Origin of the sequence: Nonomuraea sp. NPDC005692 (assembly GCF_040631115.1) — a bacterium.
In the GTDB taxonomy this organism is placed as follows: domain Bacteria; phylum Actinomycetota; class Actinomycetes; order Streptosporangiales; family Streptosporangiaceae; genus Nonomuraea.
Window position 1 is genome coordinate 226,330 of sequence record NZ_JBEXYU010000011.1, and the last position, 52,285, is coordinate 278,614.

At 68.8% G+C, this 52,285-nt stretch carries 56 protein-coding genes and 2 tRNA genes (1 of these 58 cut by a window edge); 27 read left to right on the forward strand and 31 right to left on the reverse strand.

Annotated elements, in window-relative coordinates:
- From gyrA to ABZ459_RS24215, 4 genes are all read left to right on the forward strand, one after another.
- Window positions 1-403, forward strand: partial view of a DNA gyrase subunit A gene (gene gyrA / locus ABZ459_RS24200; protein ID WP_357974071.1) — the 3' end only. 2,096 nt of this gene lie to the left of the window's left edge; only the last 403 of its 2,499 coding nucleotides appear in the window; its start codon lies beyond the left edge, outside the window; its stop codon occupies window positions 401-403.
- A 3-nt stretch (window positions 404-406) separates the two neighbouring features.
- Window positions 407-1,057 (forward strand): DUF3566 domain-containing protein, encoded by a 651-nt coding sequence (locus tag ABZ459_RS24205; RefSeq protein ID WP_357974074.1) that lies wholly within the window; start codon window positions 407-409, stop codon window positions 1,055-1,057.
- A 135-nt stretch (window positions 1,058-1,192) separates the two neighbouring features.
- A tRNA-Ile gene (locus ABZ459_RS24210) sits at window positions 1,193-1,266 on the forward strand.
- A gap of 491 nt (window positions 1,267-1,757) precedes the next feature.
- On the forward strand, window positions 1,758-2,990 hold the full coding sequence (locus ABZ459_RS24215; RefSeq protein ID WP_357974077.1) for a hypothetical protein: 1,233 nt from the start codon (window positions 1,758-1,760) through the stop codon (window positions 2,988-2,990).
- Between the two features lie 209 nt (window positions 2,991-3,199).
- On the opposite strand, the gene ABZ459_RS24220 is transcribed toward ABZ459_RS24215, so the two are convergent.
- The 11 genes from ABZ459_RS24220 to ABZ459_RS24270 form a co-directional block, all read right to left on the reverse strand.
- Window positions 3,200-4,342 (reverse strand): tyrosine-type recombinase/integrase, encoded by a 1,143-nt coding sequence (locus ABZ459_RS24220; protein ID WP_357974080.1) that lies wholly within the window; start codon window positions 4,340-4,342, stop codon window positions 3,200-3,202.
- Entirely contained in the window at window positions 4,342-4,563 is a 222-nt protein-coding gene (locus ABZ459_RS24225) for a helix-turn-helix domain-containing protein (protein ID WP_357974083.1), read from the reverse strand. The genes ABZ459_RS24220 and ABZ459_RS24225 overlap by 1 nt, the downstream gene beginning before the upstream one ends.
- Window positions 4,560-5,693, reverse strand: a complete 1,134-nt coding sequence (locus ABZ459_RS24230) for an AAA family ATPase (protein ID WP_357974086.1) — start codon at window positions 5,691-5,693, stop codon at window positions 4,560-4,562. Before ABZ459_RS24230 ends, ABZ459_RS24225 begins: the two co-directional genes overlap by 4 nt.
- Window positions 5,690-6,586 (reverse strand): bifunctional DNA primase/polymerase, encoded by an 897-nt coding sequence (locus tag ABZ459_RS24235; protein WP_357974090.1) that lies wholly within the window; start codon window positions 6,584-6,586, stop codon window positions 5,690-5,692. The genes ABZ459_RS24230 and ABZ459_RS24235 overlap by 4 nt, the downstream gene beginning before the upstream one ends.
- 12 nt (window positions 6,587-6,598) lie before the next feature.
- Entirely contained in the window at window positions 6,599-6,844 is a 246-nt protein-coding gene (locus ABZ459_RS24240) for a hypothetical protein (RefSeq protein WP_357974093.1), read from the reverse strand.
- Between the two features lie 142 nt (window positions 6,845-6,986).
- The gene (locus ABZ459_RS24245; protein ID WP_357974096.1) at window positions 6,987-9,197 is read right to left on the reverse strand and encodes a cell division protein FtsK; all 2,211 of its coding nucleotides are present in this window, start codon (window positions 9,195-9,197) and stop codon (window positions 6,987-6,989) included.
- A gap of 192 nt (window positions 9,198-9,389) precedes the next feature.
- Entirely contained in the window at window positions 9,390-10,406 is a 1,017-nt protein-coding gene (locus tag ABZ459_RS24250; protein ID WP_357974099.1) for a DUF2637 domain-containing protein, read from the reverse strand.
- A 50-nt stretch (window positions 10,407-10,456) separates the two neighbouring features.
- A complete protein-coding gene (locus tag ABZ459_RS24255) occupies window positions 10,457-10,678 on the reverse strand; it encodes a hypothetical protein (RefSeq protein WP_357974102.1) in 222 nt (73 codons plus the stop codon).
- A 2-nt stretch (window positions 10,679-10,680) separates the two neighbouring features.
- Entirely contained in the window at window positions 10,681-10,845 is a 165-nt protein-coding gene (locus ABZ459_RS24260) for a hypothetical protein (RefSeq protein WP_357974105.1), read from the reverse strand.
- A 175-nt stretch (window positions 10,846-11,020) separates the two neighbouring features.
- On the reverse strand, window positions 11,021-11,335 hold the full coding sequence (locus tag ABZ459_RS24265; protein WP_357974108.1) for a WhiB family transcriptional regulator: 315 nt from the start codon (window positions 11,333-11,335) through the stop codon (window positions 11,021-11,023).
- On the reverse strand, window positions 11,332-11,523 hold the full coding sequence (locus tag ABZ459_RS24270) for a hypothetical protein (RefSeq protein ID WP_357974111.1): 192 nt from the start codon (window positions 11,521-11,523) through the stop codon (window positions 11,332-11,334). The genes ABZ459_RS24265 and ABZ459_RS24270 overlap by 4 nt, the downstream gene beginning before the upstream one ends.
- A 201-nt stretch (window positions 11,524-11,724) precedes the next feature.
- On the opposite strand from ABZ459_RS24270, the gene ABZ459_RS24275 reads away from it, so the two are divergent.
- Together ABZ459_RS24275 and ABZ459_RS24280 are read left to right on the forward strand one after the other, a co-directional pair.
- On the forward strand, window positions 11,725-12,537 hold the full coding sequence (locus tag ABZ459_RS24275; protein ID WP_357974114.1) for a GntR family transcriptional regulator: 813 nt from the start codon (window positions 11,725-11,727) through the stop codon (window positions 12,535-12,537).
- On the forward strand, window positions 12,530-13,093 hold the full coding sequence (locus tag ABZ459_RS24280; protein ID WP_357974117.1) for a GNAT family N-acetyltransferase: 564 nt from the start codon (window positions 12,530-12,532) through the stop codon (window positions 13,091-13,093). The genes ABZ459_RS24275 and ABZ459_RS24280 overlap by 8 nt, the downstream gene beginning before the upstream one ends.
- A 316-nt stretch (window positions 13,094-13,409) precedes the next feature.
- Here the strand turns inward: ABZ459_RS24280 and ABZ459_RS24285 are convergent, their stop codons facing one another.
- Window positions 13,410-13,661: a hypothetical protein gene (locus tag ABZ459_RS24285; RefSeq protein WP_153260828.1), complete on the reverse strand. Its 252-nt coding sequence runs from the start codon at window positions 13,659-13,661 to the stop codon at window positions 13,410-13,412.
- 101 nt (window positions 13,662-13,762) lie between these two features.
- Between ABZ459_RS24285 and ABZ459_RS24290 the strand changes: the two genes are divergently transcribed.
- The 4 genes from ABZ459_RS24290 to ABZ459_RS24305 all read left to right on the forward strand — a co-directional run bounded on the left by ABZ459_RS24290 (window position 13,763) and on the right by ABZ459_RS24305 (window position 19,934).
- On the forward strand, window positions 13,763-14,992 hold the full coding sequence (locus tag ABZ459_RS24290; RefSeq protein ID WP_357974120.1) for a helix-turn-helix transcriptional regulator: 1,230 nt from the start codon (window positions 13,763-13,765) through the stop codon (window positions 14,990-14,992).
- 439 nt (window positions 14,993-15,431) lie between these two features.
- The gene (locus tag ABZ459_RS24295) at window positions 15,432-17,090 is read left to right on the forward strand and encodes a hypothetical protein (protein WP_357974123.1); all 1,659 of its coding nucleotides are present in this window, start codon (window positions 15,432-15,434) and stop codon (window positions 17,088-17,090) included.
- A 1,173-nt stretch (window positions 17,091-18,263) separates the two neighbouring features.
- Window positions 18,264-18,620 carry a hypothetical protein gene (locus tag ABZ459_RS24300; protein WP_357974126.1) on the forward strand — a complete coding sequence of 119 codons (357 nt, stop codon included), beginning with the start codon at window positions 18,264-18,266 and terminating at the stop codon, window positions 18,618-18,620.
- A 51-nt stretch (window positions 18,621-18,671) separates the two neighbouring features.
- On the forward strand, window positions 18,672-19,934 hold the full coding sequence (locus ABZ459_RS24305; protein ID WP_357974129.1) for an MFS transporter: 1,263 nt from the start codon (window positions 18,672-18,674) through the stop codon (window positions 19,932-19,934).
- 16 nt (window positions 19,935-19,950) lie between these two features.
- Here the strand turns inward: ABZ459_RS24305 and ABZ459_RS24310 are convergent, their stop codons facing one another.
- The gene (locus ABZ459_RS24310) at window positions 19,951-20,322 is read right to left on the reverse strand and encodes a DUF4267 domain-containing protein (protein ID WP_357974132.1); all 372 of its coding nucleotides are present in this window, start codon (window positions 20,320-20,322) and stop codon (window positions 19,951-19,953) included.
- An 88-nt stretch (window positions 20,323-20,410) separates the two neighbouring features.
- On the opposite strand from ABZ459_RS24310, the gene ABZ459_RS24315 reads away from it, so the two are divergent.
- Window positions 20,411-20,986 carry a TetR/AcrR family transcriptional regulator gene (locus tag ABZ459_RS24315; protein ID WP_357974135.1) on the forward strand — a complete coding sequence of 192 codons (576 nt, stop codon included), beginning with the start codon at window positions 20,411-20,413 and terminating at the stop codon, window positions 20,984-20,986.
- Between the two features lie 71 nt (window positions 20,987-21,057).
- Window positions 21,058-21,447 (forward strand): nuclear transport factor 2 family protein, encoded by a 390-nt coding sequence (locus tag ABZ459_RS24320; RefSeq protein WP_357974138.1) that lies wholly within the window; start codon window positions 21,058-21,060, stop codon window positions 21,445-21,447.
- A 27-nt stretch (window positions 21,448-21,474) separates the two neighbouring features.
- On the opposite strand, the gene ABZ459_RS24325 is transcribed toward ABZ459_RS24320, so the two are convergent.
- Window positions 21,475-21,804, reverse strand: a complete 330-nt coding sequence (locus ABZ459_RS24325) for a CU044_2847 family protein (RefSeq protein WP_357974141.1) — start codon at window positions 21,802-21,804, stop codon at window positions 21,475-21,477.
- Between the two features lie 237 nt (window positions 21,805-22,041).
- Here ABZ459_RS24325 and ABZ459_RS24330 point away from each other — a divergent pair, with 237 nt between their 5' ends.
- Window positions 22,042-22,461: a hypothetical protein gene (locus tag ABZ459_RS24330; RefSeq protein ID WP_357974144.1), complete on the forward strand. Its 420-nt coding sequence runs from the start codon at window positions 22,042-22,044 to the stop codon at window positions 22,459-22,461.
- A 2-nt stretch (window positions 22,462-22,463) separates the two neighbouring features.
- Window positions 22,464-22,688 (forward strand): helix-turn-helix transcriptional regulator, encoded by a 225-nt coding sequence (locus ABZ459_RS24335; RefSeq protein ID WP_357974147.1) that lies wholly within the window; start codon window positions 22,464-22,466, stop codon window positions 22,686-22,688.
- On the opposite strand, the gene ABZ459_RS24340 is transcribed toward ABZ459_RS24335, so the two are convergent.
- Window positions 22,685-23,161 (reverse strand): transcriptional regulator, encoded by a 477-nt coding sequence (locus ABZ459_RS24340; RefSeq protein ID WP_357974151.1) that lies wholly within the window; start codon window positions 23,159-23,161, stop codon window positions 22,685-22,687. The two genes, ABZ459_RS24335 and ABZ459_RS24340, sit on opposite strands and share 4 nt — an antisense overlap.
- A gap of 83 nt (window positions 23,162-23,244) precedes the next feature.
- On the opposite strand from ABZ459_RS24340, the gene ABZ459_RS24345 reads away from it, so the two are divergent.
- A complete protein-coding gene (locus ABZ459_RS24345; protein ID WP_357974154.1) occupies window positions 23,245-23,856 on the forward strand; it encodes an HNH endonuclease family protein in 612 nt (203 codons plus the stop codon).
- Here the strand turns inward: ABZ459_RS24345 and ABZ459_RS24350 are convergent.
- Window positions 23,834-24,457: an FMN-binding negative transcriptional regulator gene (locus ABZ459_RS24350; RefSeq protein ID WP_357974157.1), complete on the reverse strand. Its 624-nt coding sequence runs from the start codon at window positions 24,455-24,457 to the stop codon at window positions 23,834-23,836. The two genes, ABZ459_RS24345 and ABZ459_RS24350, sit on opposite strands and share 23 nt — an antisense overlap.
- A 36-nt stretch (window positions 24,458-24,493) precedes the next feature.
- Between ABZ459_RS24350 and ABZ459_RS24355 the strand changes: the two genes are divergently transcribed.
- Window positions 24,494-25,831: an aminotransferase class I/II-fold pyridoxal phosphate-dependent enzyme gene (locus ABZ459_RS24355; RefSeq protein WP_357974160.1), complete on the forward strand. Its 1,338-nt coding sequence runs from the start codon at window positions 24,494-24,496 to the stop codon at window positions 25,829-25,831.
- A 21-nt stretch (window positions 25,832-25,852) separates the two neighbouring features.
- On the opposite strand, the gene ABZ459_RS24360 is transcribed toward ABZ459_RS24355, so the two are convergent.
- A complete protein-coding gene (locus ABZ459_RS24360; protein ID WP_357974163.1) occupies window positions 25,853-27,232 on the reverse strand; it encodes an MFS transporter in 1,380 nt (459 codons plus the stop codon).
- Window positions 27,233-27,367: 135 nt separating this feature from the next.
- Between ABZ459_RS24360 and ABZ459_RS24365 the strand changes: the two genes are divergently transcribed.
- A complete protein-coding gene (locus ABZ459_RS24365; protein ID WP_357974166.1) occupies window positions 27,368-28,078 on the forward strand; it encodes a hypothetical protein in 711 nt (236 codons plus the stop codon).
- Here the strand turns inward: ABZ459_RS24365 and ABZ459_RS24370 are convergent.
- The 3 genes from ABZ459_RS24370 to ABZ459_RS24380 are packed head-to-tail and all read right to left on the reverse strand — an operon-like array spanning window position 28,075 to window position 34,113.
- Window positions 28,075-30,669: a LuxR C-terminal-related transcriptional regulator gene (locus ABZ459_RS24370; protein WP_357974169.1), complete on the reverse strand. Its 2,595-nt coding sequence runs from the start codon at window positions 30,667-30,669 to the stop codon at window positions 28,075-28,077. The two genes, ABZ459_RS24365 and ABZ459_RS24370, sit on opposite strands and share 4 nt — an antisense overlap.
- Before the next feature lie 49 nt (window positions 30,670-30,718).
- Window positions 30,719-30,880: a hypothetical protein gene (locus ABZ459_RS24375; RefSeq protein ID WP_185844989.1), complete on the reverse strand. Its 162-nt coding sequence runs from the start codon at window positions 30,878-30,880 to the stop codon at window positions 30,719-30,721.
- Window positions 30,881-30,915: 35 nt separating this feature from the next.
- On the reverse strand, window positions 30,916-34,113 hold the full coding sequence (locus ABZ459_RS24380; protein WP_357974172.1) for a BTAD domain-containing putative transcriptional regulator: 3,198 nt from the start codon (window positions 34,111-34,113) through the stop codon (window positions 30,916-30,918).
- Between the two features lie 111 nt (window positions 34,114-34,224).
- Between ABZ459_RS24380 and ABZ459_RS24385 the strand changes: the two genes are divergently transcribed.
- A complete protein-coding gene (locus ABZ459_RS24385) occupies window positions 34,225-34,743 on the forward strand; it encodes a universal stress protein (RefSeq protein ID WP_357974175.1) in 519 nt (172 codons plus the stop codon).
- Here the strand turns inward: ABZ459_RS24385 and ABZ459_RS24390 are convergent.
- The gene (locus ABZ459_RS24390) at window positions 34,737-36,134 is read right to left on the reverse strand and encodes a PLP-dependent aminotransferase family protein (protein WP_357974178.1); all 1,398 of its coding nucleotides are present in this window, start codon (window positions 36,132-36,134) and stop codon (window positions 34,737-34,739) included. The genes ABZ459_RS24385 and ABZ459_RS24390 overlap by 7 nt on opposite strands.
- A gap of 67 nt (window positions 36,135-36,201) precedes the next feature.
- Between ABZ459_RS24390 and ABZ459_RS24395 the strand changes: the two genes are divergently transcribed.
- Both ABZ459_RS24395 and ABZ459_RS24400 read left to right on the forward strand, forming a co-directional pair.
- Window positions 36,202-36,651, forward strand: coding sequence for a carboxymuconolactone decarboxylase family protein (locus ABZ459_RS24395; protein ID WP_357974181.1), 450 nt, complete (start codon window positions 36,202-36,204; stop codon window positions 36,649-36,651).
- Window positions 36,648-37,811 carry an MFS transporter gene (locus ABZ459_RS24400; RefSeq protein ID WP_357974184.1) on the forward strand — a complete coding sequence of 388 codons (1,164 nt, stop codon included), beginning with the start codon at window positions 36,648-36,650 and terminating at the stop codon, window positions 37,809-37,811. The genes ABZ459_RS24395 and ABZ459_RS24400 overlap by 4 nt, the downstream gene beginning before the upstream one ends.
- A 40-nt stretch (window positions 37,812-37,851) precedes the next feature.
- Here ABZ459_RS24400 and ABZ459_RS24405 read toward each other — a convergent pair whose 3' ends face one another.
- The 3 genes from ABZ459_RS24405 to ABZ459_RS24415 are packed head-to-tail and all read right to left on the reverse strand — an operon-like array spanning window position 37,852 to window position 41,259.
- Complete coding sequence (locus tag ABZ459_RS24405; protein ID WP_357974187.1) at window positions 37,852-40,065, reverse strand: heavy metal translocating P-type ATPase; 2,214 nt, start codon at window positions 40,063-40,065, stop codon at window positions 37,852-37,854.
- 28 nt (window positions 40,066-40,093) lie between these two features.
- A complete protein-coding gene (locus tag ABZ459_RS24410; protein ID WP_357974190.1) occupies window positions 40,094-41,050 on the reverse strand; it encodes a hypothetical protein in 957 nt (318 codons plus the stop codon).
- Window positions 41,047-41,259 carry a heavy-metal-associated domain-containing protein gene (locus tag ABZ459_RS24415; RefSeq protein WP_352323852.1) on the reverse strand — a complete coding sequence of 71 codons (213 nt, stop codon included), beginning with the start codon at window positions 41,257-41,259 and terminating at the stop codon, window positions 41,047-41,049. The genes ABZ459_RS24410 and ABZ459_RS24415 overlap by 4 nt, the downstream gene beginning before the upstream one ends.
- Window positions 41,260-42,051: 792 nt before the next feature.
- Between ABZ459_RS24415 and ABZ459_RS24420 the strand changes: the two genes are divergently transcribed.
- The 4 genes from ABZ459_RS24420 (at window position 42,052) to ABZ459_RS24435 (ending at window position 44,040) form a co-directional block, all read left to right on the forward strand.
- Entirely contained in the window at window positions 42,052-42,171 is a 120-nt protein-coding gene (locus ABZ459_RS24420; RefSeq protein WP_013130296.1) for a DLW-39 family protein, read from the forward strand.
- 15 nt (window positions 42,172-42,186) lie between these two features.
- Window positions 42,187-42,915 carry an HAD-IA family hydrolase gene (locus ABZ459_RS24425; RefSeq protein ID WP_357974193.1) on the forward strand — a complete coding sequence of 243 codons (729 nt, stop codon included), beginning with the start codon at window positions 42,187-42,189 and terminating at the stop codon, window positions 42,913-42,915.
- 15 nt (window positions 42,916-42,930) lie between these two features.
- Window positions 42,931-43,003 (forward strand) — tRNA-Ala (locus ABZ459_RS24430).
- Window positions 43,004-43,443: 440 nt separating this feature from the next.
- A complete protein-coding gene (locus ABZ459_RS24435; RefSeq protein ID WP_357974196.1) occupies window positions 43,444-44,040 on the forward strand; it encodes a DUF6461 domain-containing protein in 597 nt (198 codons plus the stop codon).
- A 355-nt stretch (window positions 44,041-44,395) separates the two neighbouring features.
- On the opposite strand, the gene ABZ459_RS24440 is transcribed toward ABZ459_RS24435, so the two are convergent.
- The 3 genes from ABZ459_RS24440 to ABZ459_RS24450 form a co-directional block, all read right to left on the reverse strand.
- The gene (locus ABZ459_RS24440; protein ID WP_357974200.1) at window positions 44,396-44,707 is read right to left on the reverse strand and encodes an immunity 53 family protein; all 312 of its coding nucleotides are present in this window, start codon (window positions 44,705-44,707) and stop codon (window positions 44,396-44,398) included.
- Window positions 44,708-44,960: 253 nt separating this feature from the next.
- Window positions 44,961-45,218 carry a hypothetical protein gene (locus tag ABZ459_RS24445; protein ID WP_357974203.1) on the reverse strand — a complete coding sequence of 86 codons (258 nt, stop codon included), beginning with the start codon at window positions 45,216-45,218 and terminating at the stop codon, window positions 44,961-44,963.
- 83 nt (window positions 45,219-45,301) lie between these two features.
- On the reverse strand, window positions 45,302-46,033 hold the full coding sequence (locus ABZ459_RS24450) for a class I SAM-dependent methyltransferase (protein WP_357974206.1): 732 nt from the start codon (window positions 46,031-46,033) through the stop codon (window positions 45,302-45,304).
- A 269-nt stretch (window positions 46,034-46,302) separates the two neighbouring features.
- On the opposite strand from ABZ459_RS24450, the gene ABZ459_RS24455 reads away from it, so the two are divergent.
- Window positions 46,303-46,893 (forward strand): hypothetical protein, encoded by a 591-nt coding sequence (locus ABZ459_RS24455; RefSeq protein WP_357974209.1) that lies wholly within the window; start codon window positions 46,303-46,305, stop codon window positions 46,891-46,893.
- Window positions 46,894-47,059: 166 nt separating this feature from the next.
- Here ABZ459_RS24455 and ABZ459_RS24460 read toward each other — a convergent pair whose 3' ends face one another.
- From ABZ459_RS24460 to ABZ459_RS24470, 3 genes are all read right to left on the reverse strand, one after another.
- Window positions 47,060-47,572 carry a DUF6461 domain-containing protein gene (locus tag ABZ459_RS24460; RefSeq protein WP_357974212.1) on the reverse strand — a complete coding sequence of 171 codons (513 nt, stop codon included), beginning with the start codon at window positions 47,570-47,572 and terminating at the stop codon, window positions 47,060-47,062.
- A 98-nt stretch (window positions 47,573-47,670) separates the two neighbouring features.
- Window positions 47,671-47,952: a hypothetical protein gene (locus ABZ459_RS24465; RefSeq protein ID WP_357974215.1), complete on the reverse strand. Its 282-nt coding sequence runs from the start codon at window positions 47,950-47,952 to the stop codon at window positions 47,671-47,673.
- A 26-nt stretch (window positions 47,953-47,978) separates the two neighbouring features.
- Entirely contained in the window at window positions 47,979-48,110 is a 132-nt protein-coding gene (locus ABZ459_RS24470) for a hypothetical protein (protein WP_357974218.1), read from the reverse strand.
- A 505-nt stretch (window positions 48,111-48,615) separates the two neighbouring features.
- Between ABZ459_RS24470 and ABZ459_RS24475 the strand changes: the two genes are divergently transcribed.
- Window positions 48,616-49,140, forward strand: coding sequence for a DUF6461 domain-containing protein (locus tag ABZ459_RS24475; RefSeq protein WP_357974221.1), 525 nt, complete (start codon window positions 48,616-48,618; stop codon window positions 49,138-49,140).
- Window positions 49,141-49,481: 341 nt separating this feature from the next.
- Complete coding sequence (locus ABZ459_RS24480; RefSeq protein WP_357974224.1) at window positions 49,482-50,912, forward strand: M20/M25/M40 family metallo-hydrolase; 1,431 nt, start codon at window positions 49,482-49,484, stop codon at window positions 50,910-50,912.
- Between the two features lie 222 nt (window positions 50,913-51,134).
- On the opposite strand, the gene ABZ459_RS24485 is transcribed toward ABZ459_RS24480, so the two are convergent.
- Complete coding sequence (locus tag ABZ459_RS24485; protein WP_357974227.1) at window positions 51,135-52,145, reverse strand: CehA/McbA family metallohydrolase; 1,011 nt, start codon at window positions 52,143-52,145, stop codon at window positions 51,135-51,137.
- Window positions 52,146-52,285: the final 140 nt, after the last annotated feature.

Here is a 52,285-nt window from a genome sequence, read left to right on the forward strand (position 1 = left end):
CATGAGGTTCCTCGAAGGAGACGAACTTCTCGCCATGAATCGGATCGCCGACGGTCAAGATGTGCTTATCGCCACGAAGGCTGGGTACGCAAAACGGACGCCAGTGGAGCAGTATCCAGTTCAAGGACGTGGCGGTAGGGGCGTGCTGACTGCGAAAATCGTGAGTTCCCGTGGCAAGCTGGTCGGAGCCGTCATGGTCAACCCAGAGGACGAGGTCTTCGCGATCACGTCCGCCGGCGGGGTGATCCGGACGAGTGCCGGCGAGATCAAGCAGTCCGGCCGCCAGACCATGGGAGTGCGATTGATGAACCTCGCCGAAGGCGACAGCGTGGTTGCCCTCGCCCGGAACGCGGAGTCGATGGAGACTCCGGTGGAGAATGAGGAAGACGGGGGAGGAGAGTAAATCATGAGCGCCCAGGGTGGCACCGCCAGAGCCCAGGCGGCGTCGGGTAACGGACATCAGCCGAAGAAGTCCACTGAGCCGGAAATCTTCAATTCGGTCGACGGCGAGCAGGACAGGACGCCCGCGAAGGGCGCCGCCGCTCAGCCTCGTTCCAAGGACGAGCCGCAGGCGGAGGGCAACGAGACGGTGCGCATCCGTCCGTCGCTCACCAGTGAGGCACCTCCGCCCGTCGAGATGCCCAAGAAGAAGTCGTCGAACAACGCGGGGTCCAGGCTGCCCCGCAAGGCACACCTGGTGCTGCGCCGCATCGAGCCGTGGTCGGCCATGAAGTTCAGCTTCGTGGTGTCCCTGGTCTGCTTCGTGGTGCTCTTCGTGGCAGTGGCCGTCCTGTACGGCGTGCTGTCCGCCTTGGGGGTGTTCGACTCACTCGTCGACCTGGTCAACCAGCTCGGCAAGGGTGAGCAGGGACAGAGCTCGATCCCGATCAACATCGCCTCGTGGTTCGAGCCGGTGCGCATCCTCGGGTACACCGCGCTGATCGGCGCCGTGAACGTGGTGCTGATCACCGCTCTGTCCACGCTGGGCGCGGTCATCTACAACATCGCTTCCGACCTGGTCGGGGGCGTTGAGGTGACGTTCAGCGAGGCCGAATAGCAGGTTCGGGCGGGGGCTCGTGCCGTACCGGGGTGGCTGGTGCGGCACGAGCAGCCCGTCGGACACGGTAAGCTTTTCTCGTCCGAACAACTGGTTCGCCTCCAACAGGCGAATGCGATACCGTTCGGTGTGCGCGGGGCTATAGCTCAGACGGTTAGAGCGCTTCCCTGATAAGGAAGAGGTCCCAGGTTCAAGTCCTGGTAGCCCCACCCAGCTCAGAGGCCGTTTCCGGAGATCGGAAACGGCCTTTTTGATCTTCTGAGTGTCTAACTGCGTTACTACCGCTCCCAAGCCGGGGCCTGATCGCTAGGATGAGCTAAGGCTGCTGGGTTGAGCCTGGCAGGCATGGCTTGTCAGTCATGTTCATAGCCCTACTGGCGTCCGCCATCGTTTGCCAACACGCTTCCTCCGGGATCGTCGCCCCACTGGATGATCGGAATCCCATGGGAGGCAGGATGATGTCGAAGCTCAGAGAACGACTGACGGCCTGGTTCCGTCCTGCCATGGCCGTAGGCGCAAACCTGCTTGCCGGGTTGGCCGGCAACGTGGCAGTGGCGGGCTGAGCCCAGCAGCCAAGTAGGCGAAAGATGACCATCCGCTGATAGCGTGGTCACATTCGGAACTGAGTCTTGGGATCTCCTGATGAGGTGACCGGAGTTGGCGCACGATAGAGGCATCTGCTGCGACCACAAGGAGCCGCATGCCCGGTGCAACTTCTGACCTAGGTCAGATTCAACCGACCCGTCTGTTTGCCCTGCGGTTGCAGAACGTACGGGATGCTGGGAGCCCTCTACCGCGGGAGGAGTTGGCTGCAGCTCTAGAGATGGCCCCTGCTGCGGTCGATGACCTCTTTGAGGGTGCGCAACTGCCGAACGACGTTGTGCTCACTGTGCTTCTGCGTACGATCTACCCAGCCATAACGGTTGCCGAAGTTGCTGCCTGGTTGGCTGCTCTGGACTTTGCTAGATCGTTGTCGTCCCCGACACTCTCTGCGGTCTCTCCGGTACGAGGGTTCAATCGCATCCTGCGTCTGCTGGAAAAAGAAGTTCCTTCGCCACCGCCTCCCTTTCATCACCGGCACAGGTTGCAGGTGGGTGAAGATATGCCGTCGCGTGATGAGTTGGTGGCCCTCCTACGCGCTGCCTACCGTGCCGATTGGAGAAGAGCGCCGTGGCTTATGGCCTACGACTTCGCTCGTGATCTTCTACAGGCACAGCAGGATGATTCTGATGGCTCGCCCGAAACACGGAAGACGCGACCACGCCGTATCGAAGGGCTCGCTGAGGATGCGGGCATGTTGGTAGGACCTTCAGAAACGGGCAAGACCTCGATAACGCCCATGATCGTGAAGGCAATAACCTTTGAGCAGCGACTGAACTCAGCTCAGCTTCTTCGTGGGATCGAGGAACATTCGTTGCCGATGGTGACACCAGTCACGATATACCTCAGTGACGAAGCTAATCATGAAGCAGTTGAGTCTGCCATCCAGGAATGGCTTGAGGCTCAAGGGCTAGAGATTGTCTATAGCGGGGAGCCAGTCATCGGCTCATTCTGGCGCCCGCTTCTCGCCCGAATGAAGAAGGAAGGCGAGGAACATCTTGAGGACGGGGTCAGCATCGTCGGACGCGCAGCAGGCCTATATGGGCTCGACACCCGACAGGCGGATGTAAATCAAAAGGAGGCCGAAGCTTTCGCCAAGGTGATGGAGGCCTTGGCGGGGATCGAGTCTGCGGTGATCCATCACGGCACGCTGCTTGTGGTCAAGCATGCTGGCACGGTCGTGCGCCGCGAGCTGAGCCAGCTCGAAGTGGAAGCATTGCGTCGTCGTCCTGTCCTTACAGCCAGGCCGGACACCATCTTGAGTGAGCTGCAACGCCTCACTGAAGAGAATGAAGAAAGACCATTTTCCCCACATGCGGCGTTGGACGGTTGACCCTTTAGTCTTATAGCCGCTGTGTCGCACATTCAGCTTGCCTCGCTGTGCGCACCTAAACAGTGAGGAGGCCGCCAAGTGCTAGGGGTGAGGTATCGGCTGGCATCTTTGATGCCGTCGATGAATTCCCGCACCTAGTGCTCGGGCTAGTTCGAGATTAACCCTTGGTCGGGCTTTAGTATCCGCTCATGAGCCGATACTAGCTGGGGCTAGCTCTTGAAAATCTGGTCCATAACCACCGCCCCTTTCTGTAGCACAGGTCGAATTTGCTTGCGGTATACCAGTTCTGTGACTGCCGTACTACTGTGGCCGACCAGTCGGGAGATGTCCTCCAAAGGGGTCCCGGCGTCGGAGAGCAGGGAAACGAAGCTATGGCGTAGCTCTCGTGGAGTCCACTCCGAGGGGTTCAAGCTTGTGTGCTTGATTACGCGCCGGAGCGCTCGCCGTACGTTGGCTGCGTCCAATTCGGTTCCAGCGGCGGACGCGAACACCAGGCCATGCTCTGACCAGGCGTCGCCTTGCTCCTTCTGCTGAGCTTCCTGTTGCTCGATCATCACATCCACACACCGTTTAGGGAGTGCGAGGGTGCGCCGCGACTTGCGGGTCTTTGTGTCTCCCCCGTTCCGTATGGAGCGCCACACGGCGACGTACGGCGGTATCGGCGGGATGCCGTCGAGATCACCCACCAGGTCCACGTGATCCCAGCGCAGCGCGCGGAGTTCCTCGGTACGTGCACCGGTGAGCAGAGAGACCACGATGTAGGCGTACAGGTTCTTACCTTCGGCGGCTTTGAGCACCTCTTCCGCCTGGGTCATCGTGAGCGCCTTGGACGGGCGCCCTTCCTTTCCCTGAGGTACTCGGCATAGCTCAACCACATTCCGCCGGACCTTGTCTCGCGCCATCGCGCGCTTGATGATCCGATTCAGACAGGAATGGAGCCGCGCGACGGTGCTCGTGCTGTGCGTCTTGGCCTTGCCTGCCAGCCACTTGTCCACATCCTGCGCACTGAGGTCGCGGAGCTTCCGCTTGCCCAGGGCCGGGATGATGTGGGTCTTGACCAGGATCGTGTTCGTTGCGACGGTGCTCGGGTCCAGTCCGCTGAGCCCGTAGGTCAGCCAGTCGTTCGCGGCCTGAGCGACGGTGGACTCCCCCGGTGCGATGGTTAGCCCGTCTTCGTAGTCCCTGAGCACCTCCTTGAGCTTGGCCTTGGCTTCGGTCTTGGTCTTGCCGCTGCCCCTCTTGATGATGCGCTTGCCGTCTGGGGCGAACCCCAGGCTGGCGGTGGCGATCCAGCGCTGGCGCTTGTCGTCCCAGTGGAGGCCGCCGTCTCCTCTGCTGCGTCGTTTGGTCATCAGGCTGCTTCCTCGGCTTCCTTCTCTAGGAGGGCGATGTAGTCGCGGATGGCGCTGGGTGTGATGAGGCGGGCGCGGCCTTGCTTGACGGAGCGCAAGCGGCCGGTGCGGATCTGGTCGTAGATGACGGTTCGGCTCATGCGGAGCAGGCGCATGGCGTCGGTGACGCGGTAGAGCTGGGTGTCGGCCAGCCGGACGCTGTCCGGCGCTGAGGTGGTCACTGGTGGGTCTCCTCATCGGTGGGGACAGCGGGGACAGGCAGCAGGGCCGGTTGTCCCTCGTGGGTTTGGGCGTTGGTGCTGGTCGTGGTGTGGTCAGGGACGGTTGGGACGCCGGGGACGCCTGCCGGGGACTCTGTTCCGGGGAGGCGGTAGTGGCCGGTGGCGTTGACGCAGAGTTGGCCGTCGGCGTTCATGCGTTGGCAGGTCTTGCGGACGTTCTCGTGGGACAGGCCGGTGGCGTCGGCGATGGCCTTGGGCGTGCTGTTCGGGTTGGCGCGGACGTGGCGGGCGATGGCGGCTCTGGTGTCTGACAGGGCGTGGTCTTCGGGTGGGCCGTCCAGGAGGTGCCAGAGGCCGGCGGCCGGTTGGAAGGCCATGGCGTATTCGGCCTCTTCGACATCGCGGCCGGTGACGTGCAGGACGCCATCTGCGGTGCCTCTGGCGCGTTTGAGGACGAGGGTGGCGTCCGCTGCCCCGGCCAGGCCGTTGGTGCCGGAGACCTCGCTCAGGAAGTCTTCCGAGGCCATCTTGCGGACGTGGTGGATCAGGACGACGGCGACGCCGTAGGTGTCGGCCAGGCGCTTGGCGCGGCTCATGGCGGCGTAGTCGGCGTCGTAGGCGGACAGGCCGGGTGGTGTGGTGCCTCGGATCTTGGCGAAGACGTCGATGACGACCAGGCGGGCGTTCTGGTTGCGGTCGAGCCAGCGGGCGATGGCCTCCTCCCCGCCCTGCGGGAGGGTGGGGCAGGTGGTGGCCAGGGTCAGGTCCTTGGGCGCGGCTTGGCCGCTCAGGATCTTGCCCATGCGGTTCTGGAGGCGGCGGGCGGTGTCCTCCAGGGCGAGGTAGAGGACGGGGCCGGGCTCCAGTTCGATGGCTTCCAGGGCCTTAGCGCCGCTGGCGACGGCGATGCCCAGGCCGAGGCTGAGCCAGGACTTGCCGACCTTGGGAGGGCCTGCCAGGAGGCTGAGTCCTTCGGCGATGATGCCGGGGACCGCCCAGCGGGGCTCCGGGAAGGTCATGGCCATCAGTTCGTCGGCGGTCCAGGAGGTGCGGAACAGCACGGGCTGGCCGGGCGCATTGACGGCATCACCGTTGACCAGGCGTAGATGGGTGGTGCGGTCGTTGGTCATGCGGCCACCGTCCGAGGCCGGCGGGCTCCGGCGCGCAGGCCGGAGGCGATGGTGCGTTGGGCCTCGCGGTAGGGCTGGCCGATCTGCGTGGCTGCCTCCGTGAGCCACGTAGTGACGGCGTTGGCGTTCAGCTCGCCTCCGGCGACGAACTGGCCGAGTGCGACGGCGGCGAGATAGAGGGCGTTGTTGTGGCCGTGCGGTGGTGAGCTGGCCACCCGGTCCAGCTCACCGAGGACGGCGGCACGGATGTAGGAGCCGCGCCGGTCGGATGCGAGGGGCACCGTGACCGGCTTCTGTGGTGGGAGCGGGGCCGGGCGTAGGCGTTCGACCAGCCAAGCCGGAAGCGGTGCGGGTGGGATCGGGTGCAGGACCTCGTACGTGCCGCTGCCGTGTTCGTCGGTGACGTGACTGCCGGGGCCGACGACGTAGCCGCCGTTGGCGCGGGTGTCGATCAGCCAGCCGAGGCCGCCGTTGCCGCCTTGAGTGTTCGTCAGGGTGACTCCATTGGGTGCGGTGAAATACAGGTGCAGGCCGCCGCGTCGAGTGCGGACCTGGAAGGTCTCCAGCGGGAGCGGCTGGCCGGCTTCCTCGCAAAGGGCGGCAAGGACGTCCGCGCCGTCTCGAATGCCGGGGCGGTTCCACTGCGGTGTTGGTTGCTCGCCGTGCTTGGGCTGGTCAAGGTCGATGACGACCAGGCCAGACGGGCCGGTGGCGATGCCGACGTTGTACGGGCGCTGCCAGATGTAGCGGATCGTGGCCGGGTCGGTGGTGGTGCGGTGTTGCCAGGCGGTGAAGCCGCGGGGCGGGGTCTTGCCCTTCGGGGCGAGCGGGAAGACGTGCCAGCCTCGGGCGGCGGCTGCGAGGGCGTAGCGGGTCAGGTTCTTCATTGGCATGGGGTGCTCCAGTCAGCGGGTGCGGTGCAGGGCGCGGGCGTGGTTCCAGATGTGGCGGCCGATCCGGAGGCGTAGGCCGGTGGCGCGGCAGCGGCGGCAGTCGTGAGTGCCGCGTCCGATGCGATTGGGCTTGCGGCCCTTGCCCTGGCAGGAGCGGCAGCGGCGGAAGGGCCGGATGTAGCACTTGACGGCGTAACGGACTGTGATGAACAGGGCGATGACGATCACTGCGCTAGCGGTGAGCGTGGCAGGGGTCATGACGGGCCTCCTGGGCCGTTTTTGGGTGTCGTCAAGCGAGGGCGCTAGCGTGCTAACGCCCTGGCCAGGGCTTATTTCTGGTGCTAGCGGGGGTGCTAGCGATAGCAGGGTCAGCCGCTAGCGCTAGCACCCTCCGGCGGGGTCACTCGGTGCCAGTTCGGCGGTTACGTTCCGCCATGGCGTCGGTGAGGTCGTCCAGGCGGATGCCGCGCCTGGTGATGGCCTTGCCGTCGATGCGGCGGCCGATCGCCTGGACGGGTACGCCGTGCGGCTTGAGTGCCGTGGTGAGCTGTTCGGAGGCCCAGCCGGTGTAGAAGTCGGGACGGAGTTCGGCCAGGCGGGAGCACAGGGTCTCGTTCCAGGCGGCCGTCTCGCCTGCGGGCCAGATCTGGGAGACGTCGGTCAGCAGGTCGAACGTGGGTGCGTCGGTGCGGGTTTGGGTGCCCTCTTCGGGCAGGGTGCCGGCCAACCCTCGCAGCTGCATGGAGCGGGCCACGACCTGCTTGGCCGCGTCAGTGTCCACCATGAAGGAGCGGCGGGCGGCGGGCTTGCCGAGGCCTGACAGGATGCCCCAGCCGGCCTCCTTGACCGGCTCGAAGATGGTGGCGCGGTAGCCGTTCTTGTACATCGAGGTGCCGAGGATCATGTCGTTGGCGACCTGGTCGGCGACGCTCATGCAGTAGCGGGTGTTGACGTTGCGGGTGATGCCGGTCGGCAGGCTGTCCTTGTCGGGGATCTGGGTACCGATCAGCAGGATCACGCCCAGGGCGCGGCCCAGCTTGATGACCTTCTCCAGGATCTCTCCGGCTTCCTTGCCGTACTTCGGGTGCAGGAACAGCTCTTGGATCTCGTCAATGGCGACGATCAGCGGGTGGAGGCCGGAGTCCTTGAGTGAGGCGAGTTCCGGGGTGACCTTGTTCTCCGGGGCCTTGCCGAGCTGGGCGTAGTGGGCGATGCGCTTGGAGCGGCGTTCGCACTCCTTGTAGAGCCAGCGGATCATTCCGGAGCAGCGGGCGATGGTCTCGTCGTCGAAGCCGTTGCCGTACTCGGTGCAGACCGGCTCCAGGACCTTGAAGTCGCCGACACCCTTGAGTTCGTAGATGCGCAGCTCTGCGCGCGGGTCCAGGCTGGCGGCGAGGACGGCCAGGCGCAGAGCGAAGGTCTTGCCGGAGCCGGGCTGGCCGCCGACCAGCCAGTTGCGGAACATCAGGGCCGCGTTGACCGTGTCCATGCGCGGCGTGGTGGCGAACGGGAACGGCTTGAAAACGTCCACCTTGCCGTCCTTGAGGAGGGGCCAGGCGGGCTGCTTCATCTGGGACGCGGGTTCGTAGCCGACCCACAGGGCCAGGCGGCCGGGGTGGCCGTCGCCGGGCTCGGGCCAGACCTGGTCGAGCGGCAGCCGCATGCCGGAGGCCAGCCGTCCGCGCCGGGCGACCACGTCGGCGGCCTCGACGCCGAACGGCAGGTCGATGATGGCCAGGTGGCCGGGGCCGTCGCGGTGGATGTCCTGCGGGAAGCTGATGGCGTGCTGGTCCTTGCTCACGGCCTGGTTGATGCCAGAGATGCCGCAGGACAGCAGCGCACGGCGGACCAGCTCAGCGGTGAGCTTGCGGTAGCGCGGCCCTTCGGACACGCGGTCGGTGATGGGCTTGTCCGTGGGCCTTCCCGCACGGGCCAGCAATGGCACGGCCACGGCGACGGTCAGCAGGCGTCCCCAGGTCGGGATGTCTGCGAGCAGGAACACCAGCAGGCCGATCAGGACCGTCACGGCGAGGCAGACCAGGACGGACCAGCGCCACCGCGACTGCCGCTGGCGCTGCCTGTCCAGCTTGAGCCAGGTCTCCGGGTCGTTGCGGTCGGCGGCGTACTGGCGAAGTGCCCAGTTGCCCTCCTCCGCTGTGGCCCAGTGGAGGAGCTTGCCGGTGGCTCGGAAGAACCCGACCGGCGCGTAGAGGGTGGCCTTGGCGGCGTACTTGGGTGAGCGGACGGCGTGATAGCCGACGACGTACGCGGCGTCCTTGGCTGCCCAGACCAGCATGGAGCGCGTGGCCTTCCAAGAGCGCAGGGTGGCCGGGACGATCGGGGCACGGCGCTGGTCAGTGCTCGACCGGTACGGCACGTCGTCGTCCGGCGGGTCGACCGGCGGGCCGAGGACCGTGCCCTCGACCGCGATCGTCTCGCGGTCGAAGAACTCATCCTCGTCGCGGTCCGGCTCCTGGTCGTCCGCGCGGTTGGCTCGTCGGCGGACCGCGTGCAGCGGGACCACCTCGCCGCCGTGCTCGGTGCGGTCGAAGGCGTTGACGTCATCGCCTTCCTCGGTGTGGTCTTCGTGCTCGTGCGGGTGATGAGTCATGATGTGTGCACCTCGTGTGCGTAACTGCGGGCGGGGTTACGGGGCGCGGCCGGAGTCTTGGCGGATGAGGCCGCGTCCCGTACTGGCTTGAGCAGGGACGATGTGCGGTCGGACCGCTTTCCGCCTGGCTGGTGTGGGTGGTCGGTGCGTGTGGTGGATCGTAGGTCGAAGGGCGGGCGATGGAACGTTCCATCAAGCCGCCTCGCGTCCGGTCTCTTCGGCGGTCGGACCGGTTTCGGACCGCAGACGGGCGAGCAGCGCTCCGGCGCGGTCGGTGGAGATGGACCGGCCGATCTGGCGGATGGCGTCGCGCAGCCGGTCGCGGGTCAGTGCGATGCCTCGGGCTTCGTGGTCGGCGGCGATCTGCCAGCCCAGCGGCATCAGGTCCTCCACCTCGGACGGGGCGACGGCTGGCCGAGCGGTCTTGCGCGTCTTGCCCTTGCGAGGTGATGGCTTGCGGTCGGGTGCGGCGGCCAGAGCCGGACGCTGGGGAGCCAGAGGCTGTGTGAGACGCATCCTCTCGATGTGGACCGGGGCCGGGGCCAGTTCGCCCAGCTTGTACAGAGCGCGCTCGCGTCGGCTGGCCTTGAACTGCCACAGGCGGCCGTACCGGTCCTGGAGGTCGGTCTTGGCCAGGAAGCGGTCACGCTCGCGGTTCAGCGCGTCCGGGTACGAGCGCACCTCCCAAAGCACCATCCGCCGCCACAGCGCGAACGTGGGAAGCGGGGACAGCACCCACCGCGAGACGCGGATGCTGTCGAGTCGGCGGGACGGGTTGGCCAGGTTGGCGCGCTCCCGTACGGCATGTGTGCCGATCTCCACGGCCACCACCCACAGGCCGGGCAGGATCGCATGGGCGATCACGGCGAACCAGTCGGGCCCGCCCGCTACACCGGTGTAGGCGGCGACGTTCAGGTAGACGGTGACGGCGGTCAGCGTCCACGGGATGAAGCGCAGCCAGCGCACCCGCATGTCCAGCCGGGCGAGGACGATGTCCAGCGCGGAGAACACGCCGATCCCCAGGTCCACGCCCAAGGGCAGCAGGAAGGCGAGCGCTCCGAAGGTGGGCTTGGCCGTGTTCATGACGGTGGCGAAGGAGATGACGAACCCGACCAGGCCCAGCACGCCGACTGCGGCGGCCGTGACCGAGATCAGCGTCTGCTCTCCCTCCGACAGCGGGCGTGGGCCGGCGGCAGGTTGGTCGTTCATGACGGTTGCTCCGTTCGGCGGGTCTGTAGGGCGTTCGTGGGTCGGGTTCATCAGCTCCACCGCCGTCCCCAGCAGCGCGGGCAGCCGGGCTTGGCGCACCAGTTCTGTGGACGACTGGCCCAGAACCGGGCGATGAGATTCGGTGAGCCGCCCTGCCGGACGGTCAGGCGGGCGACCTGCCACACACGGAATCGCTCCTGGCCGACGCGCAGCAGCTCGGCGATCAGGCCACCGGCGAGAAAGACGAGAAGGTAGACGAGGACTGTGATCATGGTCAGCTCCACTGGCGGTTCTTGAACTGCTGGGCGGACTGCTTGCGGCGCTCGATCGCCTCCGGGTCGGAGAACCGATCGAGGCGCGGGTTGGCCTTGCGGGCGCTGGCCTGGAGTCGCGCCCACTGCTGGTCGGTGATGGTGTTCGGACGTTGGTCGCCGGACATGGGCAGGTCTCCGATCAGTGGCAGGAACGGACGAGCATCCGGCAGACGCGACACCCGGCCTGGCCGCGAACGCCATGGATGACGCAGCGCTGGATCGGCCGGCCACCGCCGCAACGGCACCCGAACGGGCTGCGCGTCCGCTTGCCGCACTCGCAGCACTGGAATCGGGTGGCCATCACGCCACCTCGTTCGTACGGCGGCGCAGGAGGAAGGCGAGGAGCGAACGCAAGTCCCGCAGCTCCTCTGCGGTGTAGCCCGCCCAGACGCCCTCCTCCGGGTCGAGCGCCATGGCGTAGGACAGGCACGCGGCACGGGCCGGGCATCGGGTCTGGCAGATGGCCTTGGCGGTGGCCTCCCGCACCCATCGCTCCTCGTCGGTCTCGATGTCCGGGCCGGTGAAGAGCACGGCCTGAGTGGAGTCGCAGACCGGTTTGGCGTTGATGAGGTCGTCCAGGAAGTCGGTGAGGTCGTCGTCGCGCTGATCCTTCACAGCTCCACCCCCAGTGCACGCAGGGCCTGGACGAGAGCGAGGCGGATGCAGGTAGGGCAGATCGGCGGCGACGGCGGCTCAGCGTCGGGCGTGGTCTCCTCCACGCTGTCGCACATGAGACAGAACCACTGGACGGGCTCGGCGAAGTCGTCAGGGACGACACGCATGGTCTTGGACCCGTGGGTCATGATGAGGACACCTCTCTAGAAGGGGCGCCGGGGTGCGGGACTGGTTTGGCGACTAGGGACCGCACCCCGGCTTCTTCGTTGTTTGGGCTGGTCAGCTTGGCTGATCATGCCCTGGTGCGCCTTATTTAAATAAGGCGAACAAGCAGCGTCAATCACTGCTGGCATACTTGTTTGAACAAGGCGAATGAGAGGGGCGCGAACATGCCCAGCCAGAGGCGGCGCGACACGCTCCGCGGAGACGTGGCGGCACGGATCGCCGAAGACCTACGACAGGCCATCCTGAGCGGCGAGTACGCCGAAGGGGACCGGCTTCCCAGCACGTCGGAGCTCATGGAGCAGGAGCAGGTGTCGTCGCTGAGCGTGCGGCACGCGTACCAGGCGCTCATCGGTGAGGGCTTGGTGGTGGCGGTCCCGAAAAAGGGCTTCTACGTCCGCGAGTCGCTGTGCATGACCTGGCACATGACGAAGTGGCAGGACCCGCAACGCCTGGAGAACGTCCAGACGGACGGCTGGACGGCGGACGTCGAGGCCGCCGGCTACTCCCACCGGCAGACGATCAGCGTGAGCATCCTGCCCGGCAGCCACATGGTGGCTGGAACACCGGTCGCGGAGCGTCTGGGCATCCCGGAGAACGAGCGCGTCGTCGTACGCAGCCGCGTCCGCTACATCGGCCCCGGCCCAGGCGAGCCCGCCAACGAGCCCGAATCGCTGGCCGACTCCTACTACGCGTACAACTGCGTGAAGGACACTCGGATCATGGAGCCGGAGAGCGTCAACACGGCGCAGGTCCTGGCCGACCTGGGGTGTCCGATGCGGGACCACTTCGATGAGCTGACCCCGCGGATCGCCTCCCGGCAGGAGACGGAACGGCTCCAGCTGTCAGGCGTCATGGCCGTACTCGAAGTGGTGCGGACTACGTTGACCACATCGGGTAACCCGGTACTGGTGCTGCATCAGATCAGACCGGGCAACGGGTCCAAGTACATCTACCAAGTGGGGTACGGCGATGGCTGAACGCCCCATCCTGACGGCTCGCCTCGCCGTGGAGAGCGACACCGATCGCGTGATCGGGCTGCGCGCCGAGTCCGAACGCTGGTTGGCCAGACGTGGCATCCAGCAGTGGACGGCCAAGTGGGACGAGGTCGGCCGGGACAAGATCCGCCGCAACATCGCCAATCGCGAGACCTGGGTGTTCGAGGACGCCGGCGACGTGATCGCCACCGTCACCCTGAACACCCGGCCGGACCTCGACTTCTGGAACCCCGACAGCGACGGGCCGGCCCTCTACCTGTACAAGCTCCTCCTGGCACGGGACCGGGCAGGCGAAAGCCTGGGGGCCGACATCGTGAACTGGTCAGTGAACCAGGCCGCACTTCGGGGGTTCCCCTGGCTCCGCCTGGATGTGTGGCGCAACAACCACGGACTCCAGCGCTACTACCTGGACCAGGGCTTCGAGCACGTCCGGACCGTCGAGGTGGCGGGACGCGACTCGGGGGCCTGCTTCCAGCGGCGGGCGGTCCCGACCCCCGTCGAGAACATCGTCGACGCCGATGCCCAGGCCGATGTCTGAGCCATCAGGGCTTGCGCTGCCTGTGCCTGTGCGCGGCGATCAGTACGGCCCACACAAGGCGAGCGGTGGCGTGGCGCCCTCGGGCGGTCTCCTCGTACCCGTTCTCCTCGCTGTGGCGACGGATGAGGAACTGTCCCGCCTCGCAGCACCACTCGTACTCACCGCAACACGAGATCTCCCGCACCCGGACAGGACGCGGACCGTACGGGACATGCGGGGTCCACACGTACATGAGGGCTTGCCTTCGGTTCGCGCGCAGGAGGCAACCGCGGTCGCCTCCTGCGACGGCTGATCTGGCGTTCACGTCCGCTCGGCGTCAACCGTTGGCGACGGTGGTCTTCGCGCTACGAAGACGCAGCACGATCGCGCCGTAGATGTAGGAGGGGTTCGATGCGTACCGGTCGAGATGCACGAGCTGGACCGAGCCCGTGGCACCGGGCGCTAACGACTCAAGCGCCTGCCGCAGAAGCGCGGCCGCCTGCTCGGCCTCACCTGTTATGCCGCACGACCCACGGCCGTACTGATCGCAAGCAGCCCACGAGTAGAAACCATCGATGTCCTGGTGCACGACTACATGAGAGCCACGCGCGGTACTACGTCAGAAGAGGACACTGAGCGGCGAACCCCGCTGTCCGCCCCCGTGTCCGCCTGTCCCCGGAGGTGCACCGGATGAGCGACAACGCAACGGCCCCCGTCTGGGCCGGCCGCCTGCTCGCCGCCCGCAACAGCAAGGGCTGGTCCCAACGCGAGCTGGCACAACAGCTGGCCAGAGCCTCCGACAAACCCCTCCCCGAGCTGCCGAACGTCATCCGCCGCATCCGAGGCCACGAGACCGGCGAACACCGCCCCGACGCCTTCTACACCCAGCTCTACTGCAAGGCGTTCGGCCTGACCGAAGACCAGCTGTTCGGCACCATCATCAAGCCCGTCCCCGCCCTCGCCCTCCCCACCTTGGCCCCCGACGCCGACCTCTACGAACGCATCACCCGCGCCATCGAGCACCCCTCCCGCGTCGACGTGGCGACAGTGGAATGGCTGGAACACTGCCTCGCCGAACACCGCCGCGTCGAGGACACGATCGGCAGCCGCCCTCTCCTACCCCTGATCCACGCCCAGCTCTCCACCGTGGCCGACCTCGCCCGAGGAGCCCGCGGCCCCCTCGCCGACCGCGCCGTAGCCGCCCTGGCCCAGTACGCTCAGTTCCTCGCCTGGATGTGCCAGGACTCCCGCCAGCATGCCGCCGCCCTGGCCTGGTACGACCGCTCCCACGCCTGGGCCGTCGAGGCCGGCGACGCCTGCCTCGCTTCCACCACCCTGAACATGCGCGCCCACCAAGCCTGGAGCCTCGGAGACGCCCAACGCTGCATCCGCCTGGCAGAAGCCTCCCGCTGGCACGACGGCCGCACGACCTACGGCGTCCAAGGCATGGCCGCCCAAATGGCCGGCCGAGGCCACGCCCAGATGGGCGAGGCCAACCAGGCCCGCACCCGCCTCGCCGAAGCCGAAGAGCTCATCCGCACCGCCGCCGAACACCCCGAAGACGAACCACCCTGGATGTACTTCTACGACGAGGGCTGGTTCCTCATGCAACGCGGCATGGCCGAACTCGAACTCGGCGACGGCCGCCGCGCCACCGACTTCATCATGCGTGGCCTCTCTACGCTGCCGGAGTCCTACCGACGTGACCGCGCATGGTACGGAGCGTGTCTGACACGAGCACACATCCTGCAGGGCGATATCGAAGCCGCAACGACCGTTGCTACGGACGTGGCGCAGGATGCAGTGACTCTCAACGCCTATGCAGTGAAGGAACTTCGACGTGCCGCCCACGAGATCGCGAAAGCGAGCGCGTCCGGCGCGAAGACGATCACGGCGGCACTGGCACATGGCAGTCGTTAAGGCCGTGTCCCTGCTGTCCCTTCGTCCCTCACCGGTGTCCGAAGTGCAACGGTGCCAACGGGACCTTGGGACGCTTCGAGGCCTCATTGTCCCTGCCACTCCAGCCATGGCTACTGATGGAAGGTCGTAACGCCCCCTGGTGTTACAGCCTCCAAGCCCCGATGATTGCCCTTGAGTCAGTCGGTATTTGGCGCGTTCCCTCAGCTGGGAAGGTCTAATAACCATCGGCATCGCGAGGGGCGACAGGCACACTCGCTAGCAACACAGGGATCGAAGTGAACCAATGGCACGGCGAGCCAAAAAAATAGCGGCGAAGAGTAGGCGTAACAAGAGAGGAGGGCGACCGAATGGGGCGTCCTCTACCCGAGGGGCTTATCCTGCTGGGCGCAGACACACTAACGCGCGCGTCGAATCAAATGACAAGACGCCTCGTGACTTCATGAATGCGACCGACTATCTGCAGGAGGCCTATGCGAAGGTGCCCGGAATTGGACAAGGGAATCGATGGTATGACCTGCCGTATTCGGTTATCAACTTCCTCCTCGGCAGGCGAGCAAGGAAGTTCATTCCGCGCCCAGTCAGAGCGGGGCTAAACTATTTTATTAACCAACTTCTGCAGTTCAATGTGCATGAGAGGAATATTGCTCGGAGTCGAGATGATCCACTTCACAATATAAGCGTGTCATCCGATGAGCGCGTTTCTATGCCTGTGGTGTGGGTGATCGAACTATTTCCTCCTAGTCATATCAGTGATCTCGCTAGAGCGATCGAAAGGCATTCCTGGGATAAGGGACGGGCGCGTTATAGGCCGGGAGAGTCTAATCAGGAAATCCTGGAGCGCTCTCGCGCGGGGAGGGGATGGGTATGGTGGCAAATCGGAGATATCGCTGCTGAAGGATCTCCGGGTGTGCCTGGCAGAACAATGCGCCAAGAGTTGCCTACGGAATTCAGCAATATAGAGATACATGGCCTCCAGATTGGCGAAGGGCTTACAGCTGTCTTAGCTCAATTCCGCCTGAGCGCCACAGCGCTACGTCATCTCGATGACGTCTGGCATGCCGACCATGAACCCCAATTGGTTTGGAAAGAGGGTCGTCTGCATCCAGAAGACAGGTACTGGGCGGGTCTTCGGAGAACGCAGGAAGCAAGAAGATCAGTCCACCGCAAGGCTCGATCTTGGCTGCGGCGAGAGATGCCGGGCGTCTTTGCGCGGAACTCCCAATGCCAGCCATTAACTGATCTGCTATTGCTGGATAGATTCGACCCCTTCGCGGAATCTGAAATAGATCAGAATTTCTCGTCAGCGCTCAGAGCTCTCGGGCTCAGTCGGTTTAATGTCAATCCGATCACATGCTCAAACATTCCCGGCCTCATGTTGGAGAAGGTGGATACTGGTCTCTGTGCAACTTTCAAGGATGAGAAGGCGTGGACGCTGTGGGGCCAACGCAAATCGATCGCGGAGAGTGTCGGTGATACAAGTGCATACAGCGATGGCATAGACGGTGCGATTACATATGTGTTAGGCGAAGCCTTGCGCGAGTTTCTGGCGCTCCTAGCCATTGCGGATCTTCTTGAATTTCTCGATGCTAAATATGCTGAGCTGCGCGATAAATCCCGCACTCGCCATGGGCGCTTCAGAGGGCGGCGTCTAAGGGAACTGCGGGAGGATTTTCTCACGCTGAGTCTCGACGTGAGTAGCCTTACTCGCGATATAGAATCCTTTAACGCACGCACATGGAGGCATGAAAACGACATTCGGTTTACCTTGAATACGTCAGCGCGCCTGGCTAGAGCGCTGCGAGAAGCGGGAAAGAAGGAGCCAGATCCCATTGATTTGGTTGACAGGTGGCGAGCACAGTACACCCTTCGAGCCCGAGAACTGGCCGCCATAGACAAAGACTATCGGGAAGTGCTTTCAACGGTCGCATCGCTCGGCACATCAATAGACACGATAAAAGTGAGCCGAATCGCGATTTGGGTCTCGCTGGCGTCGCTTCTAGTGGCATTGGTCACACTGCTCGTGGCAGATATAAAGCCTGACGCACCTCTCCTTGCGCTTTGGCAATGGATCTCATCGGCCCTTCACGTGGACAGGTAATGGGACGATGTGTCCGAGCACGGCTGAGCGTATAACGCCCTCAGGTTGCACAGGTTGCTCGCGTACGAGCACAGAGCGCTGGCTAGGGCCACAGGCTCTGCCCTGAGTCCCCTGAGTGACAGACTGAGTGACAATCGCCGTTGACGATCACGAACGTTGGCGGACGCTGGCAATCATCTCTGCCAGGTCAACGGGCTGCATCCGTTGATCAGAGCTTGCGTTCGAGTTGCCTGATAAGGAAGAGGTCCCAGGTTCAAGTCCTGGTAGCCCCACTTCAACTCCTAGGCCCGTTCCGATTCCTCGGACGGGCCTTTTGCGTTAGTAGAGACGGCGACCAGCAGCTGATTCGGCTGGCTCGCCGCAGGCATGCACCCTTATCCCTTTCGGTGGAAGCCCACCAGTAGCCGACCTCCGGTCGGCCCCATTACATGCACGGCCCTGGGGGCGTGGCGTTCCATGGCTCGCGTTCACCGGTGAGCTCCTCGATACGCCTGTAGGGCACGTCGGCGCTGACTGGGCTGAAGGTCGTTCCCCCCCATTGGGGAGCTCCGGCCTTGAGTCCAGGGCCTTGGCGTGCTTGCCCCTTGGGTGGGCGAGGCAGGCGGAATGATCCGGCGAACGTGGCTGGTGCGGAGCGTTTTGCTGCCGTAGCCTTGTTGATCAACTGGGGGTGATATGCGCAGATATGTTGCGGCCATTGCCGTCGCCTCGCTCCTGAGTGGTTGTGCGATTTCGTTTCCAGGACAGCAGAGCTCAGAAAGGGAATCGCCGCCTCGGGCTTTGATCGATCCACCCGCTGTCAATCGCGCGCTCGCGGATCTTTCGAAAGGCGTCAAAGGCAAGGTCTGGCTTCATCATGTCGATGAGGAGGGGCAGAACCGCCGCTGGACCACGAGGGTCAAGATGGGCACGTCGTTTCGCCTCGAGGTCGACTGCGTCGGAGCAAGCGGGACGATGATGGTCCGCATAGACGGATCTCAGCTCCCTCATCAGTGCTCCATCGGGCCCAACGGTGTGCGCATCAGCACGATCCCCGACGACGTGGCTGTCCGGAGCATCAAGGTCGAGGCGCCCGAGGGTGCCAGATGGGCCGTTCTCATCTGGAAGCCACCGCAGAGTTAGGCATCGGCGGCGGCAGGGGGGCGGTCCACAGGGTGTTCGTAGGATCGGGGCATGGGGATGTACGTCTCGGTCAGAGGGTGGCTTGAGCTGGGCTTCGCTCACAAGCCGGACGCCGAGCGCATCATCGGGGACGACGACCCCTACTCCGGCGGCTGGGCGTGGCCGGCGAAGCCCTTCAACTGGACGCTCTACCTGTTCTACGGGGGCGACGTCAGAGAGGGCGCGCTGCACGAGATCCGGGCCCGGGTCGAGCAGCTGGCCGCCCTCCCGCCGGTCGACGAGGACGGGGACCGGCCGCGGGGAGTCTTCGTGGTCACCGACGAGCGCGGTCAGGCGCGATGCTGGCACATCCGTGAAGGGGCGGTCCTCGACGTCCCGGCGCCGGACCTCGGGTGGCTGGCGAGTTAGCACCGGAAACGGCCTTCGCCGCGACGGGCGTGCGGTGGCAGAATGTCGCGGATGTCGAGGGCGGTGTCGTTGTGGCAGCAGCGGGATTTCGTGCTCCTGTGGAGCAGCCAGACCACCAGTTCGCTCGGCAACGAGATCTCCTATCTGGCGTTACCCCTGGTCGCCGGGCTCGTGCTGGAGGCCTCGCCGGTGGAGCTCGGGCTGCTGACGGCGGCGCGGCGGTTGCCGGTGCTGTTCGCGTCGTTGCCGGCGGGGGCCCTGAGCGATCGGTGGCGCAAGCGGCCGGTGATGATCGTCGCGTTCCTGATGTCGGGGTGTGCGATGGGGACGGTGCCCTTGGCAGCCGTGGCCGGAACGCTCACGCTCGGGCAGCTCTACGCCGTGGCGCTGGTGGTCGCGACGTGTGAGGTGTTCTTCACGCCCGCCTACCAGACGTACCCGCTGACGTTGCTCGGGCCCGAGCGGTTGATGGAAGGGAACGCCAAGCTCACCAGCACGGTCACGGTGGCGGGGATGGCGGGGCAGCCGGTCGGCGGGGTGCTGATCTCGTTGTTCGGGCCGGCCAAGGCGGTGCTCGCCGACGCGCTGTCCTACCTGGGAGGCGCGCTCGCACTCGCGCTGATCCGGTCGCCGGAGGCCAGGCCGGAGCGGAAGGAGCGGGCCCCTCGGCTGCGCGAGCAGATCGGGGAGGGGCTGCGGTACGTCGTCCGCCATCGTGTGATCGGGCCGATGGTGCTCTACATGGCCACGGTCAGCTTCTGCATCGCCGGGTTGAGCGCGCTGGAGGTCAACTACGTCGTACGGGAGCTCGGCTGGTCGGGGCTGGCCACCGGCCTGGTGTTCGGGGTGAGCATGGCCGGCGGGCTGGCGGCCGGGGCGATCGCGGGGCCGCTCACCGACCGGTACGGCATGCCGCGCGTGCTGCTCGGGGCCGCCTTCGCGTACCCGTTGTGCAGCGGGTCGATCGGGCTGGTGGGGCCGGGTCTGGCCGGGCAGGTCGTGGTGGGCGTCTCGTGGACGTTGATGATCATCGTCACGCTCGTCTTCCAGAGCACCCAGCGCAGTCTGCGGCAGCTCCTGACGCCCAAGGACATGCAGGGCCGGCTGGCGGCCACGTCCCGCTGGCTCACCTGGGCCGCCACGCCGGTCGGCGCGGTCCTGGCCGGGGCGCTGGCCGGCGGGATCGGCATGCGCGGCACGCTTCTCGTGTTCTCGGCCGGGATGCTGGCCGGTCCGGTGGTCATGTGGTTCTCGCCGTTGCGCACGTCCCGGCGGGAGATCGAGCGGGACGTACGGACGGCGACGGCGGGGTAGCTCCGGGACCGCCGGGTCACACGGCGAAGAGCAGGGCGGCGTTGACGAGGAGGGCGACGGCGGTCGCGAAGTGCACACCGAAGGCGACCGCCTTGGTGCCGCCGTTGCGGAGCACGATCAGGGTGTCGCCCAGGGGGAGCAGCGCGACGATCAGCATGAACCAGGCTTCGGCCTGGGCGCCGACGAAGGCCAGCAGGGCCAGGCCGAGCAGCCCGTACGTGCCGTCGCGCAGCCCCTTGATGGTCAGGTAGGCCCGGTCGCCGTCCTGCTTGGCGGGGACGCCGTAGCCGGCGGCCGCGGCGACCGGGACGAACAGGAAGCGCGCGCCGATGAACACGACCATCAGGTTGAGGGCGATGGCGAGGCCGTAGGCAATGGTGGTGAGCATGTCCGTCTCCAAGAGCTAGCGTTGCTAGGAACAAGGACGACGCTAGCAGAACGATGACAGAAGCGCTAGCGGTGCTAGAATTCAGAGCATGTCGATCCATGCGCGCCGGGAGCGCGAACGTGCGGAACGCGAGAAGCTGATCATCACGGCCGCCTGCGAGCTGGCCGAGGCCGAGGGCTGGGAGGCGGTGACGACGCGACGGCTGGCCGAGCGCATCGAGTACAGCCAGCCGGTGCTCTACAGCCACTTCAAGGGCAAGGGCGCGATCATGGCGGCCGTGGCCGTGGAGGGCTGCGTGATCCTCGCGGACGAGCTGCGCGCGGCCCGTACCGCGGCTCCCGACGCCGGCAGCGCCCTGGCGGCCGTCGGTGCGGCCTACACGGCGTTCGCCGAGCGGCGTCCGGCGCTCTACGACGTCATCTTCAGCCAGAACGTCGACCTGCCGTTCGCCACGCCGGAGGCTCCCGCGGCCCTGCACGCGGCGTTCGGCGAGCTGGTCGAGGGGCTGCGCCCGCACGTCGGCGAGGGGGAGGACCTGCCGCTGCTCACCGAGACCTACTGGGCCGCCCTGCACGGGCTGGTCACGCTCATGCGCGGCAGGCGGCTGCCGGCCGAGCAGCACGACCGCCGGCTGGAGCTGCTGCTGAAGCGGTTCGCGGCCTGACGGTTTGACCTTGTCACCGGCGTCAACGTCTACCCTCGTTGCCCGCACATCGACGAGAACGGACGACACCCATGAGCATCCACCGCACCACCCTGGTCGAGCTGGACCAGAGCTTCTTCGACGCCCTGGTGGCCAACGACCACGACCACCTGAATGACCTGCTGACGGACGACTTCGTCCTGGTGGGGGTCGAGGACGGGACGGTCGCCGGCAAGGACGTCCTGCTCGACCTGGTGACGTCGGGAAGCCTGCAGTTCCCGAAGATCGACTCGTTCCCGGACGAGGCCATCGTTCGGGTGATCGGGGACGTCGGGATCGTCGTGGGGCGTACGGGGATGAACTTCACGAACCCCGATGGCAGCACGTTCAGTGCCGGGAGCCGGTACACGCACGTGTACGCCGCCGGCCCCGACGGAAACTGGCGGCTGGTCTCGGCGCAGGGCACGGCCATCAAGGCGTGACCCGCGCACGCTCCACGGAAGGCCGGATCAGCCGCCTTCCGGTCTCCGCCACTCCGCGGTGACCTTGAGGTGGGCCTCCCCCGTCGATTCGGCGACGACCACCCCGGCCTTGGCGGTCAGCTTCATCCCGAACTCGACCGCGACCACGTCCGGCGGCTCCGGGCATGATCGCATGCGGCGCAGGACGTCGGTGGCGAAGGTCTGGACGCGCTGGAGGCCCGCGCCCAGCGCCTCCGGCATACGTTCGACGGCCGCGCGGGCCCGCCCGGCGGGGAGCGGCTCGTCGCCGGGCCGCTCGTTGACCTCCACGAGCACGGTGCCGCCGTCGTCGAGGGGGACCTCGAGGAAGTAGCGCATGGTTGCCCTCCTGTCCTGGGACAGGTGCAAGCATGGTGGACCGGCCCGCCCGGCGGAGGCGCTTTCGCCGCGGCGATGAGCCCGGCCCGCGCAAAGGGCTCCCGCGCGAAGGGCTCCTGCGGACTGCCACACGAATGGCGCGAAGTTATCCACAGGATGGGGATGGTTGTCCACAGTGGTGGACAAGTCTGAAATCATTGACACGGTGTCTAGATTGTTTTACCTTTCCTGCTTGTGATGTCGTACGAGGAAAAGGGCGCCTGGGTCTATCTCGTGGCGACGGTCGGCAGCTATGTGGCCTACGTCATCGTCATTCTGGGCCGGGCCGGCGACGGCCCGCTCAGCGCCGTCCCCTATGTCGCGCCGATGGCGTGGGCGATCGGGATCAGCATCGTCCTGTCGATCGCGGGCCGTATCGTGGTCGAGATCGTGAAGCCCAGCGAGAGTCACAAGAGCGACGTGCGAGACAGGGAAATCAACCGTTCCGCCCAACATGTCGGAGGCGTCGTCCTCGCGGCCTCCATGGTGGTCCCCCTTGGCCTGACCATGGCGGAAGCCGACCATTTCTGGATCGCCAACGCCATCTACGCCGCACTCGTCCTGTCCACTCTGGTGGCCACCCCGCTGCGGCTCGTCGCCTACCGGAGGGGCCTGTAGGCATGGGCAAACCGACCAAGGTCACCAACTCCATCAGGGCTCTGCGGTTCGCGCACGGGGAGATGACGCAGGCCGAGCTGGCCCAGCGGGTCGGCGTCACGCGGCAGACCGTCATCGCCATCGAGCAGGGCCGGTATTCACCCTCTCTTGAGGTGGCCTTTCAGATCGCCCGGGTGTTCCGGGTGCCCCTGGACGACGTCTTCCAGTATCCGGACGCCGAAGGCTAGTTATCCACAGGCCCGTCGGTTTTCCACAGGCTGTCGAGAGCGGTGGCGACGGCCGCTATGGAGTCGTGCGCGGAGCGGATGCGGGCGGTCTGGGCCTCGTCCGTCCAGCCGAGCCGCAGGCCCTCCTCGGCCAGCGCGTCGAAGGCCGTGAACGCGGCCAGTTTCTGGCGCAGGACCTTCGACCAGGCGTCGTCCTCGATCCGGTAGTAGACGTTGCGCTCCCCCGGCCTGCGCAGCTTGTGGACGAGCCGGATCGACGTCAGGAGCTGCATGGTCGTCGTCAGCGACGCGCGGCTCGCGCCGATGGCGTCGGCGATGTCGGACGCCGTCTGCGCGGGCGGGTCGCAGACCATGAGCCAGCCCAGGACGCGGCCGGTGATCGGAGCCAGCCCCCACTCCTCGGAGACGAAGTCCGCCACCCGCTCGACCCAGTCGAGCAGCTGCTCCCGGCCCGGACCGCCCGGCGACTGCATGTGGGACCCTCTCCATCGACATCACTCTTTGTGAGTCGTCAAATACTAGGAGCAACCAGGGGTGGGCTGCTAATGCTGGATCCATGATCGTCATCATGTGGCCGCTGCTGCTCCTGCCCCTGGTCCTGCCCGAGCCGACCTCGGTCGTCCGCGCCCGGGGCGAGTTGCGGGAGCTGGTGGTCGCCGAGGCGCGTTCGCTGAGGGGGTATTCGCACGAGCGGTTCATGCCGTCCTGGACCGAGGCGGAGGGCGCGTGCGACACGCGGGAGGTCGTCCTGCGGCGCGACGCCGTGTCCGTGACGACCGACGTCGACTGCGAGGCCGTCCGCGGCACCTGGTTCAGCGAGTACGACGGCCTGACCCTGCACAGCGAGGAGCAGATCGACGTCGACCACCTCGTGCCGCTGGCCAACGCGTGGGTCTCCGGCGCGAACGCCTGGACCGACGAACGACGGCAGGCGTTCGCCAACGATCTCACCAGGCCCGAGCTCATCGCCGTCAGCGAGTCGGTCAACCTGGACAAGGCCGGCAGCAGCCCGGCGACGTGGCGGCCGCCGCGCAGGTCGTACTGGTGCACGTACGCGCGGGCCTGGATCACCGTGAAGCACCACTACGGGCTGACCATCACCTACCGGGAGAAACGGGCCCTTATCCGCATGTTGCGCACCTGCTTCAGCGCTCAGCCATCCGCCTGAGCTGCTGCTCCCTGGCTCCGGCGTCCCCCGGCAGGCCGCGCTCGGCCAGCAGACCGGCGACGCGCTCGCGGGCCTCGGCGGGGTGGCGGCCGTCGTACTTGAACTTCGCGCGCGCCTCCACCACCGCCAGCCGCAGCCCGCGCAGGCCGGGCAGCTGCCGGTGGTAGGGCCCATCGCCGGCCGCCACGACGCCGTGCGCGCCGTCGGGCTGGAAGTGGGCGAGCTGGCGGCGCAGGATCTCGGCCTTGCCCTCGGCGTCGTCCACCACCTCGGCCCGGCAGGTGAGCTGGACGGAGGCGTAATAGCTGGTGGGCACGCCGGTCTCGGGGTCGCCCGTCCGCCATCCGCCGGGGATGTAGGCGTAGTCGTCGTGCACGCTCAGCAGGACCGTCGGATCGCGCTCGATCGCCGCCCACACCGGGTTGGGCCTGGCCAGGTGGAGCAGCACCTCCGCGGCGCCGTCGAAGAGGAAGTGGGTGGGGACGACGACGGGCGGACCGCCGTCGGGGCCGTTCGCGGCCAGCTGGCCGAAGTCGCGGGTGGCCAGCCAGGCGCGCCACTCGTCGTCGTCCCGTGCCGCGTCCCAGGGATGAATGAGCACGTGAAATCCTCCCGCCGGGCTTTGTATTAGTACATAATGTATTTTGTGTCAGAAACATACAGGATCGTCGGTGGGACGGCCAGCGAGATCGCGGCCGGCGTCGAGGCCGCCGTGTCCGCGGGCCTGCTGCCTCCCGGGACGCACCTGCCGCCGGTGCGCGAGGTGGCCGCCACGGCCGAGGTCAGCCCGAACACCGCCGCGGCCGCGTACCGGCTGCTGCGGGAGCGCGGGATCGTCGAGACGGCGGGCCGGCGCGGCACGCGGGTCCGGCCGCGCCCGGCCACCACGACCCGCGAGGAGATCCGCATCGAGGTGCCGCCGGGCGTGCGCGACCTGTCGCACGGCAACCCCGACCCGGCCCTGCTGCCGCCGCTGCACGAGGCGCTCGCCGCCGCCGCCAGGGCGCACGAGCAGCGCCCGGCCATGTACGGCACGGGCGACGACGAGGAGCTGCTCTCCCTGGCCGCCGCCCGCCTGCGTGCGGACGGCGTGCCCGCCGCGCCGCTGGCGATCACCTCCGGCACCCTCGACGCGGTGGAACGAGTCCTGAACGCCCACCTTCGTCCCGGCGACGCGATCGGCGTCGAGGATCCCGGCTGGACGGCCCTGCTCGACCTGGTCGCCGCTCTGGGGCTGCGGCCGGTCCCGATGCGGCTGGACGACGAGGGCCCGCTGCCGGACGAGCTCGACCGGGCGTTGCGGGCGGGCGTACGAGCGGTGGTGATCACCGCCCGCGCCCAGAACCCCACCGGCGCGGCCGTCACCGCCCGGCGGGCCGCTGACCTGCGTGCCCTGCTCGCCACCCGCCCCGACGTGGTGCTGATCGAGGACGACCACGGCGCGAGCCTGGTGGACCTCCCCCTCCATCCCCTGGCCGGCGTGACCACCCGCTGGTTGCTCACCCGCTCGACGGCCAAGGCGTTCGGCCCCGACCTGCGGCTGGCGCTGGTCACCGGCGATCCCGTCACGCTCGACCGGCTGCGCGGCCGGCAGCGGCTGGCCGCGGGCTGGGTCAGCCATCTGCTGCAGCGCGCGGTCGCCCACCTGTGGCGTGCACAGGCTGTGGACACCGCGGCCGTCGCCGCCGCGTACGCCGGGCGGCGGGACGGCCTGATCGACGCGGTGGCCGCGCGTGGCCTGCGGGCGCACGGCCGCAGCGGGCTCAACGTCTGGGTCCCGGTCGCCGACGAGACCACCGCCGTCACCCGGCTGCTGGCCCTCGGCTGGGCCGCCGCGCCCGGCGCCCGCAACCGCGTCCGCACGCCGCCCGCGCTGCGGCTGACGGTCTCCACGCTGCGGCCCGACGAGCTGCCGGGCCTGGCCGACGACCTGGCCGCCGCCCTGCGCCCACCCACAGCCGGCCGGTACGGCTGACGGCCTGGACGGGCCCCGCGATCAGCGGTTCGGCTCCAGGGACATCGCCGGGCACGGCTCGGGGCGGCGCGGGCGGCGTACCGAGTGGGCCAGCACGCCCAGCGCACCCACGATGAGCACGAGCAGGGCCGCCCTGGTGGCCGCGGGCCAGCCGGCGTCCAGGGAGCCGAAGAACACCGCGCCGGTGACCGTGCCGCCGAGCACGCCGCCGGTCTCCTGGACGGTCCCCAGCACCCCGGCCGCCGCACCCGCGCGCTCCCGGCGTACGGACGCGAGGACCGAGGACAGCAGCGGCGACATGATCAGCCCCATCCCCGCCCCCGCCACCAGCAGCGCGCCCGCCACCAGGTACGGCGACTCCCCCGCCTGGAGGAGCAGCCCGAGCCCGAGCAGCAGCGCCAGCGGGCCGGCCGGGCGCGGCACCCGGGCCGAGCGCGGCGAGGCCAGGAAGAAACCGGCGTTCAGCGCCGTGCACACCGCCCCGGCGGCCAGGGGGCCGAGGTTGAGGCCGTCCTGGAGGTGGAGGGCGAGCACGAACGACAGGCCCGCGGAGGTGCCGAACAGCAGCGCGACCGCCGCCAGCCCGGCCGTGAACCCCTTCTCGCCGAACACCTCCAGGTCCAGCAGCGGTTCCCGGCCGGTCGCCGCCAGCCGCCGCTGCCGCCGGACGAACGCCGCCAGCGTGAGCGCCGCGCCGCCCAGGCACGGCCACGTCCACTCCGGCCAGCCCTCCTCGCGGCCCTGGACCAGCGGTAGCACGACGCCCGCCAGCCCCGCCGCGACCAGCGCCGCCCCCGGCAGGTCCAGCCCCGCACGCGACCCGGCCCCGGCGACGCGGGGGACCAGCCGCCCGGTCAGCGCCAGCGCCGCCAGGCCGATCGGCACGTTGACCAGGAAGCACGCCCGCCAGCCGAGCCCGAGGGGATCGGCGGCCACCACCAGCCCGCCCACGACCTGGCCGCTCATCCCGGCCAGGCCCACCACCGTGCCGTACCAGCCGAACGCCCTGGCCCGGCCCGCGCCCGGGAACAGCGTCCCGATCAGCGTCAGGACCTGCGGCGCGAGCAGCGCCGCCGCGACGCCCTGCGCCACCCGGGCGAGCACGAGCGTGGCCGCGTCCGGCGCGCCGCCGCAGGCCGCCGAGGCGAGCGTGAACAGGGCCAGCCCGGTGGCGAAGAGGCGGCGCGGCCCGTACAGGTCGCCGAGCCGTCCCGAGACGATCAGGCCCGCGGCGTACGCCAGCCCGTACCCCGCCACCACGAACTGGCTCGCCGCGTCGCCCGCTCCCAGGTCGGCGCGGATCGAGGGCACGGCCACGTTCGCGACGAAGAAGTCCAGCGTGGTCATGAACACCGCGACCAGCACCACGGGCAGGGCCGCCCAGCGAGGACGGAGGGACATCAGGGACTCCAGGGGAGGGAGGAACCGGGCGGTGGAAGAACACCGGCGGACGCCGGACGGTTGACCTCACCCTGGAGCCCGGCGATTACGGTTTCCTGCTGATGGGCTACGGATTGAGCGCCATAATGACGCTCAATGCCGAAATTTCAGGGGTTGGGGGAGTTTGCCGCGGCGATCGCCCCCGTCGTCGACGCGGCCCACGTCGACGTGCACGCCGCCGCCCGCGGAGCCGTCCTGAACCTGGCCGAGCGCTCCGGCCTGACCTGCGGCCTCCTCAACGACCTGCGCTTCGTGCTTCCCCTGCGCCCGGTGACCACGGCCGCGCTCGCCGCCGTCTACCGGTACGGCGACGTCACCGAAGGCGTCGGCGTCCACCTGCGCGAGGGCACGCTCGAACGGGACGCCGCCGGGGCGTTGCGGCTCACCTCCGAGGGGCGGGCGTTCGTGGACGGCCTGTACGCCGCGCACGCCGAGGCGGCCGGCCGCGTCTGGGCGGGCCATGACGTGGCCGGTCTCGCCGTGTCGGTGGGCGGGGTGCTCGACCGGGCCGTACGCGTGCCGGGCGGCGCCTTGGAGGTGATGGCGCCGCCGTACGAGCCGGACGCCGTCCCCGCCGGCCTGCTGCTGTTCAACCGGCTCGCCGCGCTGCGCTACCACCGGGCCGACGCGCACGCCGAGTCCTGGCGCGCGGCCGGGCTGACCGCGGCCGGGATCGTCGCGCTGAAGGACGGTCCCGTGCGGGCCGCGATCGAGGCCGACACGAACCGGCGGGCGGCCGAGCCGTACCGGGCCATGACGGACGGCGACCGCCAGGCCCTGTACGCCGGCCTCCTCGGCCTGATCTAAAGCGCCGCCAGCAGGCGGCCCACCTGCGTGCGGTCGTTGACCCCCAGCTTCTCGTAGGCGGCCTGCAGATGGTTGGCCGCCGTACGGGTGGACAGCGTCAGCCGGTCGGCGATCTGGCGGTTCGTCAGCCCGGCCGCAGCCAGCTTGACGATCTCCCGCTGGCGCGGCGTGAGCTCCGGCGCGGCCAGCTCGACCAGCGCGGGCGTCGAGACCCCCGGGCATCGCCTGGCCAGCGCCCACGCCCTGGTCTGAGCCCCTTTGGCCAGCGTGCCCCGGCCGTCCCGGCGGTGGGCCGCCGACTCCTGGGCGAGGGCCTCGGCTGCGTACAGGATCAGGCCGAGCCGTTCGAACTCGGCGGCGACGTCCCGCAGCTCGGTGGGGTCGCCCGCGGCCCGCGCGTGCCGGGCGAACAGCCCGGCCAGCGGCCCGTCCACCCGTTCGGCGAGCGCGGCCAGCCGCCGGGCCGCCAGGGCGGGCGCGCCCAGCCGCACCAGGTCGTGCAGCGCGAACATCAGGTGCCCGAACTGCTCGTGCCGCTCGGCCAGCCCGGCGGCCGTCAGGCACAGGCTCACCGCCTGGTCCAGGTCGCCCGCCGAGGCCGTCACCCAGACCGCGGCCTGCAACACCGGCTGCCGGGTGAACGCCCACCGCGAGGCCGGCCCCTCGGCCTCGGCCAGCGCGGCCCGCGCCGCCGCCGTCTCCCCCAGCAGCGCCCGCGCGTGGGCCAGCTCGGCCAGGCACCGCCCCCGGTACGGCGTCCCGGGCGGCAGCCGGGCGGCGTCCTCCCTGGCCCAGCGGGCCGCTCCGGCCGCGTCGCCGCGCAGCCTGCCGACCATCGCCCGGTACGCCCCGAACCCCGACACCGACAGCTCGGCCGCCGCCGGCTCCATGCCCTCCATGCCCTCCGTGGCCGTCCGCGCCGCCGCGTCCAGGCGGCCGGAGAACACCTGGGCGGCGCAGCGCGCGTCCAGCAGCGCCGGCAGCGCGTGCGGGGCGTCGTCGTCCCAGTCGTCCCTGCCCGCCAGGGCCCGCCCGGCCACGGCGAGTGCGCTCTCCGTACGCCCGGAGTAGGCGTCGGTCCAGGACTCCAGCGCGGCCGCGTGCGCCGCGCCGCGCACGGTCATCGGCTCGCACGCGCGCGCCCGCGTCAGCGCCTCCGCGGCCCCGGCCAGCCGACCGGCGAAGAAGTCGGCGACGCCCCGGTAGACGTGCGCCTCCTGCCGCCAGGCCGGATCGGTCAGGGACTCGGCCGCCCGGTCGAGCACCCGGCACGCCTCGGCGTCCGTGCCCGCCCAGGCGAGGTTCATGCCCAGGCTGAAGGCGTGCTGGGCGCGCTCGCCCTCGGTGACGGCGTTCCTGGCCGCCTGCCGCAACGCCGCCAGCGCCGCGTCCTGGTCGCCCAGCACCATCAGCACCTGGCCGAGCAGCGCGACCGCCGGCACGCCCGCGCCCGCCTCGATCGCGGCCCTGGCCAGCCGGGCGGCCAACCGCGGGTCACGCCTGGCCCAGGCCAGGCCCGCGGCCGACAACAACATCTCCGGCGCGGCGGCCGACCCGCTGTCCAGCCGCCAGACGGCCGCGCGCAGCTCGTCCTCGCGCCGTCGCAGGCCGCTGGCCTCCAGGGCCTCGGCCAGCGTCCGCAGCCGCCGCCTGGCCCGCAGGGTGCCGCAGTCGCCGCGGACCACCTCGCCGTACAGGGGGTGGCCGAGGCGTACCTGCTCGCGCCTGCCGTCGCCGGTGACCGTGACCAGGCCGCGGGCCTCGACCCGCTCGACCGCGCGCGGCGAGGTCAGCGCGACCAGCAGCTCCGCGCCCACCGGCGCGCCGAACGCCACCAGCTCCAGCACCTCCCGCTCGTCCTGGTCCAGGTGGCCGATCCGGGCGCCGACCAGCTCGCGCAGCCGGGTCGTCATCGACAGCTCGCCCCGCCAGCGCCACTCGCCGCCGCTCTCGGCCAGGCAGCCGGACGTGCGTCCGGCGTGCACGACCTCGCGCAGGTAGAGCACGTTCCCGCCGGTGACGGCCGCCAGATGCCGGACGGTCCCCGCCGCCACCTCGCCGCCGAGCGCGCCCGCCAGCACCTGGCCGACCTCGTCGCGGCCGAGCGGCGGCAGCTCGACCCTGGTCAGCAGCTCGTCCTTCCACAGCGCGGCCACCGGCGCGGGCAGCGGGCCGCCCGTACGCACCGTGACCAGCACCCTGGCCTCCCCACCCGCGGCCAGGTAGTGCACCAGCGCCGCCGACGCCGCGTCGAGCCGGTGGGCGTCGTCCACGCTCACCAGCAGTTCTCCCTCTCCCCTGCGCAGGTGCCGCGCGGCCCAGCGCAACAGGTTCTCGCCGCCCTGCGGCGGACCCGTCAACACATGGGCGAACGCCCCGAACGGGATCATCGACGCGGCCTCCGTGCCCAGCACGCGCACGACCTCGTACCCGTCGAGCCCGGCCAGCGCCTGCGCGGCCAGCCTGCTCTTGCCGACGCCCGCCTCACCGGCGATCATCGCGCCTGCTCCCGACCGCAGCGCCGCGCGCACGGTCGCGATCGATCCCCCTCGCCCGACGAACGGCCATCCACTCCCCAGTTGCTCGCTCATCGTGCCTCCTCTCACCACAGATGGTGGCGAGCCGAGGTTCGCGCGAGGTTCAGGCGGGATCGCGGTTCAGGCCGGCCGCGTTCAGCAACAGGGTGATCACGGCGTCGGCCCCGCTGAACGGCACCGGCTCGCCCCCCACCTCTTCGAGCAGCCCGCGGAGCTGGCCGCCGGATTGCTCGGGCTCGACCAGCCGTACGATGACCGTCCTCATCGGATCACCATCACCCCGGACGGTTCAGGTCTGGTTCAGGTGGGGTAGGGCGCGGGTTCGACCTCCAGCTCCCGCATGCGCTCGGCGTAGAGGTGGTAACGCCTGCGGGCGTCGCCGCGCCGGCCCGCCAGGTCGAGCACGCGCACCAGGCCCAGGTGGGCGCGCTCGTCGTAGCCGTCGCGCTCCAGCAGGCGCAGCCAGTAGCGGGCGGCCTCGTCGTAGCGCCGCTCGCGGGTGCGCGCCGCGGCCAGCCGGGCGGCCGCCTGCACGTAGGCCAGCCGCGCCTGTTCGCGCAGGCCCACCGCCCAGTCGGCGTAGGGGTCCTCCTCGCAGAACTCGCCGCCGTACGCGCTCTCGGCCGCCGTCCAACGCTCCAGCGCCTCGGCGGCGCGGCCGGCCTGCTCCAGGCGTACGGCTCCGGCGGTCAGGTCGAGGAAGCGCTCCACGTCGACGTCGGCGTGCGCCAGGTCCAGGCGCAGCGCGCCCTCCTCGGAGACCACGACGTCGTCGGCGGGCCGTTCGTGGGCCGGGTCGAGCACCGCGCGCAGCGTGGACACCATGACGTTGAGCCGCCGCAGCCCGACCGCGTCGTCCCGCTGCTCGGGCCACAGGATCTCCACCAGCCGCTCCCTGCTGATCGCGCCGCCCCGGCGGCTGACCAGGATCTTGAGCAGGTCGCGGGCCTTACGTGACTGCCAGGCCGTACGCGGGACCGGCACCGCGCCGCGCAGCACCCGGAACGTTCCCATGGTCTCGATCACCACCGCCGCCCCCGGCGCGGGCGCCGCGCGGGCGATCAGCTCGTCGATCCGGTCGTCGAGCGCCCGGCAGCCGATCTCGTGCATCCGCTCGCGCACCCGTACGGCCACCTCACCCCCGCTCACCGGGTCGGACAGGGCCGCCCGCACCAGCTCGGCCCTGGCCCGCGCGATCGGGTCGCCGAGCGCCGCCCACCTGCGCACCGCCTCGTCGGCCTGCGCGGGATCGCCGTCGAGCCGGGCGCGCAGCTCGTGCAGCACGGCCTGGGCCGCGTGGTCCCTGCGCTCCACGGCGATCGGCAAGGTCTCGCCGACCAGCCGGGCGGCCTCCTCGCGACGGCCGGCGGCCAGGGCCACGTGCGCCGCGGCCACCCGCGCGGAGACCCCGGCGATGCCGCCGGCATGCGCGAGCGCCTGCTCGGCCACCTCGGACGCCTCCTCGGGATCGTCCTCGGCCAGCAGCTCGGCCAGCGCGTTGAGCGCGTTGGAGCGGGTCTGCACCTCGCCCAGCGGGCCGGTCTCGGCGATCACCCGGCGGTAGACGGCGGCCGCCTGCCCGCGGTCGCCGCGCAGCGCGTGGATCTCGCCCAGCCGGACCAGCCCGACGCTGACCAGCCGCGACCCCATCGCCTCCCACCTGGCCACCGCGTCGGCGGCGTCGATCGCCGACTCCTCCAGCCGGCCGAGCCCGACCAGCGCCTTGGCCCGGTTGGCCACGTTGAGCGCGGCGTACGGCGCGAACGACACCAGGTCGCACAGCCTGCTCGCGGCCTCCGTCTCGGCCAGCGCCTCGGCGTAGGCGCCCTCGTCCAGATGGCGGGAGGCCCGGTTGGCCCGGATCCTGATGAGCTGGACGACGTCGCCGGCGCGTTCGGCGTACTCCAGCGCGCGCAGGTAATAGGCGTCGTTGGCGCGGCGGTCGCCGTCGAGGGCGGCGAGCATGGCCAGCACCGTGTTGGCCATCGCCAGCGCGCCGGGGTCGCCGAGGCCGCCGGCCTGCTCCAGCGCCCGGTCGGCCAGCTCGGCGCAGCCCGCCCGGTCGCCCTTCAGCCACAGCACCGAGGCCATGGAGGCGGCGCACATGGCGGCGTCGGCGGGCGGCGAGCCGTAGGCGTGACCCTTGGCGTACATCGTCATGGCGGCGTCGAGGTCGCCGCGCAGGTGGTCGATGAAGCCGAGCCGCCTGGCCACGAACGCGTCGAAGGCGGGGCCGTCGGCGACGCGGGCCAGCAGGTCGTGGGCGCGGGTCCAGTGGCCGCGGTTCTGCTCGGCGATGCCGGCCAGCCTGAGCATCGGCGGCGAGCCTCTGGCCTGCTCGGGCAGCAGGTCGAGCGCCGCGATCACGTCGCCGCGTTCGGCCAGGCGGGGGCCGTGGGAGTTGAGCAGCGACGCGGCGAGGTCGGGGTGGGCGGTCGCGACGGCGGCGCGCAGGGCCAGCTCGGGCTGGTCGTGCTCGACGTACCAGCGGGCGGCGACCGCGGCCACGTCGTGGGCCTCGTGCCGGTCGAGCGGGGCGTGCCTGGCCAGGACGTGCCTGCTGGTCGAGGTCAGCCGGTGGCCGTCCTGGTCGGCCTCGATGAACAGGCCGCGGCTGGTCAGGGCCGCGAGCGTGTCGGGCGGCGCGCCGAGCGTGGCGGCCAGGCCGGCGGTCAGCACCGGCAGGACGGTCGCCGCGCGCAGCAGCTCCCGCATGCCCGCCGGCAGGTCCTTGAACGCGGCGAGCGTCAGGTGTTCGAGCGTGGCCGAGTTGGCGGCCAGGCTCGCCGCGGTACGCGGCCAGCTCGCCGGCTCCTCGCGGGCCAGCGTGTCAAGGGCGGCCTGGACGGCGGCCGGCCACCCCGCGCACGCCTCGTGCAGCCTGGCGGCGATGCCGGCCCCCTGCTCGCCCAGCCGCTCCCTGGCCCAGGCGGCGGTCTCGGACGGGGTGAGCGCGAGGTCGGTGGCGTCGAGGTCGAGCACCTCGTGGTCCTGGCGCAGCCGGGCCGTCGGGAACGGCAGCGGCGCCCGTGAGGCGGTGACCAGGTGCAGGTGCCGGGGCGCGGCGCGGACCAGCGTCTCGACGTAACGCACCGAGCCGGGCGCGCCGGTGATCGCGTCGACGCCGTCGAAGACCAGCGCCAGCCCCCTGGTCAGCCGCCGGGCCAGCGCCTCGGCCAGCGCGCCCGCCAGCGCGGCGGCCCTGGACAGCTCGTCGGCGCCGGGGCCGAGCGGCGCCCCGGCCGCGGCCAGCAGGTCGGCGGGCAACCCCGGGACGGCCTCGGCCAGCGCCGACGCCACCGAGCCCGCCAGCGTCGGCAGGTCGCGGTCGGCGGGCCCGAGCAGGTGCAGAACGCCGCCCACGGCGTGGCTCCACCCGGCGAGCGCGATCGACTTCCCGTAGCCTGTAGAGGCCACGAGCGTGGTGAGCCTGTGCGTAAGCGCCCCGTCGAGCCGCCGGTCGAGGGCGGGACGGGGTTGCACCCACCCTCGTTCCACCCCCGCATGCTACGCCCGGGCTCGCGGGGGACTCCAGAGTTCGCAAAGTGCCACCTCCCGGTAACTGGCCGGTTGGCGCACTATGGTCGTACTTCATTTCCAGGAGGCACCGTGGAACAGGATCTGCCTGGCGGTGTGAGGCTGATCGTGGGGGTGGACGAGTCCCCGGCCTCGCGTTGGGCACTCGCCTGGGCCATCGGCGCGGCCAGGCTGCACCGGATGGCTCTGGTGGCCGTTCACGTCAGTCGTGCGCCCGTCCATCCCTTTCCCGAGGCGCTGCCCGTGCAGCACGCGATCCGGCAGGGCGAGGAGTCTCGCTGCGCGGAGGTGATCGCGGGCGTGTTCGAGGACGTCGCCGGGGGCGTGCCCGACGACCTGCGCGTGGCGACGCTCAGCAAGGTCGGCGACCCCGGCTACCACCTCGTCGATCTGGCCCGCGAGGGCGACCTGCTGGTGCTCGGCCGGGGCCGGCGCCGGCTGCTCAGCAGGATCCTGCTGCCCTCCACCAGCATGTACTGCGCCCGTCACGCCAAGACGACCGTCGTCATCGTGCAGCAGCCCTCGCCGCCGGACGATCCGGAGCTGTCGGGCGAGCGGGCGCGGCGGTTCTGGAGCCGGCGCAACTACTGACCGGGCGCCGTCTTCAGGTCGGTCGTCTTCAGGTTGTCGGTGAGCAGGCGCAGGCCCGGGACGATGTCGTGCGGCCCGATCGCGCCGTAACCGAGGACCAGGCCCGGCTGTGCCGGGGTCTCGCCGCAGTAGGCGTCGAGCTGCTCGACGGCCAGGTCCGGCACGGGGCCCAGGGACACGCCGGGGGCCAGGCGGGCGCACACGTGCAGGCCCGCGGCGGACGGGATCAGGCGCAGCCGCTCGTCCCCGGCCAGCGTCGCGGTGACCAGGTCGTGCCGGGCGGCGTACTCGCGGGTCGCCTTCCTGATGTGCCTGGCCAGCAGGCCCTCGTCGATGAAACGGGCCAGGGCGGCCTGCGTGGGCACGTCGCCGTGCCAGTCGGAGAGCTGCCGCGCGGCGCGCAGGGCCGGGCCGAGCGAGGCGGGGGCGACGAGGAAGCCGAGCCTGAGCATGGGCAGCAGGGTCTTGGAGAACGAGCCCACGTAGATCACCCGGCCCGACCGGTCAAGGCTCTGCAGGGGTTCGAGCGGACGTTCACCGAAGCGGAACTCGCTGTCGTAGTCGTCCTCGATCACCACGGCGGCGCGGCGCTCGGCCCAGGCGAGCAGGGCGGCGCGGCGGGCCAGCGACATGGGCGTGCCCAGCGGGAACTGGTGCGAGGGCGTGACGTAGACCAGGCTCGCCGAGCGGGGGATGGCCGCCACGTCCAGGCCCTCGGCGTCCACGGGCACGCCGATCACGCGGGCGCCGAGGGAGCTGAACAATCGGCGGGCGGGCGGGTAGCCGGGCTCCTCGACGGCGACGGTCGTGCCGGGCTCGATGAGGACGCGTCCGACGAGGTCGAGGGCCTGCTGAGCGCCGTTGGTGATCAGGACGTCGTCGGGCCCCGCATGAACCGACCGACTGATCCCGATATGACGCGAAATAGCATCACGTAGAGGCTCATAGCCGGACGAATCCTCGTACGTCGCCAGGCCCACCCTGAGCTCCCTGGCCACCAGCCTGCGCCAGGTCTCCATCGGGAACAGCCGCGCGTCCGGCACGCCGACGCGGAAGTCGTACCGGGCGGGCGGCACCCGGACGGTCGCCCCGAGCTCCCGCCAGAACGCCCGCGGCCTGACCACCCCCTTGGGCGCGGCCCGGCCGCGCACCGGCTCGGCCGACACGAACGTGCCCGCCCCCGCCCGGCCGACCAGGAAGCCGTCGGCCACCAGCCGGTCGTAGGCCACCGCCACCGTGTTCCTGGAGATCTCCAGCCGGCCGGCCAGCTCCCTGGTCGGCGGCAGCCGCTCGCCCGAGCGCAGGCGCCCGTCGAGTATGGCGTCGAGCAGCTGCCGGTAGACCTGTGCGGCCAGGTCACCGCGCCCTCGGAGGCTGATGTGAACGTCCAACTTGGCCCAATCAACTTGGCGGAAATTGGAGCTTATATCGGGACAAGAGGGCGGCCAAAATGGGCACATGACCGAACGCATGGAACTCGGGAAGTTCGCCGGCGAGGCCTACAGGGCGATGGCCGGACTGGACCGGTTCGTGGCACAGAGCACCCTCCCCAAGCCCCTCCTCGAACTCGTACGGCTGCGCGCCAGCCAGATCAACGGCTGCGTCTACTGCGTGGACATGCACAGCACCGACGCCAAGCAGGCGGGGGAGAGCGACGCCAGGCTGCACGCCGTGGCCGTCTGGCGCGAGGCGCCCTTCTTCACCCCGCAGGAACGCGCCGCGCTGGCCTTCACCGAGGCCGCCACCCGCCTGTCCACCGACGACGTCACCGACGAGGTCTGGGCGCAGGCCGCCGCGCACTTCGACGAGCAGCAGCTGGCCGCGCTGACCGTGGCCGTGGCCACCATCAACGCCTGGAACAGGATGGGCGTCGCCACCCGGATGACCCCGGAGTCATACAAGTCATGAGAACCCAGCGGGTCCTCGCCGCCGCGCAGCTCGCCAACTCCATCGGCGACGGCGCGTACCTGGTCACCTCGGCGCTCTACTTCGCCGACGTCGTGGGGCTGTCGGCCACCGAGATCGGCCTCGGCCTCACGCTGGGCTGGGCGGTCGGCTCGGTGGCGGGGGTGCCGCTCGGGCACCTGGCCGACCGGCGGGGGCCGCGCGGCGTGGCGGTGCTGCTCGCGCTCACGACCGCGGTGGCGGCCGGCTCGTTCGTGTTCGTCCGCTCGTTCGCGCTGTTCCTGCTGGTCGCCTGCGTCTACGGAACCGCGCAGACCGGGCTGTCGGCGGCCCGGCAGGCCCTGCTGGCCGGGCTGGTCGAGCCGGCGCGCCGCACGGTCGTGCGGGCGGTGCTGCAGTCCACGCTCAACGGCGGCATGGCCGTGGGGGCCGCGCTGGGCGGCGTCGCGCTGGCCGTCGGCACCCGTGCCGGATACGTCGCGGTGTTCACGCTCGACGCCCTGAGCTTCCTGGTGGCCGCGCTGGTCCTGCTCCGGCTGCCCGCCGTGCGGCCCGCGCCCGCCGCGCCGGGGCCGCGGCTGGCCGTGCTCAGGGACCGGCCGTACGCGCTGGTCACGATGATCAACGCGGTGATGCTGTTCTACATGCCGCTGCTCAGCCTCGTGGTGCCGCTGTGGATCGCGCAGCGCACGTCCGGGCCCGCCTGGCTGGTCTCGGTGCTGCTCGTGCTCAACACCGGCAGCGTGCTGCTCTTCCAGGTACGCGTGGCCCGCCGGGTGCACGACCTGCGGGACGCGTCCACGGCCGTGCGCCGGGCGGGTGTCGTGCTGTTCGCCGCGTGCGCGGTGTTCGCCCTCAGCCCGTACGGCTGGGTCTTCCTGATCGCGGCGGGTTGTCTGCAGGTCGCGGGGGAGATGCTGCTGGCCGCGGGGTCCTGGGAGATCGGCTTCGGTCTGGCCCCCGACGACAGGCAGGGCCAGTACCAGGGCTTCTTCGGCACCGGCACGGCCGTGGCGAGGATGCTCGGCCCGGCCGTGCTCACCACGCTCGTGCTCGACGGCGGGACCGTGGGCTGGTTGCTGCTGGGGCTGGCGTTCATGACGGCCGGCGCCGCGATGGCACCGGCCGTCAGATGGGCTCAGCGATCACTCGAACCGGCGTAGGGCCTTGGCGGTCACTCGAACCGGCGTAGGGCCTTGGCGCTTACTTGAAGCGGCGTAGCCGCAGGCTGTTGCTGACCACGAACACGCTGGAGAAGGCCATCGCGGCCCCCGCGATCATCGGGTTGAGCAGGCCGAGGGCGGCCAGCGGCAGGGCGGCCACGTTGTAGGCGAAGGCCCAGAACAGGTTGCCCTTGATCGTGCCGAGCGTCCGGCGGGAGAGCCTGATCGCGTCGGCGGCCACCAGCAGGTCGCCCCTGACCAGGGTCAGGTCGGACGCCTCGATGGCGGCGTCGGTGCCGGTGCCCATGGCCAGGCCCAGGTCGGCCTGGGCGAGCGCGGCCGCGTCGTTGACGCCGTCGCCGGCCATCGCCACGACCTTGCCCTCCGACTGCAGCCGCTTGACCACGTCCACCTTGTCGGCGGGCAGCACCTCGGCGATCACCTCGTCGATGCCGACCTCGTCCGCGACCTGCCGGGCGACGGCCTCGTTGTCGCCGGTCAGCAGGACCGGGGTGAGGCCCAGCGTGCGCAGCCTGGCGATGGCCTCCGCGCTGGTCTCCTTGACCACGTCGGACACCACCAGCAGCGCCCTGGCCTTGCCGTCCCAGCCGGCCGCGACCACCGTGCGGCCCTTCGCCTGCTCCTCCTCAAGGGTGGCCGCCAGGCCGGCGGGCAGGTGCTGCGACCACTCGGCCAGCAGCCTCGGCCGGCCCACCAGGACCGCGTGCCCGTCCACGATGCCCTGCACGCCGAGGCCCTCGACGTTGGCGAAGTCCTCCACGGTCGCGTCGGAGTTCGCCTCCCTGGCGATGGCCTGGGCGATCGGGTGCTCGGAGGCGTGCTCGATGGCGCCGGCCAGCCGCAGCACCTCCTCGCGGCTCTCGCCCTCGGCCAGGTGCACGCCGACCAGCGTCATCTTGCCCTCGGTGACCGTGCCGGTCTTGTCCAGGACGATGGTGTCGATGCGGCGGGTGGACTCCAGCACTTCCGGACCCTTGATCAGGATGCCGAGCTGCGCGCCCCGGCCGGTGCCGACCAGCAGCGCCGTGGGCGTGGCCAGGCCGAGCGCGCACGGGCAGGCGATGATCAGCACGGCCACCGCGGCGGTGAACGCGGCCCCCGCGCCGTTGCCGGTGCCGAGCCAGAAGCCCAGGGTGCCCAGGGCCAGCGCGATCACGATCGGCACGAAGATGCCCGACACGCGGTCGGCCAGCCGCTGCACCTCGGCCTTGCCCGTCTGGGCGTCCTCGACCAGCTTGGCCATCTGGGCGAGCTGCGTGTCCGCGCCGACCCGGGTGGCCCGCACCACCAACCGGCCGCCCGCGTTCACGGTCGCGCCGGTCACGGCGTCGCCGGGACGCACCTCGACGGGCACGGACTCACCGGTCAGCATCGAGGCGTCGACCGCGGAGGTGCCCTCCTCGATCACGCCGTCGGTCGCGATCTTCTCACCCGGCCGCACGACGAACGTGTCGCCCGCCTTGAGCTGCTCGACCGGCACCCGCCGCCCGTCGGCCAGCTCGACGTCCTTGGCGCCCAGCTCCATCAGGGCCCGCAGCGCGGCCCCCGCCCGCCGCTTTGAACGCGACTCGAAGTAGCGCCCGGCCAGGATGAACGCGGTCACCCCCGCCGCGGCCTCCAGGTAGATGTTGCCCGAGCCGTCGGTGCGCTCGATGGTCAGCTCGAACGGGTGCGTCATGCCCGGCGTGCCCGCCGTGCCGAAGAACAGCGCCCACAGCGACCAGCCGAGCGCGGCCAGCGTGCCGATGGAGATCAGCGTGTCCATGGTCGCGGCGCCGTGGCGCAGGTTCGTCCAGGCGGCCTTGTGGAACGGCCAGCCCGCGTAGACCACGACCGGCGCGGCCAGCACCAGCGACAACCACTGCCAGTTCGTGAACTGCAGCGCCGGGACCATCGCCATCGCGATCACCGGCACGCTCAGCGTGACGGCGGCGATCAGCCGGTCGCGCAGCGGACGCAGCTCGTCGGCGGGCTCGGCCTGCCCGGCCTGCTCTTCCCGCTCCTTGGCGACCGGGAGCGCGGCGGTGTAGCCGGCCTTCTCCACCTCGCTGATCAGCGCCTGGGGGTCGAGCCCGTCGGGAAAGGTGACCTTCGCCTTCTCCGTCGCGTAGTTGACCGTCGCGGTCACGCCGTCAAGCTTGTTCAGCTTGCGCTCGATGCGGTTGGCGCAGGACGCGCACGTCATTCCGCCGATCGCGAGTTCGACGGCCTTTTCCTCGATGAGGGAAGACATCACCTCTCCTTTCTCAACGTCTCGGTGTTCAGTGGCCGTGGGGGGCCGACGGTTCCGCGGCGGCCGCGGCGCCCTGCGTGGCGCGCACGGTGAAGTCCGCGGTACGGACCTCGTCCCCGTGCTTGAAGTCGAGGAACAGCCGGTAGTCGCCGATGCTCGGCACCTCGGCGTAGAAGGTGATCTGCGGACCGGCCTTCTCGCTCTGCTCCGGGTGCACGTGCAGGTAGGCCAGGTCACCGGCGCGGAGGGCGACCAGGTGTCCGTACGCGCCCAGGTAGGGCTGCAGGTCGGTGACCGGCTCGCCGTCTTTGCTCACCGAGAGGGTGAGCCTGCTCGCCCGCCCGGGGACCAGGTCTCCGTCGAGGCTCACAGTGTAGTCGCCGACCTTCGAGGAGCGGCTCGCCTCGGGCAGCGGCTTCGGCCGGTAGTCGCCGGCGGCCTGCAGGTCGGCGCCGAGCGTCAGCTTCTCGCCGCCGGTCGGGGCGAAGTCGGCGAAGGCCCGGTACGCCCCCGCCTCCGACAGCGTCAGCCCGACCGACCAGATGCCGTCGGGCGTCATCTCCGGATGCAGGTGGAGGAAGGTCGTCAGGTCGCGGGAGACCACGATGAAGTGCAGCTTCTTGTCGTGCTCCACCTGGTAGTCGGTCACCGGACGGCCGTTCGGGCCGGTCACCGCGAAGCGGAAGTCGGTGGCCTTGCCGGTCTCGATCGGGGTCAGCGGGTTGAGGGTGTATCCGTTCTGCGACACTTGCAGCCCCCCGGGGGTGTCACTGGACGCCTGCTCCGGCGCCTCGTGCTCCTGGCCGTCTTGGCCCTCTCGGCCCTCTCGGCCTTTCAGGGCATCTTGGCCCTTCTCCATGGCGGCGTGGCTCTGCGTCGGCTGTTCCTCGGCCACCGGGCCGACCGCCCGGCCCACGCCCAGGGCCCCGCCGAAGACGACGGCGAGCCCCAGGGCGTAGGAGCCGAGTTTGGCGGCCGTGTTCATGACTGTCCGACCAGTTCGTATCCGGCTTCCTCGACCGCGGAGGCGATCTGGGACTCCTCGACCTGGCTCTCGCTGGTCACGGTGAGCCGGCCGCTGGCCAGGTCGACCTCGACGCCGGTGACGCCGGCCACGCCACCGACCTCCTCCTTCACCGAGCTCACGCAGTGGCCGCAGGTCATGCCCTTGACGGTGTAGGTGGCGGTGCTCATTACGGTCTCCTTCAACGTGGTTCAGGTTCCTGCCGAATACTCTAACACGGTACCCCCCTAGGGTATTCCGGTGGGTGTGAGATTCAGCTCACGGTTTCGCGTCCGGGCGGCTTGTGCCTCAGCGTGGTGGGCGCGTCGCACCGATGACGGCCACCACCGCGGTGCCCGCGAAGGCGACCCGGAAACCGCCGGCCCTTCGACGCTGATCCTCGGCGGTGTCCCCGGCCCGGTAGATCGTGTTGACGTCGACGCCCTGTACCGTGCGCCGTCCCAGGTGCAGCGGCCATCATGGACGGGCCGATCAGCAAAACCCGTCCGGCGACGGACACCCCGCGTGCCCCGAACAGGTCGGACAGCCGCCCGCTCAGCAGCAAACCGCCGAAGTCGTGACGTAGGCGTTGGACATCCACCGCAGCCCGCCGGCCGAGAAGCCGAGTTCGCGTCACATCCTCGGCAAAGCGACGCCGCTGACGGACGCGTCCATGATTCTCATGAACTGGGCGGCGGCGGGAACGTAAGATACCTGCGGGGGTATGCCGCGCGCGCAGGACGTCCGGATATTTGGCATGATCGGGATGTTGTCCGAAGTGATTGGCAGATTGCCCAGGACGGGATGGATACTGGCCGGGGTCGAAGGGGTGATCCAGGCCGAGCTGAAGGCTCGTTCTACGCACAAGCCGCACATCAGGTTCGTGCGCAACACAAGGAGCGCAGCCATCCCTTGCTAGGCTGCATGTCAACCGTTGGGTCTCACCCCGGCAGGTGAGACCGTCGAAGAAGTGGGGTCACACCGTGAAGAAGCTGCTCGTTCTGGCGCTGGTCGCCCTTGGGGGATTGCTGATCTGGCGTAAGGTGCAGGCCGACCGCGCCGAGCTCGATCTCTGGACCGAGGCGACCGGCAGCGAGAACTAACCGACCGGCGAGGCGATGAGTGACGTCGTCCCCATCGAGCTGGCGTGCCTGGACCTGGCAGGCACCACAGTCGGTGACATCGCCATGGTCGAGCGCGCCTTCGCCGAGGCGATCGCCACCCAGGGCATAGTGCCCGGGACCGGAGCGTACGCGCGTGCCATGGTTCACGTGCACCGGTCCCGGGGCTGTCCCAAGATCGATGTCTTCCGGGGCATCTTCCCCGGCAACGAGGCCCAGGCCCAGGCGGCGAACCTGACGTTCGAGCGCTCCTACGAGGGTGCGCTGGAACGTGCCGGACTGGAGCCCGTGCCCGGGGTCCTGGAGGTGCTCGACAAACTCCGCGGCACCGGGGTCAAGCTCGCCCTGATCACCGGGTTCAGCCGTACGACGCTCAGCCGCGTGCTCGGCGTCCTCGGCTGGCACGACAAGGTCGACCTGGCCATCTCCCCGGAGGACGCGGGCGGCCGCGGCCGTCCCTGGCCGGACATGGTCCTGCACGCCGTGCTGCGACTCGGCGTGGCGGACGTACGGCACGTGGCGGTCGTCGGCGACTCGGAGAGCGACATGCTCTGCGGGCGCCGGGCCGGGGCCTCCGTGGTGGCGGGGCTGATGACCGGCGTGCACAGCAGAGAACGGTTGCTCAAGGGCGGCGCCACGCACATCCTGGACTCCCTCGCGGACTTCCCAGGCCTGGTGCTGAGCGACGACCTCGGGACGACGCGGGTGGCTTCCCCGGCCCGGTAAGCTATCTTCGTCGAAGGGGCCTTAGCTCAGTTGGCAGAGCGCCTGCTTTGCAAGCAGGATGTCAGGAGTTCGAATCTCCTAGGCTCCACTCATACAAAAGCCCAGGTCATCGGCCTGGGCTTTTGATTGTTGTGGGCCTTGCTCTGGGGCCGTGCCCGATGTGTCGAGGCGCCACTTGCCAGTTCGTCGAGCTTGCGTGCCACTTCGCGTTGGCGTTCGTCGGTGGAGTGCTGGTAGATGAGGGCGGCGCGGGTGTTGGAGTGGCCCATGCGGGCCATCAGTTCCCGGATGGAGGTGCCGACGCCAGCGCCGTGCCGCCACACAGATGCAGCCCTTACGATCGCCACAGCATGGCTGGCCACTGCAGGTTGCTGGGGGCGGTTGACGATCCAGGGTTCGTTCCTCCCCCGGGCTCAGCGGCCACCGTGGATAGCGAGATTACCGGACGCCACGGACATGCAAGATCATTATCTGATCGAGTTAGAGACATATGGAATTGATCCGATCTACCAAGCGAATGAGAAGGCTATGAACGGTGTGACGGCAAATGACTATCGCTGGTTAGAGGAGTTCAGTCACCGCTTCGACTCCGGCTTCTGCTTCACCTTCGTGAAGGCACTCGCCCCCCAGGAAGTGCTGCGCCGCCTTCACGCGGTGGACGACCCCGATTACATCGGCCCAGGCGGCATCGATGTTGGGCCTGCACCAGGAGGAACCATCATGATCGAGTGGGGAGGCTACGCCGGCATCATGCGAGACGTGGTTTGCGACTTGTCGGCCGACGCGGTCATCACCAGCGTCGTGCGCAACGTAAACTGGAAAGCCACGTTTCTCCACGTCGTCCACGGCCAGACGCGCGCCAGGTTCGACCCCAAGTACCGGGGTTACACTCCCACCCGCCACCCAGACGACCAACTTCTCGACGGCGAATACCTCGACATGATCCCCGGCTCCCAAGATCCCGGCAACGGGTTCATCGAGCGTCATCTCGAAGCCGCACTCGCCTTTGCCGAACACCGTACGGGCGTTCGCCTTGAACGTCGGCACCTGCAATCGATGCCCTTGTACGCGTCCATCGCTCACTACTACTCGCCTGAGCATGGAGGCGCACCGGAACTTGCCTGACGTCCACCCACGTGGCACATCTCGCCCCGGTCGTGCAGAACTGCCCTCGGCAGAGTCCATAAAACGATCACTTCTCATGCGGCAAGCGACCAAGGCATTACTCCCTCCGCGGCAGGCGGAGCCTGTTCGTGAACAGCCAACGTTTCCGAGCTCAGCGGGCACGATTTCGAAGGACTGCCCAAACTGATGGCGCCTTGGCTGTACAGCCAAGAGACGAAGCCAGGCGGACTCCGGCGAACGTCTTTGGACACCGTACGCGCAGGCCAGCGGCTTGGAGCTTGATCGAATCGTCTTCTTTGATCCGCAGGTCCGGGCTGAGGCGCACTTCTGAGGCGGGGCGACGTTGATGGAAGCATCAGTGGGAAGGCGAGGCAGCGCCGCCAGCGAAGTCCCGAAACGCCTCCAACACCTCACCCAGGTTGAGGGGGCCGCATGCTCCTTGGAAGTGGTTGCCATCGCTCCAGACTTGTAGCCAGTCATCGTCAGTCCGCTCAACTACTAGGCGATCCAGCGGGGTCCCTGCGAGGGGCGTATCGACAAGGTTGATCTTCAAGTGCCATCCCGGGTTGTCCAGCGTGCCGATCTTCACGCCGTAGCCGTGCTCCCAGTCGCCATCGCAGCAGGAGGCGTACCAAGACTGAAGGAAGCCGAGTGCGTCAGGGATCATGCGCTGAGTCTGTCAGCTGTGCCCGTCGCGTGCCCGAGGGGACGGGGAGCAAGGGGGGATAGCGGGGGGTTATGGTGAACCCGATCAGTACGCTGATCTGCGTTTCCGCTGGTGGATCAAGATCGGCATCCGTCTTTTCAAGCAGGATGTCAAGAGTTCGAATCTCCTAGGCTCCACTACAGGTAAAGGCCACTTCCTATGATCGGGAAGTGGCCTTTTCGAGCTTGTACAGCTGCTAAATACAGTTACGGCGTCAATCGTCTACACGCTCGCCCTGCTGTTGCGGGATGGGGAAGCCGTAACGCTGTGAGATCTCCTCAAGGGCCTTGACGCAGGCCGACTGTACCGGCTGGTAGTCCGCGTAGTTGAGTTTCACGCTCGCGTACGGCTTATGCGGGCACGGTCCCCGGCCGGAGGTCCCCGTGCCAGCCGCAGAGGCCCTTGTATCCCTCTGAGTCTGGGTTGTGATTCTCGCGTTCGTAGGCTTCACCCACATCACGACGTCTGCCATGACTGCTGACGCTACGAGCGTTGGCACTGGAAGGGTAGAGATCGGCGGCACCACGAAGCCGTGAATCGCCAGAAGGTGCGGCATTAGGCCTGACGCGCGATCGTGACGATCGAACGGCTGGCAGCGGAGACGACCTCATGTTTCCAGCCGCCGTACTGCGCCTCGATCTCGAAGCCCGCCTCGTGCAGAAACGCGCCAAGCTTCGATACATCCAGGAATCGCAGGCTCGCCCGATCGACGCGCAGGACGGTACCGTCCTGCGCACTGGTGGTTTCGGTAAGCGTTACCACATCGTCGACCACCGACTCGACATGGTGTGACACGCGAAGCGTACGACCGTTTCCATCCACGACATCGCTGGCGTTCGACGGCTTCCACTCCTCCCACTCGCGCACCTGAGGGTTACGCGTGTCGAAGGCGAACCGGCCGCCGTCACGTAGTGCCCTTCTGATCGCGACCAACGACGCGGACAGCTCCCTATCGCTCACCAAGCACTGGAAAGCGTTGCTGGCCATAATCACCAGGTCGAACTCTCGATTCCAGGATGCGTCCGCCGCAACGCCGGCAACCCACTCGATGTCCGAGCGTCGCCTTGCCCGATCTAGTGCAGCAGGGTCCGGGTCCAGCCCGACAAGCCGTCCCCGATGACCGAGCTCGCGAGCTTGGTGCAACATGCTGCCGGTACCGCAACCCACATCCAGCACGGCATCCGCAGCCATCACCAGCTCGTTGTAGAGCGCATCGCTGGGATACCGCGTTGCGTCCGACGGGTTGATCAGGTCGTACAAGGCGGCGGCATCAGCATCTGTGAACATCACCGCAGTATCGCCAGACCCTCAGTCGCTGCCAATCGAATATCTGAAGCCGCGGGCATGAGTGAGACACTGCGGGAAACAAACTCCCAGTCCGAAAGCGACCTCAGCGGTCCGCCCAGGGTTGCAGTTTTGGTTGCAATACAGGGTCGTTCACAGCTATTCAGGATAGACCGCCCATGCCCTCTGACCTGCGTTGAACGATCTGGAATGGCCCGAACTGGATCTTTGGTCCGTAGGTTCAGAGTTCGAGAGCCTGTCACAATCAGGGGGTGGACCTGGATGCCTTGCTGTTGAAGGCCGCTCAGTTCTGCTCCTCCCACCTCCGATCCGAGGCCGGTGCCGGCGTCTCCGATGCGCTGGAGTACCTGGAACACGGTGAATGGGAGATGGTCCTTCTTTTGCTTGAGGAGCTCGGCGACGCATGCCCTCAGCCGCCCGAGTTCTGGGGTCTGCTGGCTGATGCCGCCCGGGTGATGTGGCTTGAGTGGTACGTCTCCTGGTACGAGTGGCGATGCGGCGAGGCCCGGAACGGTGTTCTCCGGGCTGAGCTCTGCCTCTTGCCGACCGAGGAAGGAGGTCGCAAGAGGCCGATACTTCCGGGTAAAGGGCTTCGACCGATGTGGGATATCGGGCAGCGCACGCCTGAGGGTGAGCTGTCGGTCAGTATCGCCTCCCTCTGGATGGAGGGTCGTACTCCGCTGGAACCGGGAGAGTGCGCGCCTGTGCGACTTGTTCCTCTGACCCCTGAACACTGGCGGCACGTCAAACCGAGTGACGTGATCACTATGCACGAGATGCGACCGCCCAGCGGAACAGCCCGCATCATCGAGGTAATGCCGCCCGTGGTGACCGCTCCCTAGTTGCGGCTCTAGCTGCAATCCAGCACCGTCCCACGCCGTTCCAGGCAAACCAGCCGCGTTCGCAGGTCCAGGTCGAACCGATCCGGACGGGCAAGATCCGAGCTGCCAAGGCGGTTGGGTTGCGTCGTTGATCTGCGGCGTTTGCGGTGGCCGACAGCAAGGTGCCTCAGTACTCGAGAACGCCATGGGCGGCCACCACGTCACTTGACGCGTTCGGCCGCACCTCGGTGATGCGCTCAGCCAGCAGCAGCGCAGCGGCGAGACCGCCCTCCGACTTGTCGCCGGCCAGCCCGAGCTCGATCCGGTCGGCCAGGAAGTCCTCCGGGATGCCGTCCTCACCGCCGCCGAACAGCGGATCGAAGGTCAGGATGTTGCGACCGTCGGCGTAATGGTCGAAGGACGCGACCCTGTTCACGTTGACGAAGACGCTCGCCGTGATCGTCTCCGCCGACAAGGGCCGCAGCACCTCGGGCAGCGTGCCGGCGAAGCCGTTCCACTCGCTCAGAATGGTCCCGCCATCGGCCGGCCGGGCGCAGATGAGCCCTTCCTCGAAATCGCCTTCCTCGTCATCCCCGTCGAACACGTCAATGCCAAGGCGGGCCAGCGCCTCGTGCGGGGTGAGACCGCGGACGAAGGTCACGCAGAACGCGTCGTCATCGAGCCAGTCGTAGCCGCTCATGGGGATCCTGTTCTCTCGGACCAGATCATGGAGATGATGGCACGTGAGGGTTGAGATCCGCTCCTGCTAACGGAGCTGCTAACAACGGTCCTGGACTGTCATGGACGTTGGTGGACAGCATGTACGGTCACCGCTGCTCGCGGCGCGTGAAAGATCAAGCGCAGTATGACGGTGTCCAGGGTGAACATGTCGGTGCCGTCCCAGTCGAACTGCCCGACCTGCCCCGGCGGGGCATCAGGGGAGGCGGCCACACAGTCATGGCCCTCCTGGTCCTCGATCCATTCGACGAGGCGGACGTCTTCGAACCGAAAGACCACGACAGGCGTCTTCGACAGTTCGGATGGAGTCCACTTTGGGGCGTAGATGAACTCCAGTTCCAACGTCGGCGGCCTGCCGAGCTTGTAGGTCAGGCGCCCAAGTCGGTGTCGTGAAGGTAGACGTGGGCACCCTCCTCGGTCCAGAACTCGTACAGCCCTCCCCTGGAAGTGATGCCACGATGCTTGTCCTTGGTCACACCGGCGAATTCGGTCACTGACATGAGGACATAGTCTTACGGACCGGGACGATCTAGCAGGTCCCGGCGAAGTGGTGGCAGCAGCGCTGACAGCAACGTCCCCGCACACGGGCTCACTTCGACCACCGTCCAACCACCTCTGACTAGGGTCTTCGCCACAGCCCAGGGCGGTTGCTCCGCCTGAAAAGCGGAAGGTCAGGCTGCCGCGGCGCTTCCGTTCCTCGGGCCTGGCGGCCCTGCGGTACGGATCCCGTTGCCGCCGCCCGTGGTCGCGCAACTGCAGCCCCTACGATCGCCGCGGCATGGCTGGCCGCTGTGCGTGGTCGGGGGGATCGACGATCCGTGCTTCGTACCTCAGCACAGCTCACCGAGCAGGGTTGTTGCGGTCCGTTCCCAAGCCGAGGCAGTCACAGGTACAGGCGCCAGCTCAGGAATGGGCGGCGCGCCCGGCTGTCCTACCGAGGTATGGCTGCTGCCCATGCCTGTCCCGAAAGGGGCATTGTCCAGGCTGGGGCGAAGGGGACAAGCAATGGGCGGCGCATCGCCGATGGATTACGCGTGGCTGGTTGAGGAGTATCAGAAGGACAGCGACCTGATCGGCGTGACGTTCGTGCGAGGCATGTCTCCCGGGGAAGCGTTGCGCCGGATCGGCGCCACTCGCGGTGACACCTCCCGAGAGGTGGGCATTGCCGCCTACACGGGAGACGGAGGAGCGGTCCTGATTGACTACCATTGCCAGCCGCTCCCAGAGACCCTCTCCCGGAGTACGGAGATGGCGAGAGTCATTACAGGCAGCACCGTGGACGAGCATTTCGTCTACTCCGTCGATGGAGTGGTGGTCACGGAATTCGAGCCGTTCTTCCCCAGCGATCGGAACGGCAGCGATCCTGATCGCCTGCTGGTTCATATGCGAGAGCTGGGCATACCGCTGGTCGGAGAGGCCGACTCGCGGACTTCCACTGCTCTCGCCATTGCGCTGGCCGCACGGGCCACTGGGGTCGCCCTGACACCGACTCACTACGAGGCGGAGCCCATTGTCGGGTCGATCGACTGAAGGTTCCGACCCGGCGACCTGCCGTGCAATACACGTGTAATGGATCTCATTGTGGCGAGAGATCGTTCTGGCGCCGGGAGAAGGCCGTCCTTCAAGCACAACGGTCACGAGCTGTAGAACTGTCGGCAGTTGATACAGCACTCACGATCGCCTGTGGATGGCTGGCCACCGTGGCTGGTTGGGGGTGATCGAAAGTCCAGGGCTTCGTTCCCGATAGTCATCCCGGCCTGGTCGAGATCGACGTCTTCCCAGCGCAGCCCGAGTGCTTCGCCAAGCCGAAGCCCGAGGACAAGCACCTGGACGTGGGCCGGGTACATCGTGTTTTGCGCCAGTATTGCCGCATGGACCATCAGAGACTTCGCGAATCGATCAGTGAGGCCTGGGCGACGGACGTGCTGCCCAGCCTCTCCGGGTTGATCGAGATTCCCGCCGTGTCGTCCGCCTACGACGCCGCCTGGGAGGAGCATGGTCATCTGCGGGCCGCCGTCGAGCACGTGCGGGGCTGGGTGGCGTCGCGGGGCCTGCACGGCGCGCGGTGCGACGTCTTGCAGCTCGACGGCCGCGCCCCGCTCCTGTTCGTGGACGTGCCCGCGACGCCGGGCGCGGCGGCCACCGGGACCGTCCTGCTGTACGGGCACCTCGACAAGCAGCCGCCGTTGGGTGACTGGTCGGAGGGCCTGGGCCCGTGGCAGGCAGTGATCCGCGACGACCGGCTCTATGGCCGCGGTGCCGCCGACGACGGGTACTCGGGCTACGCCGCCACCACCGCGCTGGAGGCCCTACGCGGGGCAGGCGGCGAACACGCCAGGGCGGTCCTGCTACTGGAGACCGGCGAGGAGTCCGGCAGCCCGGACCTGCCCGCGTACCTGGAGCATCTCGCCGACCGGCTCGGCGAGGTGTCGCTGGTGGTCTGCCTGGACGCGGGCGGCGGAGACTACGAGCGGCTGTGGCTGACCTCCAGCCTGCGCGGCGCGGTGCAGGCGACCGTCACGGTGCGCGTCCTCGAGACGGGCATCCACTCCGGGCTCGGGAGCGGCATCGTGCCGAGCTCGTTCCGTGTCATGCGCCAGCTGCTCGATCGGGTGGAGGACCCGGAGACCGGCGAGGTCAAGGTGCCCGAGATGGTGGTGCCCATCCCGGACGAACGGCGCATGGAGGCGGCGGAGCTCGTCGCGCTCCATCCGGAGGTCGCCGTGCCCCGGCTCCCGCTGCTGCCGGAAATGCGGCGAGTCTCCGACGACGACGTCGAGCTCGTCCTCAACAACACCTGGCGGCCGACCCTGTCCGTGACCGGCGCCGGCGGGCTTCCGGACCCCGCGGTGGCGGGCGCCGTGCTGCGGCCCTGGACCTCCGTCCGGCTGAGCTTCCGCCTGCCTCCCTCGGCCGACGCCGAGGCGGCGCGGGCCGCGCTGGAGAAGATCCTCACCACCGACGTGCCGTACGGGGCGCAGGTCGAGGTCGGCGACTTCATGGTCCTGAACGGCTGGCACGCGCCGGCGCCGGCCCCCTGGCTGGCCTCGGCGTTGCGGCAGGTCGGTGATCGCGTGTTCGGGAAGCCGTGCCAGAGCATGGGCATCGGCGGCGGGATCCCCTTCATGGAGATGCTCGGCAGGCGGTATCCGCAGGCGCAGTTCGTCGTCACAGGCGCGCTCGGTGCGGACTCGAACGTGCACGTGCCGGACGAATGGCTGCACATCCCGTTCGCCGTACAGGTGACCGAAGCGGTCGCACACCTCCTCGACGCGCACGCACGCGCCGGTGGGCCTGCCTGACCCCATCCGTCATGACGCCTGAACGGCGGCATCCGGGCCGACACCCCGCCCGGCTCGGCGCGCTGGACGGGGTGAGCTTCACCAGTCTGCGGCGCGCCGCGCCGCCGTACCTCCGGCCCTCCGCCCGCCCGCCGTCCGGGCGTGCGGTCTTGGGGCCGATCCTGAACGGTGCGGGTCCGATCACCGTCGCCCGCTCCAAGGGCGCGCTGTCCTTTCGGCCGTTCAGGTCAGGGTGATGGGGTTGGTGAGCGCCGCCATGTGTTCGTCGGGATGACGCACCTCAATGCGGACGAACGCCGATTCCTCCGCGTTGGTATGCCACTCCAAGACGCCTGATCCATCGCCTGGCAAGGGTGCGCGGTGCACCGTCCCTCGATCGGTGTGAAAGCTGACGGTGCCGGACGGCACACCACAGACGTTCACCCGGACCACAGCCGGTTCGCCGTGGGTATCCAGCCGCCCCCCGATGTCGGCACTGCCGTCGCCGGCGGAGACCTGGAGCGACAGCTCAACCGTGGCCGATTCGGCGACCCAGCTCCGGCCGGCACGGATGCCGGCGAGGACTGCGTCAGAACTCAATTCCTCGGCCAGCACGACGGTGTGCGGTCTGCCGATCTGGCCCTCCAGATGGGTGTCGCTGTTGCCCATCGCCGGTCGCCACCGTCCATGGCGGATGTCGACGGCCAGGCTGCGGCCCCATTCGGCCAGTGCTGCCGCGTTGTCCGCCTGCCAAGGCTCATCGGAGATCCACAGCCCGTTCCACACCTCCACCACATCAAATCCCTCGAACGGGTACATGAAGACACCAGAGGGGTACGGCGCGTGCAGGTGGGCCGCCACGCACAGCCCACCGGCCTCATGCACCCGATCCAGATGCTTGCCGATCAAGTCGTCGCGGACGCCGTACCGCCAGTCGACCACCTGCCCCGGATCGATGCCGAGCGCCAGCCAGTGCCCGGTTCGGCTGGTGACTTCCTGGCCGATGATCACCAGCAAGTCGTCGCCGACGAGCGAACCCCACACGCCATGCGCATCTGCGGTGTTGTGCTCCGTGGTCGCGATGAAGTCCAGCCCCGCCGCACGAGCTCCGGCCGCAAGCTGCTCCGGCGTCAGCTCTCCACCGTTCGAGAGAACCGAATGCACATGGCAGTCACCTCGATACCAGCCACGCCCCTGACCAGCTACCCGCCTCGGCGAGAACTGCGACCCCGACATCCCGTAGTCCGTGACCATCCCGGCAGCGTATTCACTGCACAGGAGAGAACCACAAGTACGAGGTGAACCGCTCCGACTTTCTTGGAGACCCTGAAGCCAGCATGATCGTGCTGGCGGAAGGGAGAATCACACGCGATGCCAGCCCCCAGGAAGTACCC

Bases quoted from the DNA above. Each gene is read 5' to 3' on its own strand.
- ABZ459_RS24295 (WP_357974123.1), top strand. From the start codon at position 15,432: ATGAATGCGACCGACTATCTGCAGGAGGCCTATGCGAAGGTGCCCGGA.
- ABZ459_RS24355 (WP_357974160.1), top strand. From the start codon at position 24,494: ATGTATTTTGTGTCAGAAACATACAGGATCGTCGGTGGGACGGCCAGC.
- ABZ459_RS24480 (WP_357974224.1), top strand. From the start codon at position 49,482: ATGGACCATCAGAGACTTCGCGAATCGATCAGTGAGGCCTGGGCGACG.
- ABZ459_RS24340 (WP_357974151.1), bottom strand. From the start codon at position 23,161: ATGCAGTCGCCGGGCGGTCCGGGCCGGGAGCAGCTGCTCGACTGGGTC.
- ABZ459_RS24400 (WP_357974184.1), top strand. From the start codon at position 36,648: ATGAGAACCCAGCGGGTCCTCGCCGCCGCGCAGCTCGCCAACTCCATC.
- ABZ459_RS24290 (WP_357974120.1), top strand. From the start codon at position 13,763: ATGAGCGACAACGCAACGGCCCCCGTCTGGGCCGGCCGCCTGCTCGCC.
- ABZ459_RS24460 (WP_357974212.1), bottom strand. From the start codon at position 47,572: ATGAGCGGCTACGACTGGCTCGATGACGACGCGTTCTGCGTGACCTTC.
- ABZ459_RS24335 (WP_357974147.1), top strand. From the start codon at position 22,464: ATGGGCAAACCGACCAAGGTCACCAACTCCATCAGGGCTCTGCGGTTC.
- ABZ459_RS24395 (WP_357974181.1), top strand. From the start codon at position 36,202: ATGACCGAACGCATGGAACTCGGGAAGTTCGCCGGCGAGGCCTACAGG.
- ABZ459_RS24370 (WP_357974169.1), bottom strand. From the start codon at position 30,669: ATGAGCGAGCAACTGGGGAGTGGATGGCCGTTCGTCGGGCGAGGGGGA.
- ABZ459_RS24375 (WP_185844989.1), bottom strand. From the start codon at position 30,880: ATGAGGACGGTCATCGTACGGCTGGTCGAGCCCGAGCAATCCGGCGGC.
- ABZ459_RS24425 (WP_357974193.1), top strand. From the start codon at position 42,187: ATGAGTGACGTCGTCCCCATCGAGCTGGCGTGCCTGGACCTGGCAGGC.
- ABZ459_RS24230 (WP_357974086.1), bottom strand. From the start codon at position 5,693: ATGACCAACGACCGCACCACCCATCTACGCCTGGTCAACGGTGATGCC.
- ABZ459_RS24415 (WP_352323852.1), bottom strand. From the start codon at position 41,259: ATGAGCACCGCCACCTACACCGTCAAGGGCATGACCTGCGGCCACTGC.
- ABZ459_RS24240 (WP_357974093.1), bottom strand. From the start codon at position 6,844: ATGACCCCTGCCACGCTCACCGCTAGCGCAGTGATCGTCATCGCCCTG.
- ABZ459_RS24320 (WP_357974138.1), top strand. From the start codon at position 21,058: ATGAGCATCCACCGCACCACCCTGGTCGAGCTGGACCAGAGCTTCTTC.
- ABZ459_RS24440 (WP_357974200.1), bottom strand. From the start codon at position 44,707: ATGATCCCTGACGCACTCGGCTTCCTTCAGTCTTGGTACGCCTCCTGC.
- ABZ459_RS24305 (WP_357974129.1), top strand. From the start codon at position 18,672: ATGTCGAGGGCGGTGTCGTTGTGGCAGCAGCGGGATTTCGTGCTCCTG.
- ABZ459_RS24245 (WP_357974096.1), bottom strand. From the start codon at position 9,197: ATGACTCATCACCCGCACGAGCACGAAGACCACACCGAGGAAGGCGAT.
- ABZ459_RS24300 (WP_357974126.1), top strand. From the start codon at position 18,264: ATGGGGATGTACGTCTCGGTCAGAGGGTGGCTTGAGCTGGGCTTCGCT.
- ABZ459_RS24220 (WP_357974080.1), bottom strand. From the start codon at position 4,342: ATGACCAAACGACGCAGCAGAGGAGACGGCGGCCTCCACTGGGACGAC.
- ABZ459_RS24485 (WP_357974227.1), bottom strand. From the start codon at position 52,145: ATGGTCACGGACTACGGGATGTCGGGGTCGCAGTTCTCGCCGAGGCGG.
- ABZ459_RS24260 (WP_357974105.1), bottom strand. From the start codon at position 10,845: ATGTCCGGCGACCAACGTCCGAACACCATCACCGACCAGCAGTGGGCG.
- ABZ459_RS24215 (WP_357974077.1), top strand. From the start codon at position 1,758: ATGCCCGGTGCAACTTCTGACCTAGGTCAGATTCAACCGACCCGTCTG.
- ABZ459_RS24450 (WP_357974206.1), bottom strand. From the start codon at position 46,033: ATGTTCACAGATGCTGATGCCGCCGCCTTGTACGACCTGATCAACCCG.
- ABZ459_RS24410 (WP_357974190.1), bottom strand. From the start codon at position 41,050: ATGAACACGGCCGCCAAACTCGGCTCCTACGCCCTGGGGCTCGCCGTC.
- ABZ459_RS24470 (WP_357974218.1), bottom strand. From the start codon at position 48,110: ATGTCAGTGACCGAATTCGCCGGTGTGACCAAGGACAAGCATCGTGGC.
- ABZ459_RS24250 (WP_357974099.1), bottom strand. From the start codon at position 10,406: ATGAACGACCAACCTGCCGCCGGCCCACGCCCGCTGTCGGAGGGAGAG.
- ABZ459_RS24365 (WP_357974166.1), top strand. From the start codon at position 27,368: ATGCCGAAATTTCAGGGGTTGGGGGAGTTTGCCGCGGCGATCGCCCCC.
- ABZ459_RS24310 (WP_357974132.1), bottom strand. From the start codon at position 20,322: ATGCTCACCACCATTGCCTACGGCCTCGCCATCGCCCTCAACCTGATG.
- ABZ459_RS24330 (WP_357974144.1), top strand. From the start codon at position 22,042: ATGTCGTACGAGGAAAAGGGCGCCTGGGTCTATCTCGTGGCGACGGTC.
- ABZ459_RS24280 (WP_357974117.1), top strand. From the start codon at position 12,530: ATGGCTGAACGCCCCATCCTGACGGCTCGCCTCGCCGTGGAGAGCGAC.
- ABZ459_RS24325 (WP_357974141.1), bottom strand. From the start codon at position 21,804: ATGCGCTACTTCCTCGAGGTCCCCCTCGACGACGGCGGCACCGTGCTC.
- ABZ459_RS24315 (WP_357974135.1), top strand. From the start codon at position 20,411: ATGTCGATCCATGCGCGCCGGGAGCGCGAACGTGCGGAACGCGAGAAG.
- ABZ459_RS24405 (WP_357974187.1), bottom strand. From the start codon at position 40,065: ATGTCTTCCCTCATCGAGGAAAAGGCCGTCGAACTCGCGATCGGCGGA.
- ABZ459_RS24205 (WP_357974074.1), top strand. From the start codon at position 407: ATGAGCGCCCAGGGTGGCACCGCCAGAGCCCAGGCGGCGTCGGGTAAC.
- ABZ459_RS24345 (WP_357974154.1), top strand. From the start codon at position 23,245: ATGATCGTCATCATGTGGCCGCTGCTGCTCCTGCCCCTGGTCCTGCCC.
- ABZ459_RS24255 (WP_357974102.1), bottom strand. From the start codon at position 10,678: ATGATCACAGTCCTCGTCTACCTTCTCGTCTTTCTCGCCGGTGGCCTG.
- ABZ459_RS24360 (WP_357974163.1), bottom strand. From the start codon at position 27,232: ATGTCCCTCCGTCCTCGCTGGGCGGCCCTGCCCGTGGTGCTGGTCGCG.
- ABZ459_RS24235 (WP_357974090.1), bottom strand. From the start codon at position 6,586: ATGCCAATGAAGAACCTGACCCGCTACGCCCTCGCAGCCGCCGCCCGA.
- ABZ459_RS24275 (WP_357974114.1), top strand. From the start codon at position 11,725: ATGCCCAGCCAGAGGCGGCGCGACACGCTCCGCGGAGACGTGGCGGCA.
- ABZ459_RS24435 (WP_357974196.1), top strand. From the start codon at position 43,444: ATGAACGGTGTGACGGCAAATGACTATCGCTGGTTAGAGGAGTTCAGT.
- ABZ459_RS24475 (WP_357974221.1), top strand. From the start codon at position 48,616: ATGGGCGGCGCATCGCCGATGGATTACGCGTGGCTGGTTGAGGAGTAT.
- ABZ459_RS24270 (WP_357974111.1), bottom strand. From the start codon at position 11,523: ATGACCCACGGGTCCAAGACCATGCGTGTCGTCCCTGACGACTTCGCC.
- ABZ459_RS24445 (WP_357974203.1), bottom strand. From the start codon at position 45,218: ATGGCAGACGTCGTGATGTGGGTGAAGCCTACGAACGCGAGAATCACA.